Source organism: Caballeronia grimmiae (assembly GCF_000698555.1).
Classification (GTDB): Bacteria; Pseudomonadota; Gammaproteobacteria; order Burkholderiales; family Burkholderiaceae; genus Caballeronia; species Caballeronia grimmiae.
This window is the reverse complement of record NZ_JFHE01000009.1, coordinates 1-57,671: the sequence shown is the minus strand read 5'-3', so window position 1 is coordinate 57,671 and position 57,671 is coordinate 1. Positions and strand designations below refer to the sequence as shown.

Genomic DNA, 57,671 nt, shown 5'->3' with positions numbered 1-57,671 from the left:
CGCGCAGTTGTGCTATGCGGACGATCGCTTCGCAGGTCATCGTCTCGTTGTACTGTTGTCGCGGGAGGCTCATCGTGAACGTGTCAGTCCGCGTTATGATCGGTTGGGCGCTTGCCCTGTGCATCTGGGCGCAGCCTGTTAGCGCGCACGCCGCGCAGCCGGTAACGGCCGTTGCCGCGTCCGCGCCCGCCGCCACCGTGCCTGCGAAGGCCCCACCTGTCCCGGCTTCGGGCGTCCGTAAACTGAGCCTTGCGAACAAGCCGTGGACCGGCGACTTCGACGCAATGCTCAGCCGTCACGTAATCCGGTTTCTTGTTCCGTACAGCCGCACGCTCTATTTCGTCGACAAGGGCCGCGAACGCGGGATTTCGGCCGACCTGGCGCGCGCCTTCGAACGCTATGTCAACAAAAAGTACGCGGCCCAGTTGGACAAGCGGCCGCTCACCGTCTTCCTGATCCCCACTACACGTGACAAGCTGCAGACGGGCCTCGTCGCCGGGGGCGGCGACATCTCCGCGGGCAATCTGACTGCGACGGAAGAGCGGCTCCAGATCGTTGACTTTATCGCGCCGCGCGATCGCAAGCCCGTGCGTGAGCTGATCGTCACCGGGCCAAAGTCGCCCTCGCTCTCGACACTCGATGACCTCTCGGGAAAGCAAGTTCATGTGCGGAAATCGTCGAGCTATTACGAGAGCGTGAGCGCACTGAATGAGCGTTTTCGCAAGAGCGGCAAGCCGCCAGTGAACATCACGCTGTTGCCCGACGCGCTGGAAGACGAAGATGCAATGGAGATGGTCAACGCGGGCCTGCTGAGCATCATCATCGTGGACGACTGGAAGGCGCGTCTCTGGGCACAGGTGCTGCCACGCCTGAAGGTGCGTGACGACCTGGCGGTGAGCGGCGAGGGCTATACAGGCTGGGCGATACGCAAGAACAGCCCACAATTGCAGGCTGCCCTTAACGACTTCTATCAGAACTATGTGAAGAAGCAGGGCGTGGCTGAATACCTTCTCGCGCAATACATGAAGAGGATCAAGCAAATCCGCAACAATGGCGGCGATGCAGAACAGAAGCGCTTCAATGAGACGCTTGCGCTCTTCCAGAAATATGGTACGCAGTACGGCTTCGATTCGCTTATGCTTGCCGCGCAGGGTTTTCAGGAGTCGCAACTCAACCAGTCGGCACGCAGCCACGTCGGGGCGATCGGCCTCATGCAGCTGATGCCAGCCACAGGTAAGGCGATGGACGTGGGCAGTATTTCCGTGGCCGAGTCCAATGTTCATGCAGGCGCCAAGTACCTGGACACGCTCATGACCAAGTACTTCTCCGACGCCCGATTCAACGCAAGCGACCGATCGCTCTTCGCATTTGCGGCCTACAACGCAGGTCCGGACAATATCGCGAAGATGCGCAAGATTGCCGCAGCGCGAGGCCTTGATCCAGACAAGTGGTTCAACAATGTCGAGATTGTCGTAGCGGAGAAAATCGGAATCGAAACGACGACCTATGTGCGTAACATTTTCAAGTACTACGTGGCGTACAAGCTGATCGTCGACGCCCAGGCGGCGCGCCAAAAGGCAGTGGAAAGCGTGGAGAAGCCTTCCTGAAGACGAGTTGCCTGAACACCCGCACTACGCAGTTGCCCTGGTTAAACGAAGCTTGCTTTATCGCGTTGACCCGTCACTGTGGCCTATGCCGTTGTACCTTGCGAGTGGCTGTTGACGAGGGGCGTTGGGCGCCGCCAACGACCGTTGTACCCGACGGTCGTCTATGTCGGAACGGACAGACCTCTTGGTCGACTGTAGAAACAAGGACATGAAAGTGCAGAGTTCTCTACGCGATCCTACGGTCACCACTTTTACTTGGTGACCGAAACTCACGAGTGACTAGTCGTACGCGGTCTGAAACTTCCGGGGGGCTGCACGAAGGAACCCGCACTGCACGAGGCCAGTGCCGAGTCGTCGGGATTCGATAGTTACATTGGAACGTCCGCTACTGCTTAGCGCCAGTGACCGCTTCGGGTCGCGAAGACTCATTCGCAGTTCGCGGAAGCCGACATTCAAATGCGCCGCGTCGCCAATGACTGCCTGCCGAACAGCGGCAGGGGGACGCCAGCGTAGAACAATCGCGTTCGACAGTGGGCTGCGCGAGAGCCCGCGGCGCGTCCTCGCGGATTCCGGCACAAGGTCGTTGATGATGTTGAACGTCGTACAGAGAGGAAGCACCTCCTCCGCAGTCGAATGAACGCGACGAATAAGAAAATACTGGTCGACTTGGACCATCCGACCTACGCGCAACCGCTTCCAAAACCTCGACCGGTTCGAAATGAATTGCAAAGCTCAAGTCCGAAGAGGCTCATCGCCGGCTCCCGCGCCAGTTGCAAGTTGCAATGATCCTCTCGGCCTTTCAGCCGCGACGGCGCGTAGCGGCACCTCGTCGAATTCGCTCTCAGCGACGCGCGTAATGCTGTTCGATGCCTTGCGCGAGCTGTGTAACTAGCCGCTGCATCGCCACCGGAGTCCGCCATGCGACATGTGGAGTCACGATCAGATCCGTGCGCGCGCGGGTCAACAGCGGATGATCGATCGCTGGCGGTTCCTGCTCGAGGACGTCCAGCGCGGCATTCGCGATCAGCTTGCGATCGAGCGCCTCGATCAGCGCTCCCTCGTCGACGATGCCGCCGCGTGCGGCGTTCACGAGCGACGCGCTGCGCTTCATTTGTTCGAATTCGGCGAGACCGAACAGATGCCGCGTTTCATCGGTGAGCGGGCAATGCAGGCTGATGACATCCGCTTCGCGCAGCACCGCGTCGAACGCGGCATAGCCCTCGCGCACCACCCTGGCATGCCTTCGCTCGGCGAAGAGCACACGCATGCCGAACGCGCCGGCCAATTCGGCCAGCCGTTTTCCACCGTGACCGGCGCCGACGATGCCCAGCGTCGAACCATGCAAATCCTCGATCGGGTGCAGTTCAGCGTAGAAAGTGGGTGACTCGCTCCAGCGCCCATCATAGACATCGCGCCAGTAAGGAACCAGGTTGCGGCGCAGCGCGAGCATCAGTGAGAACGCGTGCTCCGGCACGGAGATCGTCGAATATCCCGGACACGCGACCACTTCGATGCCACGTTGGCGGCATGTTTCCAGATCCAGATGATTCACGCCCGCGGCCGGCACGCCGATCAGTTCCAGTTGCGGCAACTGCGCGAGCACGTCGCCCGTCAGCGGCACCTTGTTGGTCACGATGATCTGCGCGTCACGGCAGCGCGCTACCACCTGCTCCCGCGTGGTGGACGGATACTCGACCCAGCGATGTGGAAAGGGAAAATTGGGCAGATCAGCGGACAGCGTCGCACGGTCCACGAACACGATGGTTTTCAAAAAGCTGCTCCAAGCTCATTAACGTTCGGACGGGCTGGTGGACACGGTGTCGAGCATGCGCTTCTTGCCCGTTTGCACATGATTCTCGAAAGCCTGTGCAGCTGCGTCGGCTTGACCGGCACGCAGCGCTTCGAAAAGCTCGCGGTGTTCTTTCGAGGAACGCTGCATTTGCGCGAATGAATACACGCCCTTGTGGATGTAAAGCGTCAGTTCGTCTTCGACGGCCTGGTTGATCGTAATCAGCCGCGGATTCTTGGTCGCGGCCATCAATTGACGATGAAACTCGGTGTTCAGGGTTTGATACAGATGGCTGCTGCGCTCGGCAACGGCGGAATCCATCTGATCCATGAGAAGGCTCAGCAAGTGCTCCTCGTCGGTGGTCAGACGCAGCGCGGCGAGACGTCCTGCCGTGCGCGCGAGCCCCGCTCGAATCTCATAGAGATCCATTGCCTCTTCGAGCGACAGCCGCCGAACTTCGGCGCCCCGATTCGGGACGATTCGCACGAGTCCCGCCTGTTCGAGCGAGCGCAGGGCCTCGCGCGCCGAATTGCGGCCCACGCCGATCTGGTTTGCGAGCGCTTGCTCATTCACACGTTCACCGGGGCGCAAGTCCCCCCGCTGAATCATGTTGCGCACCTGTTCGCGAATGTCGTCGAGCTTTGACGCGATTACTTCAGGCGCGCGCGCGTTCACCTTGCCGTTCCCTTCATTGTCAAACGCGTTTTTCATGTCGGTTGCCCTTTCTGTGCCATTCAATACCTTTTATTTTGCTTGCAGAAAACCTGTCGATACCCACGGTACCAGCACGATCACGACCAGGGCCACCGCCAAGGCCCCCAAATAAGGCCAGACGCGGCGCATCGCGGTTGACGGATCGACCTTGCTCACTGCGCACGCCGCATAGAAGCCGAGGCCAAGCGGTGGCGCGAACAGGCCCAGTCCCATCGCGAATACCACGACCATTGCATAGTGCACGTCGGAGATACCCATCGCACGCGCGATCGGGAACAGCAGCGGACCGAACAGTACGATCGCCGGAATGCCTTCCAGGAAGCTACCGAGTATCACGAACGTAATGGCCGAGATCGCCAGAAAGCCGAGCGAGCCCCCGGGCGCTGCCATCATCAGGCTGGCGAGTTGCGCGGAGAAGCCTGACTGCGTGAGCGCCCATCCCATCGCCGTTGCGCAACCGATGATAATCAGTATCGCGCCGGACAGCGAGGCCGACTCCACCAGAATAGGATAGAGCCGGCTCCAGTCGAAGCGGCGGTACAGTAACAAGCCCGCCGCGCAGGTGTAAGCGACACCGATCGTCGCCACTTCCGTGGCGGTCGCGATCCCTTCGACCACCGCGGCCCGGATGACGAAGGGCAGCGCGAGCGCAGGTAGCGAGACCAGAAACGCGCGGCCGATCTCGGCGCGGGAGGCCCTTTGCACGCCTTGCAGGATTTCCCCGCGGCTTTTGAACCAGACGACTGCCGCCAGCGCTACCGCGCCGACAACGGCCGGCATGAAGCCGCCTGTGAACAGGGCCGCAATCGAAACGCCGGTAACCGATCCAATCGTGATCAGTACGAGACTGGGCGGAATGGTTTCCGACATGGCCGCCGAGGAACTGAGCATGGCGACGAGGTCGCCTTCATTCGCGCCGCGCTTTTTCATTTCCGGGAACAGGCCCGGCGCAAGGGCGGCCATATCCGCTACCTTCGACCCGGAGATACCGGACACGAGGTACATGGCGCCGATCAGCACGTAGGCGAGGCCGCCGCGCTTATGCCCGATCAGCGAGGCGAGGAAGCGGATCATCGCTGCGGCGAGCCCCATCGCTTCCACCAGCGCACCGAGCAGGATGAAGAGGGGGACGGCGAGCAGGATCAGGCTGGACATCCCCTGATTCATGGTGCTCACGACAATCGACAACGGCGCGCCGGTGACAGTCGCCAGATAAGCAAACGTGCACACGCCAAACGCGACCATGATGGGCACGCCGAGAGAGATGATCGTAATCACGCCGACGGCAAAGAAAAGAATCAGGCTGACTGCGGTCATTGGCGCGAGCGCTTGCCGTGCAACGTAGAGCGCAACAGCGACTGCGCCCACCAGCGCGACCGCCTTCACGCAATCGCGCAACGACGAGCGTTCGAGCAACCGGGTAATGGAGAGCACGAGCATCAGCCCGGCCGCCACGGGAATCGCGGCCGCGGAAACGGTGTTCGGCAGATCCAGCGCCGGCGTACTGATGACCCACTCGTCCATCGCCCACTCGGTTGCCGGCCGTACCAGCAGCAGTACGAACGTCATCACGATGAAATTCCCGAGCGTTTCCGCGAACGCGCGGCTTTGCGGCGACATTCTGGCGACGAACATCGTCAGGCGCATATGTTCGCCGCGCCGCAACGCCACCACCGCGCCGAGCATCGACAGCCAGATGAACAGGATCGACGCGAGTTCGTCGCCCCATACCAACGGGTCCTGCAGCACGTAGCGGCAGGTCACGTTGGTGAGCAAGAGCACGACCTCGGCCACCAGCAGCAACGCGGCGGGCACTTCGGTGATCCACTTGATGGCCGTTTCGAGTGCGCTGCCCACGCGCACGACCTTCGATGTCGCATGTCGGTCTTTCGGCGTGCCGATGTCGTGGGCGAACACCTGCTCGGAATGAACTCGGGAAGTCATGACTTGCTCTCCGGAAACTCTTCGATGGTCCGCGCTCATGCGAACTTCTGCGTGTACTTTTCGAGCAACGCCCAGGCTTCATCGCCGTATTTCCTGCGCCACTGATCGTAAAAGCCGGCTTTCTGGAGCGAGGCGCGGAACGGCTGGATATCGGGCTTGTTGAACGCCATGCCGTGTGATTGCAACTTGTCGATCAACGACGTGCTCAGTGCGGCGACGTCCGCGCGTTCAGCCACCGCGGCCGCATTCAGGTGTTTCGCGACGATCGTCTGCAAATCCGGCGGCAGCTTGTCCCAGGACCGGGCGTTGCCGAGAAACCAGAAGCCGTCCCAGATATGGCCGGTCAGCGAGCAGTACTTCTGGACTTCATAAAAGCGTCCGGTTTCGATCAGCGCGAGAGGGTTCTCTTCCGCATCGACGACCTTGGTTTGCAGCGCCGAATACGCCTCGCTGAAATTGATGCTGGTGGGCGAGGCGTCGAACGCCTTGAACATCGAGGTCCAGAGAGGGCTGACCGGCACGCGGATCTTCAGGCCCTTGAGGTCGGCCGGGCTTTGCACTGGCTTGACCGAGCTCGTGAGGTGCCGAAAGCCGTTGTCCCACGGTTTTTCCATCGCGACGAGCCCGACTTTCGAGACCGCCTTGCGGATGTGGCTCCCCAGCTCGCCGTCCATTGCCGCCCATACCTGGTTGTAATCCTTGAACGCGAAGCCGATGCCGTTGATCGCCGAGACCGGTACGAGCGTCGACAGCACGACGCCACCTTGCGTCAGGAAGTCGATGGCGCCCGATCGAACCTGCGACAGCATGTCGGTATCCGTGCCCATCTGACCGTTCGGGAAAATCTGCAATTCGACACGGCCGCCGGTTTCCTTCTTGATGGCGTCCGCGGCTTCTTTCGCGCGGACGTTGAGCGGATGGGACAGCGCAAGGTTGTTCGCGTACTTGAGCTTGAACTGCGCTGTCTGCGCCCGGGCGAGCGACGGCAAGGCGCCGGTGCCCGCCGCCACCGTGGCGGCTCCGAGTGTTTGAAGAAAGTTGCGACGGGAAAACACAGTCATTTCGTCTCGCTCCATAAAAGGAAGATGCCGGATGGCGCATTCGGCGGCGCCCGTGCCGTTTTTTTCGGTCCTCGGCTAGGTAAAGTGCGCACTGCAGCACTCGTTTTGCTAACACAGACTCTAAAAGTGTTGACACTTCAATGTCAAGGTGTTGTTATAAGAAAAAGAGTGCATGCACCGGACGCCCCGGGAAAGCACCTACACATCGCGAACATCGGCGATATCTATCAGGAGGAGACAGATGGAACTGGAAGCGCATTACCGCGAGCACGGCTTACTGCTCGGAGGCCGATGGCAAGCCGCGACGGCTGACGACGGCCAGCTTTCGATCAATCCGGCGACGGAAGAGCGGCTGGGCTACATGCCGCTGGCCAGCCACGCGCAGGTCACCGAGGCCGTCGACGCCGCGACCGAGGCCGCAGCTGCCATGCGCAAGCTCACGCCTTGGGAGCGCTCAGCGCTGCTGCGCCGGGCTGCGACGCTCATCCGCGAACGCGCGCCGCAGCTCGCGCGAATCGTGGCGCTGGAAACAGGCAAGCCGATCGCACAGGCCAGCGGAGAAGCGAATGCGTCCGCCGAGTCGATCGACTGGTTCGCCGATGAAGCGCGCCGCGTGTTCGGCATGTCTTACGAAAGTCGCGTCAAGGGCGGGCGGTATCTGGTGCATTACGAGCCGCTCGGGGTGGTCGCCGCCTTTACGCCGTGGAATTTCCCGCTGCTACTCCTGGCCCGCAAGATGGGCCCGGCGCTGGCCGCGGGCAACGCGATCGTGATCCGTCCATCGAACGAAGCAGCCGGCGCGACGATGGCGCTGGTGCGCTGTTTCGTCGATGCCGGTTTCCCCGAAGGCGCGGTCAATCTGGTGATCGGCAAAGCCGACACGATTACGCCGACGATCATGGCCGACCCGCGCGTGGCAAAGATCAGCTTCACGGGCTCGGTGCCGATCGGCCGGCAGATCGTCGAAATGTCCGCGAAGACCCTCAAGAAGGTCACGATGGAACTCGGCGGCCATGCGCCCGTGATCGTGCATCGCGACGCTGACATCGGCGCTTTTGCGCATCTCGCCTCGCTTGGCAAGTTCCGCAATGCGGGCCAGGTTTGTGCATCGCCCACACGTTTCTACATTCATGAATCGATCTTCGACAAGACCGTGAAAGCGCTGGTCGAGCGCTCCACAGCGCTTCGCGTCGGCGATCCGTTGGAGCAGAACACCGATCTCGGTCCGCTGACCACGTCGAAGCGCCGCGACGCGATCGAACGTCTCGTCGATGAAGCCGTCAGTGAAGGCGCCAGCGTGCTGTGCGGTGGCCGGCGCCCCGCGCAATCCGGTCGCGGCTGGTTCTATGAACCGACGCTCGTCGCCAATCCGGCTTCGCACATCGGCCTGATGAACGACGAACCGTTCGGCCCGGTCGGCACGCTCACCCCGTTCACGACGATGGACGAAGTCATCACGGAGGCGAACCGGCTGCCGTTCGCGCTCGCGGCGTATGTCTTCACGCGCTCGATGCGCAACACGCTGGAAACCACCGAGCGTCTGCAGGCTGGCGTGGTCGGCGTCAACACGTTCGTGGCGTCGACGGCGGAGACGCCATTCGGCGGCAGCAAGGACAGCGGGTTCGGACGCGAAGGCGGACCGAACGCGATCCGCGACTACATGGACACCAAATTCATCAACCTCGAACTGGCGAACGACGAGCCGCTCGACGCCACCGCCTGAATGGAACCGATCATGCGAAGCATCAAGAATCACGCGAAAGCGCAACTGGCAGCGGGTGAACTGGCACTCGGCATGGGGCTGCGTCAGGCCCGCACCGTCGACATCGCGCAGATTGCGCAGACGGCGGGCTTCGACTGGCTGTTCATCGATATGGAACACAATTCGATGGACATCGACACCGCCGCGCAGATTTGCGCCGCCGCTCTGGTGGGCGGTGTGACGCCGATCATCCGCGTGCCGGGACACGAGCCGTTCCACGCCACGCGACTGCTCGATACCGGCGCGATGGGCATCGTGGTGCCGCACGTGAGTACGGCCGGACAGGCCGCGCAAATCGCCGCCATGTGCCGCTTCCCGCCTGCCGGCGGACGGTCGATCCCGGGCATGTTGCCGCAGGTCGGCTTTCAGGCTCTGCCGATCGCCGATGTGGTCCGCGCGATCAACGAAGAGGTGCTCGTCGTGGCGATGATCGAAACCCGCGAAGGGCTCGAGAACGTCGAAGCGATCGCCGCCGTGCCCGGCATTGACGTGCTGCTCGTGGGCGCGACCGATCTTGCGGCGGATCTCGGTATCACCGGGCAACTCGGCCATGTGCGTGTGGCGGCCGCCATCGACGCCGTCTGCGCCGCATGTCACCGGCACGGCAAGGTGCCGGGCGTGGGCGGCGTGTACGACGAGGCACTGATGACGGCGTACGTGCAGAAAGGCGCGCGTTTCATTCTCAGCGGCTCGGACCTCGCGTTCCTGATGACGGGGGCGAAGTCGCGTTCGCAGATGCTACGCGCAATTCCGCTCGGCGAAGCGGAACAAGAGATGGCGCAACGCAAGGCATCCTGACCGGTCAAGGAGGAGACATCGTGAATCCCGAATACGCAAGCAATCTGGTCAACCGGCGCGACCTGAAACCCTATCTGAATGCCGATCAATTCGAGTTTCGAGATTCGGTGAATCGCGTGCTGACGCGCCATGCATCGCCGGAATACGTGCGCCAGTGCGACGAAGAAAAGCGCTTCCCAGAGGAACTCGTGAAGGTGGCCGCCGAACAGGGCTGGTTTGGCATCACGCTGCCCGAAGCATACGGCGGAATTGGTGGCTATCTCGACATGGCCGCTTATCTGGAAATTGTCGCGTATCACACCATTGCGCTCGCGCGCTTCTGGAATGCCAACGTGAACATGGTGGGCGGCGCGCTGTCGCGCTTCGCTACGGACGACATCAAGGCCCTGGTGTTGCCGAAGCTGGCCGAAGGGCGTGCCTTTCTTGCCTTTGCATTGAGCGAAAACGGCTCCGGTTCGGATGCCGCCTCGCTGACGACGCGCGGCGTGGCGGACGGAAACGACTTCATTCTCGACGGCACGAAGATGTGGATTTCCGGCGCGCTGCAGGCCGACTACATCCTGACCGCGGTGCGCACCAACCCGGAAGCGAAGAAGCACGACGGGATCAGCCTCTTTCTCGTACCGAAGGAATCCAGAGGTTTGACCATCAATCCGATCGACCTGCTCGGCGGCCACGCTATCCGGACCTGCGAAGTGGTGTACGACGGAGTGCGTGTCCCGCAAGACATGGTCGTGGGCGGCCTGCACGTGGGTTGGAAGAAGCTCACCACGGTGCTGTCGAAGGAGCGCATCGCGTTGTCGGCGATGTGTGTGGGCGGCGCGCAGGCGGCGATCGATCTTGCGCGCTGGTATGCGAACGACCGCAAACAGTTCGGGCAGTCGATCATCGATTTCCAGGCCGTGTCGCATCTGCTCGCCGATATGCAGACACGCGTGGACGCCGCCCGGCTGATGGCGTTTCGGGCGGCGAAACTGCTCGACGAAGGCGAAAGCTGCGACGTGGAGTCGTCGCAGGCGAAGTACTTCGCTTCGGACGCCTACGTGCAGGTCGCGACCGACGGCATCCAGATCATGGGCGCGAACGGCTACTCGGCCGAGTACGCGATGCAGCGTCATTACCGCGAAGCCAAGATGTTCCAGATCTTCGGTGGCACCAATCAAATTCAGCGCAACATCGTGGCACGCGCGCTCAAATCGTAAGCGGAGACAGACGTGACGGCAGTTCGGACGTTGGAGAAATTCGGCTTTGGCGTCGACCACGCGCAAGCCGACGTGGTGGTGGTCGGCGGTGGCGGCGCGGCGTCGCGTGCTGCCGTGTCCGCGGCACAGGCGGGTGCGACGGTTCTCATGTTGGCCAAGGCGCCGGTCGGTCAGGGTGGCAGCACGGTGCACGGCGCCAGCGAAATCATGAGCATGGGGGCATCCGGCTACGGCAGTCGTGACGATAGCGCAACCGTGCATTACGAAGACACGATGCGTCCCGCAGGCGGCTTCATCGACCGCGACCTGGTGCGCGTTCTGGCGGAGGACGCACCGAAGCGCATCGCTGACCTGATCGAGCTCGGCGTGCCGTTCGACCGCGTCGACGACGGCTACAAGCTCATCCGCAGCGACTTCGGCAGCTATGCGCGCGCGCTCGGCGTGAAGGGCAAAACCGGCAAGGCCTTCGTGAGCGCGCTCGCGGACGAGGCCAGAAAGCTCGGTGTCGACATCCGTCAGCCGGCGGCGCTGATCGACCTCCTGCGCGATTCGACGGGGCGCGTCAGCGGCGTGGTTGCGATGGACCTCGAATCGCGGCGGCTACTGGTGGTCTCGGCGAGGGCCGTCGTGCTTGGCACGGGCGGCGCGCACGGCCTGTTTTCGCAGCAGGTGTCGACAGCGGAGATGACCGGTGACGGCCAGGCGATCTGCTTCCGCCACGGCGCGGAACTCGTGAACATGGAGTTCCACCAGTTCGGGCCGGCGATGGTGCACCCTTACGTGCAACTTTTCAGCAAGTCGTGTTTCATCCTGCATCCGAAGATGCTCAACCGCGACGGTCACGAATTCCTCCCGGACTATCTGCCGGCGGGCGTGACGCCCGAGGCTGCGATGGACGAGAAAGTGTTCCCGTTCACGATCTCGAACGAGTCGCGCTACATCGATATCGCGATCGCAACGGAAATCGCGCAGGGCAGAGGAACGGAACGCGGTGCGGTGCACTTCTCTTTCGCCGACATCGCCGAGGAACGGTTGGCCGCCACCATTCCGAACACCCTGCGCTGGATGCGCGCCAAGGGACTCGATCCGAAGCGTGATCTGCTCGAGGTCGGGATTGCTTTTCAATGCCTGAATGGCGGTGTCCGGATGACCAGCACCGACGCGATGTCGACCATCGAGGGGCTCTTCGTGATCGGCGAACTCGCGGGCGGCGTGCGCGGTCCGGATCGTCCGGGCGGCAACTCGCTTGCGGAAGGTCAGGTTTTCGGCCATCGCGCGGGAGTGGGTGCGGCCGCATTCGCACGCGGCAGCGCGGCGCCGGGCACGTCCGATGGGGCGCCGCTTGCTGGGCGCCTAGAAACGGCGCTCAAACCGAATACGTGGTTCGACGCTCAACGTATCGCCTCCGATCTGCGTGCAGCGATGCAGACGCATTGCCTCGTCGAGAAGACGGAAAGCGGCCTGAACATCGCGTTGGCCGCCGCTCGCGAGGCGCGCGCGGAGTTCGCGGCAGGGGGCGGGGCCACGCCGTCGCAGGTTATCGACGCGTTGACGATCGACAACATGGCGACGACTGCCGACGTCATCGTGCAGGCGTGTATCGAGCGGCGCGAATCGCGCAGCAGCCACTATCGCACCGACTGCCCCGAGCGCGACGACGCGCATTTCAGTCACGCATTGACCATCACGCGCGGTGAGGCCGACCCGTTCCGTCTCGCCTTCGACGTGCTCGATTACCCCGGTGCGGAAGTCACGGACGCATCGCATTCGCAGGCGGCAAATCATGGATAAGAAGCCAGTCGGCCCGTTGTCGGGCTATCGCATTCTGGATCTGACCGTCATGACCGCGGGTCCGGTTGGTACGGTGCTGCTTGCCGACCTCGGCGCGGACGTGATCAAGGTCGAGGAGCCGAAGGCCGGTGACCTCTCGCGCAATCTCGGCAACCAATTCGTCGAAGGGGAGAGCGTCCAGTTCCTGTCGCAGAACCGTAACAAGCGCAGCATTCGCCTCGACCTGAAGTCGCCGAAAGGACGCGATGCATTCCTGCGCATGGCGGAGCAGGCGGATGTCGTCGTCGAAAACTTCCGGCCGGGCACGGTGGATCGGCTCGGCATCGGCTACGAGGACGTGAAAGCGCGCAATCCGATGATCGTCTATGCAAGCGTGTCGGCATTCGGACAAAGCGGTCCTTACGCCGCATGGCCCGCGAACGATCCGATCGTGCAGGCCGTGGCGGGTCTCATGGACATGACGGGCGAAGCCGGCGGCAATCCGGTTCGGCTCGGCGCGCCGTTGCCGGACTTCGGCGCGGCTGCGCTGCTCGCGTTCGGGATTTCGGCGGCGTTGTTGCATCGCGAACGGCACGGCGAAGGTCAGCGCATCGATACGTCGTTGCTGTCGGCTGCGCTTTTCAGCACCATCCCGCGCGACGGCGAGACGCTAAGAAGCGGCAAAGCGCCGGAGCGCCTCGGCAGCGGCCATCCAACGATGGTGCCGTATCGCAACTATCAGGGCTCCGACGGCCGCTATTTCTTCGCGGCCTGCTTCACCGAAAAATTCTGGCAGAACCTTTGCCGGGCGTTGGACCGCGAAGACTTGCTGAGTGATAAACGCTTTGTCGGCAACACCGCGCGGACTGCGAACCGGCATGCGCTCGACGCGATCCTCGAACACGAGTTTCTGCTGCATACCGCCGAATACTGGGTGGCGCATCTGAGTGCCGCGGACGTGCCATGCGCGATCGTGCAGGACTATCACACCGCGTTGACGGCGGACCCGCAAATCGCGCATAACCACGCGGTTGTCGAGATCGAACATCCGCTTGCGGGCAGGGTAACGAACATCGCGAGTCCGGTGAATTTTCACGGCAGCCCGGTAGCTTACCGCCGTGCGCCGCCTACGCTCGGACAACACACGGCTGAAGTACTTGCCGAGTTCGGTTTCGCGGACGAGGAGATCGCAACACTCGAAGGTCGGGAACCGGCCGTTGCCGGAGCGAAGTCATGAAATCGTACACAGCGGATTATGTGATCGTCGGCGCGGGGACCGCGGGTTGCGTGCTCGCAAACCGCCTGAGCGAAGATCCGAACGTCAAAGTGATTCTTGTCGAAGCCGGCGAGCGCGATCGTCACCCGTTCATTCATGTACCGGCCGGCTTCGTACGATTGCTCGATCATCCAACCGTGACATGGCGCTATCGCACACGGGCCGACGCCGAGACCAGCGGGCGTGGAATCCTGTTTCCGCGCGGACGCGGACTCGGCGGGTCCAGCGCGATCAACGGCCTGCTTTATGTCCGCCCGTTTGCGGAGGATATCGATAGCTGGGAGCAGTCGGGCGCCAAGGGCTGGAACTTCGGCAACTGTCTGCCGTTCTACCGCCGCTCCGAAACCTGGACCGAGGGCAACAGTCCGCAACGCGGCACGCATGGTCCGATCCAGGTCAGCCGGGTGAAGAATCCGCCGGAGATTTGCGGTGCGGTCGTGCAAGCCGCCCAAAAGGCCGGTCTCGAGTTCGTGGATGATCCAAACAGCGACACGCGCGGTCCGTCGATCTGGTTCTACCAGCAAACGCGCGACGGACGTCGCCGCTCCAGCGCAGCGCGCGGTTATCTGCGGCCCGCAATGGCGCGGCTCAATCTCACGGTGGTGACCGGCGTCCAGGTGTCCGGGCTCGAAATGAACGGCACGCACGTGAGCGGCATCAATGCGACGACGACCGCAGGCGTTGCCATGCAGTTTCGTGCGAAGCGCGAAGTCATTTTGAGCGCCGGCGTGATCGGCACGCCCAGGCTGCTCGAAATGAGTGGCATCGGCGATAAGGACGTGCTCGACAATGCGGGCATTCGAACACGCATCGCGTTGCCGGGCGTCGGCAACAATTTGCAGGATCACTATGTCGCCCGGCTCGGCTATCGGGTACGGGGTGCGGGTACCGCGAACGAGCGCTCGCACGGACTCGCGCTCGCGCGCGAGATGATGCGCTACGTCGTGTCAGGGACCGGCGTACTCACCTATAGCGCGGCGATCGTCGGCGGCTTTGCACAGACACTGCTCGCAACCCGGCCCGACGTGCAGTTCGTCATCGCGCCAGGCAGCTTCGTAGAGGGACGGATCGGCGTGCTGGAGTCCGAGCCCGGCGTCTCGTGCGGCGTCTGGCAGATGCGCCCCGAAAGCCGTGGGCACGTGCACATCACCAGCAGCGAGATCACGGCAGCGCCGACGATCGCACCGTCATATCTCAGCAGCGAAGTGGACCGCAAGACGATGGTGGAAGGACTCAAGATCGGCCGCCGCATCTTCGCGCAGCCCGAGATTGCGCGCTATATCGTCGACGAAACCGTACCGGGCCGCCACGCGGACACCGACGAGGCGTTATTGCAATACGTGCGTGACAATGGCTCGACCGTGTATCACGCGGTTGGCACGTGCCGAATGGGAGACGACGAAACGAGCGTCGTCGATTCTGAATTGCGGGTGCGCGGAACGACCGGCCTGCGCATCGTCGACGGCTCGGTGATGCCGTCGATAACCTCGACCAACACCAATGCGACGGTGCTGATGCTGGCTGAGCGCGCAGCCGACATGATCCGTTCGCCCATCACGGCGCGCGCAGCTTCGACACATGACAAGGAGACGGTATGAAAGTGCTGGTGGGGGTCAAGCGAGTGGTCGACTACAACGTGAAGGTCCGGGTCAAGTCGGACGGCACGGGTGTCGACATCTCGAACGTGAAGATGTCGATGAATCCGTTCGATGAAATCGCGGTTGAGGAAGCGGTGCGGCTGAAGGAAGCCGGCGTGGTCAGCGAGGTGGTGGCGGTTTCTTGCGGTGTCACTCAGTCGCAGGAAACGCTGCGCACCGCGTTGGCGATCGGCGCCGATCGTGCGGTGTTGATCGAGTCATCCGAAGACCTGCAGCCTCTGGCGGTTGCCAAACTGCTCAAGGCGCTGGTCGAAAAGGAACAGCCTTCATTGATATTGCTGGGCAAGCAGGCCATCGACGACGACTCGAACCAGACCGGGCAGATGCTCGCCGCTTTGGCTAGTCTTCCGCAAGCGACGTTCGCTTCGAAGGTGGTGGTGGCTGACGGGAAGGCGACCGTGTCGCGCGAAGTGGACGGCGGAGCCGAGACGCTGTCGCTGACGCTTCCCGCCGTGGTCACAACGGATCTGCGCCTGAACGAGCCGCGCTACGTGACGTTGCCGAACATCATGAAGGCCAAGAAAAAGCCGCTGGAAACGATCAGGCCCGAAGACCTTGGAGTCGATGTCACGCCGCGTCTGAAGACGCTGAAAGTCGCCGAGCCGCCCAAGCGCTCCGCCGGCGTGACCGTGCCGGACGTAAAGACGCTGGTCGAGAAGCTGAAGACCGAAGCGAAGGTAATCTAAGTAGAACGCGGAGACAGGGCAAATGATGAATCTGCTTAGCCTGGTAATAGCAGAACACGATAACGCGTCGATCAAGGCAGCGACGCTGACTACCATTGCCGCCGCGAAGAAGGTCGGCGGTGACATTCACGTGCTTGTCGCGGGTCACAACGCGCAAGCCGCAGCCGACGCGGCAGCGAACATCGCGGGCGTCAGCAAAGTATTTCTGGCCGATGCGGCGCACCTCGAAGCGGGCCTCGCGGAAAACATCGAAGCGACGGTGCTGAATATTGCGAAGGACTATTCGCACGTTCTGGCTCCGGCTACCGCCTACGGCAAGAACATCATGCCGCGTATTGCAGCGAAGCTGGACGTCGCTCAGATCAGCGACATCACCGCAGTCGATTCACCCGATACGTTCGAGCGTCCGATCTACGCGGGCAACGCAATTGCAACGGTGCAATCTCAAGACCCGATCAAGGTCATTACGGTACGCACGACCGGCTTCGATGCAGTCGTGGCCGAAGGCGGCAGTGCAGCCGTTGAGAAGCTCGAAGCAGCGCCCGATGCGGGCACGTCACGGTTCGTGAGCCGTGAAGTGACGAAGCTGGACCGTCCGGAACTGACGTCGGCAAAGATCATCGTCTCGGGCGGCCGTGGTCTGGGCAACAGCGAGAATTATATGAAGGTGCTGGAGCCGTTGGCCGACAAGCTGAACGCCGCGATGGGCGCCTCGCGTGCCGCAGTCGACGCGGGCTTCGTGCCCAACGACTATCAGGTCGGTCAAACCGGCAAGATCGTCGCGCCGCAACTGTACGTGGCCGTCGGTATCTCGGGTGCGATCCAGCACCTCGCCGGCATGAAGGACTCGAAAGTGATCGTCGCGATCAACAAGGACCCCGAAGCGCCCATTTTAGTGTCGCCGACTACGGTCTCGTCGGTGATCTTTTTACGGTCGCGCCAGAACTGACCAGAGCAATCGACGCCTAGGTATCGTCGCGATAGATCGCCTCCGATCGAGCTTGCTCGACGACGCCACGCTTTGGCGCTGGTTTGTTATCTTCATGCTCGGCACTGAAATTCTCCAGTGCCGAGCGGAAGACCGTTGGCTCATCACCGTCGAGCACGCGCCCCAACAACAGACAGTGCTAACGATTAACCAGGCGCGAGGGAAACCAGAAAACCATCAGGCTTCCGACGAGCATGCTTGCGGCGAGTATGTAAAGTCCGATGCTCGTCGTGCCGGTGCTTTGCTTGATCCACCCAAGCATGTAGGGGCTGACGAAGCCGGCAAGGTTTCCGACCGAGTTGACGAGCGCGATGCCCGCAGCGGCCGCGATGCCACCCAGCAGAGCCGGAGGCAGGGTCCAGAACTGCGATACGACAGCGAGGACGCCCATTGTGCCGATCGTCAAGCCGACTACGGCCATAACGGTGCTGTGCGGGTACATCGCGGCGAGCCCAAGGCCCACTGCGGCAACAACTCCGGGCAAGGCGAGATGCCACCGGCGCTCTCGCGTCCGGTCCGAGTGCCGCCCGACGAGGAACATTGCAATGACGGTCGCGGTATAGGGAATGGCCGTAAGCAAGCCGACCTGAAGTGGATCGGAAACGCCGGTATCCTTGATGATGGTTGGCATCCAGAAAAGAACGCCATACTCACCCATCAGGATAAAGGCATACATCACGCACAAGATCCAGGTGCGCAGTTCGGTGAAAGCGCCGCGCAGCGAATGTACCTGAGCGTCCGGAGTTTCAAGCTGGAGATTCGCCTCGAGCAAATCCTTCTCGGATTCAGTCAGCCATTTAGCGGAGCGGACATCGTTGCCCAATATAAAAAATACTGCGATGCCGAGCAGCACTGACGGAAGCGCTTCGAGCAGAAACATCATTTGCCATCCGGACCATCCATCCATACTGGAAAACGCTTGCATGATCCAGCCAGACAGGGGACCGCCGAGCATACCGGCAAGCGGGATTCCTCCGAGGAAGAGTGCGATGATGCTTCCACGCCGCGACGGCGGATACCAGTACGTCAGATACAGCAGGATGCCAGGCAGAAACCCGGCTTCCGCGACCCCTAGAAGGAACCGCATCACGTAAAACGCGGTCGGCGTTTTGACGAATACCATCGCCGCCGAAATAAGCCCCCACGTGATCATGATCCGCGCAATCCAGAGCCTGGCGCCCACCTTGTGCATCGCGATGTTGCTTGGGACTTCAAAGATGACGTAGCCGATAAAGAAGATGCCCGCCCCAAGCCCGTAGACCGTCTCGCTGAACTTCAGCTGATCGAGCATTTGCAATTTTGCGAAACCGACGTTCACCCGATCGAGGTATCCGGCCGTATAGCACATGAGCAGAAAGGGGATGAGTCGCCACGACACCTTTGAATAGACGCGGCGCTCGTCTAGCGGTGCTTCCGCGTAAGGCATGGCGGCCGTAGGGTTGATTGACATGTCTCGCTCCATAATAAGTTTGGCGGCTCTCTCACTACGCTTCTGTTCGCGCCACTTGCCATAAGCAACTCCGATCCAGTGCGCACGGCAAGTATGCAAGAGCAGGAGATGACCGGGCCATTCTCAACTCGGCAACGCCGTCATCGCGATTGGACAATCAGAGAGAGCGTTCGCTGTTTTAGACTGGCTTCGTAGGCTGGTCCAGTTAAACAAGGAGACGAAATGGAACTGACAAAAGGACAGATTGCGGATTACCACCGTGACGGATTTATCGTAATTCCTGATTGCTACAGCAGGGAAGAAGTGCAAGCGCTGAGGCGGGACACCGAACGCCTGAGCACCGTTGAGGCGGACTCGATCTTTCGCGAACGCACGGGCGCGATTCGCTCCATCTTTCGGGTACACGAAGAAGACGGTCCCGTGGCCTCGCCGCAGTATCGGGCATTGACGCGGACGCCACGTTTGCTGCGCCCCGTGATGCAGGCGCTCGACAGCGAGGAGGTGTATATCGCTCACACGAAGGTGAACACCAAGTCGGCGCTCGAGGGGACGGGCTGGCTCTGGCATCAGGACTTCGGCTACTGGGTACACGATGGTTACCCTGAGAACGACATGCTGACAGCCATGGTGATGCTCAGCGACACGCAGGAAATTCACGGCTCGCTGTACATGATCCCGGGCAGCCATAAACTGGGTCTCGTGGAGCACTACTATGACGATAGCCAGGCCGCATACCAGCTGCCTCAACGTGCGGTGCAGCGCGAACGCATCAAGGAGATTCTGGAGACCTCCGATGCGCCCGTGCCGATCGTCGGCAGAGCGGGCACACTGGTGCTGTTTCATTGCCTCACTATTCACGGCTCTGGCGTGAACATGTCGGCGGAAAACCGTTGGCAGGCGTACATCACTTACAACCGGGTTGCCAACCGTCCACATGACGTCGAGAAACCTCGCGGCGATTTCGTGCGTTCTACCAACTGGGCACCTCTTCCCATCGAAAGCGATGATGGCATCCTGTGCGCCGGCCAACGCCGTGAAGAACGCGAAACATCGGTACAGGGGATCTAACCGTGACAGCCCAACACTTCATCGCCAATCAGTGGTCAGCTCCTTCGAATGGCGAGACGATAGCGGTGGTCAACCCGTCCACCGGTCTTGAATTCACTCGCACCGCGCGGGGCAATGCGGCTGACATCGATGCTGCAGTCCGCGCAGCGCGCAAAGCGTTCGATACGACCTGGCGGCGTACCGGTCCGGTCGAGCGCGGCCGCATTCTCGCGCGACTCGGTCGACTCATCCTCGACAATCACGAGTCGCTCACGCGAATTGAATCGGAGGACACGGGCAAGCCACTCAAGCAAGCTGCGGCTGACATCACCGTATGCGCTCGCTACCTGGAATTTTATGCTGGCGCCTGCGACAAGCTGCACGGGGAGACCATTCCTTTCCTGCACGGGCATACCGTGCTAGCCGTCCGCGAACCGCATGGTGTTACCGGGCATATCATTCCCTGGAACTATCCAGCGGCAATGTTCGGCCGCAGTGTCGCCGCTTCGCTCGCGGCGGGCAACGCATGTGTGGTGAAGCCAGCCGAAGATGCGTGCCTTTCGTATCTCAAGCTGGCCGAGCTGGCAGCCGAAGCGGGTTTGCCCGCGGGCGTGCTGAACATCGTGACAGGTTATGGCCGGGAGGCCGGCGCCGCGCTCGCTGAACATCCGGGCATTGCGCATATTTCCTTCACGGGCTCGCCGGCCACCGGTACAGCCGTCGCGCAGGCTGCGGCTCGACATCACTGCCCGGTGACCCTCGAACTTGGCGGCAAATCCCCGCAGATCGTCTTCGACGACGTCGATCTCGAAGCCGCATTGCCGGTCATTCGAAACGCGATCGTGCAAAACAGCGGCCAGACCTGTTCCGCCGGCAGCCGATTGCTGGTGCAGGCGTCGCTTTATGAGGAGCTTGTGCAACGACTCGCGCAGAGCTTCGAGGCTGTGACAGCGGGCCCCGCAGAGGGGGATTACGACTGCGGACCTCTGATAAACGCGGCCCAGCTGGATCGGGTAAAGACCTTTCTTGCGAGGGCAGAGGCCGACGACATCCGCTTCGCCGCGACCGGAAAACTTGCGCCGGATGCCGCACGAGGCGGCTACTTTCAGCCGCCTGTCCTCCTGCGCGACGTACCGCACACGCATACGTTGGCCCAGGACGAAGTGTTCGGGCCCGTACTGGTTGCGATGCCGTTTGCAGACGAAGCCGAAGCGGTTCATCTCGCCAACGACACCGCCTTCGGGCTTGTCGCAGGAATCTGGACGCGTGACGGCGGCCGTCAAATGAGACTGGCTCACGCATTTCATGGAGGCCAGGTTTTCGTCAACTGCTATGGCGCGGGCGGGGGCATCGAGTTGCCATTCGGCGGCGTCAAGCAAAGCGGCTATGGCCGCGAGAAGGGGATGGAGGGTCTATTGAGCTTCACCACCCTGAAGACAATTACTCTTAACCACGGCTAGAGCGTCCAGTTGCGTGCGCGGCGCTTGATCATCGAAGCCAAGGCTGCGCGCGCGATTGTCGCATCGCCGACGCATTGAGGACCCTGCATGCGGATCGACCTCGTTACGCTAAAAATATTTCTGACGGTGATCGAGGAGCGAAATCTCGCGCGAGCGGCCGAACGTCACTTTATTGCAACGTCCGCGGTCAGTAAGCGGATCAGCGATCTCGAGGACGTGCTCGGCGTGCAATTGCTCGAACGCCGCAACATGGGCGTGCGGCCGACGCCCGCTGGACTGGAGCTCGTTACGCACGCGAAGGACATGATGCTGGTGATGGCCCGCATGCGCGCGCAGATGAGCGAATACGGTGACGGCTCGAAGGGCGAAGTTCGCGTGTTCGCCAATAGCACTGCGATCGTCGGTTTCCTCGGTCCGGTCATTCGCACGTTTCTGGAAGCCTATCCGCAGATCGACGTTCATCTGGAAGAGTGGAGCACCCCGTTCATCGTTCGCGCGTTACGCGACGGCATCGCGGATCTGGGTACCTTCTGGTCGGGCGTTTCGACAGCCGGGCTCGTCGTGCAACCGTTCAGACGCTCGAACCTTGTCGCCGTGGTGCCCTTGCAGCACCCGCTGGCGGAGCGCAGTGAGGTCTCGTTTGCCGAGACGCTCGACTACGATCTGATCGCTTTCCACGAGGGCAGCTTGATCTTCCGGATGATGCAGTCGTACGCGGCAGACCTTCAGCGCAAGTTGCGCATCCGTCTGCAGGTCACGAGCTTCGATGCGATGCGCACCATGGTGCGTTCGGGGATCGGCATTGCCGTCATGTCGGACGTGACCGTGGGCACGCCAGATGAGAGCTTCGGCTACAAGGTCGTCCCTTTCACCGATGAATGGACGAAGCTGGAAAGTCTGATCGGCTATCGCGACTTCGACGCGTTGCCGCGCTCGGCGCAAAATTTCGTCCGCCATTTGCAACGTTCATATCCGGGCCCGACGCCAGAGGCGGAAGGCAGAAACGAACGTGGGAGATATCCACTGACATGAGCCATATCGTCTTTCTCGACAGCGCGACGCTGCCCGTGCGCGTACCGCGCCCCCGCGCTGCCGACCGCTGGACCGAGCGAGAAACTACCCGCGAACATGAGCTTGTCGAGGCGCTTGCCGATGCTGATATCGCGATCACGAACAAGGTGCCATTGCGTGCGGATACGCTGCGTCAACTTCCTCGGCTCAAGTACATCTGTGTTGCGGCAAGCGGCTACGACAGTGTGGACGTAGCCTATTGCCGAGAACACGGCGTTCAGGTCTCGAATGTGCCGGCCTACGCTGCTTCGAGTGTGGCCGAGCATGTCATTGCCTGCATCTTCATGCTGCGAAGGCAAATGCTTTCTTATAGCCAATTGGCGTCGTCGTCCGCTTGGACTGCATCTCGTGTATTTTGTGTTCACGGCGCGCCCATCAGCGAGGTCCGTGGGGCCACACTCGGCCTGATCGGTTCGGGCGCAATAGGCAAGGAGGTCATGAGGATAGCGATCGCGCTGGGTATGCGAGTACTGCAGAGCGAGCGCAAAGGCAGAACCGAAGTTCGGCCCGGCTATACCGCATTTGAAGATGTACTTGCAACAAGCGATGTGATTTCACTGCACTGTCCTTTGTCGCCTGACACGCAGGGTCTGATTGGCGAACGCGAGCTTTCGATGATGCGTCGCACCGCAGTGCTCATCAACACCGCGCGAGGAGCGCTCGTCGATGAACGGGCGCTCGAAGCGGCACTGCTCAGTCAAGTCATCGCTGGCGCGGCGCTAGACGTGTTGCAGGTCGAGCCACCGCACGAAAAGCATCGTTTTGTCACTTGTCGACCTGACAACCTCTTACTGACACCTCATGTCGCCTGGGCAAGCGCTTCCACGGTCGAAGCGCTTGCACTTGCTGTTTCCGCGAACGTAGAGAGCTTTCTGGAGCAATGCACCGCGAACCGCGTGGCCTGATACGACGCGAGCATTGGATTGGTCCCCGGTCGGAACTGTGATAACAACGCACACGCAATTCTTCTTTTGTGAACGCGGCTTTCGAAACTCGATGGTTCACATACCGCTTTGCCTGCGGGAAACTGTTTCCAGGAGAGGGGCGCGAGCAAACAAGCTCCCCGTTACACCGTCGTCAACCAACTCGAGAAAACGCCGGAAATGAAACTTCCTCTGGAAAACATCACCGTGGTATCGCTAGAGCAGGCGATCGCTGCTCCGCTCGCCAGTCGACATCTTGCTGATTGGGGTGCACGCGTCATCAAGATCGAAAGACCCGGCGACGGAGATTTTGCTCGGGGATACGACACGGCGATGCACGGTATGTCGAGTCAATTTGTTTGGGCGAACCGTTCAAAAGAGAGCCTTGCGCTCGACGTCAAATCGGATTTCGGACAGGAGGTGCTAGACGAGTTGTTGCCGCGCGCCGACGTGTTTATTCAAAATCTCGCGCCGGGCGCGGCGAAGCGGCTCGGTCTCGATGCGAAGAATCTCGTCGAGCGCTATCCGCGCCTCATCGCCTGTGATATTTCGGGTTACGGATCGACAGGACCATACGCGCAAAAGAAAGCCTACGATCTTTTGGTTCAGTGCGAAACCGGGTTCTTGTCGATCAATGGAACGCCTGATGAGCAGGCGAAGTGCGGTTTATCCATTGTCGATATCGCGACTGGCATGTACGCGCTGAATGGAATTCTGCTTGCGCTCTATCACCGCGAACGCACAGGCAAGGGAACTGCATTTGAAGTTTCATTGTTCGACGCCATGACGGAATGGATGAGCTACCCGGCGTATTACACGCGCGACAGCGGAAAGGCGGTCCAACGCTCAGGTGCCCGCCACGCGACGATCGCGCCATATGGTCCCTTTACCGCGGGCGACGGAAAGACCATTTTCTTCGGCATTCAGAACGAAAGGGAATGGCGTAGCTTTTGCGAAAAGGTGCTACGAGACCCGAAGGTGCGAACCGATCCGCGCTTCGCGACGAATCCGGATCGCGTGCGAAATCGGGAGGCACTCGAGGCGTTGATCAACGACAGCTTCGCTAAATCGACAAGCGGCGAGCTGAGCGATCTTCTCGAGCGAGCGGCAATCGCTAATGGACGCATGAACACGGTCGAAGAATTCCTCGCGCATCCACAATTGCACGAACGTGGACGGATGACGTCGATCGGTAGCCCTAAGGGCCCGCTGGAGGTATTTCTGCCCCCGATCATTGTTGACGGAATTTCGCCTGCAATGAAAAGCGTACCTGACGTGGGAGAGCACAACGACGAAATTCTCGGAGAACTGGGATTGCATCCGTCCCGCCTGCGCATCGCTTGATGTACCCCCGAACCGTTACAGGATCCATTTTCCATGCGTGTAACCCGAACCTTTCTTGCGGTGCCGGCGAATCACCGGCGCATGGTCGAATCAGCTGCTCGTAGTGCTGCCGATGCGGTCTTTCTCGATCTGGAGGATGCCGTTCCGCAAGATCAGAAAGAGGCCGCTCTCACCGGCGCCATCGAAGCGATCAACGAGCTCGATTGGGGCAAAAAGACGGTGAGTGTTCGCGTCAACGTACCCGGCTGCGGGACGATTGAAACGGAAATCGCACGGTTGTCGACGTTCGCGCCGCGGCTCGATACGCTTCTCGTTCCGAAGGTCGAGCGGACAGCCGACATCGATAGCGTGGTCGACATGCTTGGCAAGTACGGCCAACATCGATCGAGGCCAGTCGGTCTCGAAGTCATGATAGAAACGGCTCTCGGACTCGTGAACTGTGAACAGATTGCGGGGCACTCGCCATTAATCGATTCGCTGCACTTCGGCGTAGGCGACTTTTCAGCATCTATTGGGGCAAAAGGAATCGACATCGGGCTCTCGCATCCGGCGTATCAGCTGACGTCCCGCTCGCAGCAAGGGGATTGCACAAGTTCGGCGCTCGATATGTGGGCGTATCCGATGATGCGCATTCTGGTTGCAGCGCGGGCTCACCGGCTTAGAGCGATCGATGGACCTTGCGGGGCGTTCCGTGACGCTGCGTTGACCTCCGCGTTGGCGATCAAGGCGGCAACACTCGGGTATGACGGCAAACAGGTTATTCACCCTTGCCAGATCGATGCGACGCATGGCGCATTTGTTCCGAGCGACGACGAACTGCAGAATGCTCGACGCGTCATCGCCGCGCTGACTGAAGCGGAGAAAGAAGGGCGTGGAGCGGTACAGGTTGACGGCAAACTGGTCGACTACGCGAATATCCGAATGGCGGAGCGTCTTCTAGCGATGGGCCGAACCACTGATGTGTAGAAGTTCGATGCTGTCGGCGATTATCCTCGGGTTGGATTAAGCGGAGGTACGTCGAGAGGATCGGATGGCCGTCGGGATGCATCGTATCACCGGCTTGCAAACGACCACCGTAGCTCTTCGCTATCGAGGAGACAACGGCTGCTGCGGGTCGCAAGTGCACGCAATCTGGATCGCTGCATGCGGGCTTTTTACGCGAGCCGGACCTTCCAGCATGAAGCTGAAAGGAGTCGCAACGACAGTTGAGAATTTTGATTGCCAACCTGGAAGTGAATCAGCGTGAGCAAGGGAACATACCCGGCAAAACCGAATTGCGCCGAGGCGTTCTCCGATTGACATAATGTTAATTAGCACATATGCACTTTGTCATGGGCAGATAGAAATGCCCGCATTTGGCCAAGTTCAAATGTCGCGTTTCCGCCAGATGGAAATGTCGTCTTTTGACGTTGGTTCATTGCCAGCCAAGCGTTTCAGGAGCGCGGGCGATGAACACCACCGGGATCATCACGATGTCGATGCGCGAATTTTCCCGGCCATACGATTTATCACGGATGAGCGTAGCAGCCAGCGCGCCTCGCAGAGTTCAAAGCGAGACAGCCGACTGCGTCGCTCGCGGCGAGCACCGCCGCAGCCGTTCAGTGCTTTCGGCAGGCTGGTGGGCAAACGGGCAATAGGCGACAAGTCGAAAAAGCGTATAACTTCATGCGCAACATTTACCGATCACCACCGCGACACTATGTGTGCGCGTGTCCCGTCGACCGACATCTCCGCTAGCAAACGTTTGATAAAGGGGCGGTCTTCACTCTATTTCGCTGGTTTGACCAGACAGCCCATCCCTTAAAGTATGAAAAATACTAATCACTGCACTGCGCAGCGGCAATCTTTACCTATCACGTCGTGCTTATCCAGATGTTGTATGAAACGCGCCGTCCGTCGGCCTCCCGCGACACTGGGGTCCCAGCAATCGGCCCGGCCGGTTGGGGAACGCACTTCTGCCAGTTCTACAAGAAACCGGCCGACCTCCTCACCATATTGACGCCCTACTTCGCGGCCGGGCTTAGGAATAACGAGCAATGCCTATGGATCACTACGGACGCAAACACCGTTGAAACGTCCCGCCGGGGACTTCTGGACGTAGCGCCGGAGCTTGCCGAGAAGGTCGACGCCGGTCAACTGGACATCCGGCCAGCGCACGAATGGTATGGCGGCAATAGCGCTTTCGATGGACCACGTGTGGTTCAGCAGTGGCTTGACTACGAAAAGGCGGCCCTTCAGCGCGGTTTCGACGGCGTCAGGGTCACCGGCGACACGGCGTGGCTCGACAGTTCAAGATGGAGCGACTTTGCAAGGTACGAAGAGAGTTTGAACAGCAGTCTCGCTAACGCAAAGATCCTGTGCCTGTGCACTTATTGCCTTGACCGTTGCACGGCTTCCGACAGTCTGGACATTGTCGAAGCACATTCATTGGCGCTCGTCTGCCGCAAGGGCGGATGGACGGCCGCCCAAATCATGCCACTCGCGGATGCGCGGCAGGCAATCGACGACGCACACGATCAGCGCAAGAGCCTCTCGGAAGCCACACGTCTGTCCGGCCTCATAAGCTGGGAGCTCGACGCAGCCGGTGAGGACATTGTGTGGACTAATGCGACCAGGGCGTGGACGGACTCGCCTCCCAGCATTCCGCTTGCCGGCCTGCATCGCTATTTGCGGCCACTTCAGGCCATTCAGTTGGAGAAGGCTGTGCGAGCTTCCGAAGAGACAGGTTCGCCGATAGACATGAGCGTAACCGTCGCACTCAAGCGCGGCCGTTCGCTCCATCTGGACGTCAAGGGCGGACGATGCTACACAGGTCCCAACGACACGCGCAAACGGGTGGTCGGAACGATCGAGAACGTCACGCGTCGCCGGGAGGCGGAATTGATTCGCCAGCAGCAGGAAGCTGAATACCGCCGACTCGTCGAAATGCTTCCCGTCGGCGTGCTGATCGGCCGTGACAACCGCGTCGAGTACAACAATGTCCATGCAACATCGATTCTCGGTTACCAGTCTGCACGCGATGTGCGGGCGTTGCCGTTGCTCGCCCATATCGCGCAGCCGGCGCGCGAGTCGATCGAAATGAAATTCGCCGCGCTCAGGGCGGGCCGCAGTATCGACCCCGGCTTCGAGCCGGCACAACTCATACGCGCCGATGGTTCGACGATCGAGGTCGAAGCAGCCGTCATTCCCCTGCGCGGCCAGGACGGGTTGCGCAAGCAACTGGTGTTTCGCGACATGACCGATGCGGTCCACATGCGCGAACAGCTGCAGACCGCAAACACGAGCCTGAAGGCGCTGTCCAAGCGGCTGATCGATGTGCAGGAAACGGAAAAGGCCGCGCTCGCGCGCGAGCTTCACGACGAAGTAGGTCAACTGCTGACGGCCATCAAGATTCATAGCCAGTCCCTGCGCAACCGCGTCGACGGCGACCTCGGCGAACGCTGCGACAGGCTGCTCACGATAGCGGACCGCGCGTTAAAGGAAGTGCGCGATCTGTCGGCCATGCTACGCCCGCCTCAACTCGATCAGCTGGGGCTGGTCGCCGCTGTTCGTTGGCAACTCAGTACGTTGTTCGCCGATCATGGACCCGACGTGACGTTGCTCTCCGACGAGTTCGCCTCCCGTCCTTCGCCTGGTATCGAGATGGCAGCGTTTCGCATCGTTCAGGAGAGCATCACGAACATCCTGCGGCACGCGCACGCGACGGCCGCGCTCGTTGAGATCCGCTGTTACGACGGCCACCTGCACGTGCAAATAACGGACGACGGGGAAGGCTTCGACCCGCATGCCCTGCGCAGCGCCCGCAGTGTAGGCCTTACCGGAATGCGCGAACGAGCGATGCTCGCGGGCGGTGAACTCGATATCGTCAGCAAGCCATCTACCGGTACCCAGGTCAGCGCCGTTTTTCCATTAATGCAGTAATGAGCAAAAAGCATATTGTGGTGAAGGTCATGCTCGTCGACGACCATCAGCTTATTCGCGCGGGCATTCGCGCGCTCATCGACGAAATCGACGGCTTTGCGGTGGTGGCTGAAACAGGCACGGCCGAAGAGGCACTGACGCTCATCGACGAGCACGCGCCGGCCATGCTAGTCACCGACATCTCGCTTCCGGGAAAAAGCGGTCTGGACCTGCTGTTGCAGTTGCGCGAGCGCAAAAGCGATGTGAGAAAGGTCGTGCTTTCGATGCACGCAACGCCGGACTTCGTGCTGAGTGCGCTCAAAGCAGGCGCCAATGGTTATCTCGTCAAGGACGCAGCAGCCGTCGAGCTCGAGATTGCGCTGCGCGCAGTGATGCTGGGACAGTCGTATCTCAGTCCGGCCATCTCTGGAATGGTTGTTACTCAGATGCTCGCGCAAGGCGAGAGCGTCGACTTGTCGGACCGGCTCGTCCCGCGGCCGCCCGAGCCGATCGTGCCAACACGGTCCGCCCGGCCTGTCGCCGAACTGACGCCTCGGCAATTGCAGATCCTGACAATGATCGCGCAAGGGCAGTCCACCAAGGAGATCGCATGGTCACTGGAGCTGAGCGTCAAGACGATTGAAACTCATCGTCTGCAGCTGATGCAGCGGCTCGGCATTCGCGATGTCGCCGGGCTCACCCTGTATGCGGTCAAGAACCAGCTCATCGCCGCCTGACCGTCAAGGGGCGCCGCGGCGCGCGAAGCGCGCGGCTGCCTAGAAGAGCTCGATAGCGGCGCCGGCCGTTTCGCCCTCTTCCTGCTTGCCGAGCACTTCGCGATGCACGCGCAACTGGTCCGACATGACATAGCGCCCATCGAGCGTTCGGAGACGCTCGGCGATGGAAACGGCCGGCTGCTCGTCCTCACCGCGCAGCGTGCTCTGCAACGACTGCGCAAATTGCGACATATGCGCGAGTTCGACCGTCACCTGTTCTATGCGCTGCCGGGTAATGTCCTGAAACTGCAGCGCCGACAGCGTTTCGCAGATCTCCTCACGCATGCGGCCCGAGCTCCCTTCGACGTTTTCCGTCAACTCGGCAAGCGCGGCTGTCGACATCACGTAATGTCCCTTCAATGCCCCGAGCAACTCTGCCACGCGGTCCAGCTCCCTGCACTCGTGTTCATGGTCGCGTGCATTCAGTTCGTGCACGAGTTCGCGCTCGATCGTCCTGACGAGCGTGTTGATTCGTTCGCCTACGGTCTCGGCGACCGCGGCGGTCTGCGCCGCCAGCTGTCGCACCTCGCGTGCCACCACCGAGAAGCCTGCGCCGACCTTCCCCGCACGTGCCGCCTCGATCGCCGCGTTGAGTGCGACGAGGTTAGTTTGCCGCGCGATCGTGGCAATGTCCTGCACGAGCGGCCTCAGTGCTCCGGCGTTGGTCGCGACCGTGGCCGCGCGCACGCGGTCCGCTTCGCCTTGTTGCTTTCGCTCCTTGCAGATCGTGAGCAGCTGCTCCAGCGACTCGTCGCTTTCCCGTAACGTGTCCTGCCCTGATTCGCACAGGTGGCGCGAACGCGTGGCCGACGATTCCGTGGCCGTCGCGACATTGGATGCATGCCGCGTTATCTCGCTCATTCGCGTAGCGATGCAATTCGCGGCATCTTCCGACTGACGCGTGACCGTTTCGAGCTGGCCGCAAAGAATCGCCGACACTTTCTCGAAACTGTCGAGCTCCTGATGCAGCGACGACGGCGCACCGTCACGAAGCGCTTTGGCAAGCCGCTCCAGAGAATCCGCCGCCCTGGTCCGCAGGGCGTGTCCATTGCCGATGAGCCACATGTCATGCACCCGGAACGACTTGTTTGACGACGCGCACGAGATCCGCCGCCGCCACGGGTTTGACGAGCCAGCCGGTTGCGCCGAGCCGCTTCGCTTCGTCACGCCGCGCCTGCTGCGATTCCGTAGTCAGAACGAGCAGCGGCGTGAACCGGTACGCCGGCTGCTTGCGTACGGCCTGAATGAAGCCGAGGCCGTCCAGTTTCGGCATGTTGATATCGGTGATGATCAGATCCGGCTTGCTGCCGGCCGCGAGCACGGAGAGACCATTCTCGCCGTCCGTCGCGGTGCTGACGTTGAAGCCGGACATTTCCAGCGTCTGGCGCAAGCTCAACAGCATCGTTGCCGAATCGTCGACAAGCAGTATTTTCTTCATCTTCATTTCCCTTCGATTGATCCGCGCGCCTGAACGCTGCGCAGACAAAGTGATAGCAATCCCGTCTCGGGAGTCGATACCCGGCCGGTAGCACGCATGACGAGCTGCACGAGCGCAGTGTGGACATGCGTGGATTTCGACAAGTCGAACAGCGGATGCAGGCCGCGCGTATCGGCATCCCGCACCCACGCGAGCAGCGCCTCCGCTTCGTCGATCGCGCAATGGCCATCGAACGTCACGCGGTCGGCTTCAAAAATCAGCGCCATTAGAAAAGATCCTCGAGATTCATGATTAGCAGAACGGCGCCATTGCCGAGCAAAGCGGTGCCCGCGTAGCCGCGCAGCGAAGCGAGCACGCCGTCCATCGGTTTGAGGATGACGTCCATCGAACCTTCGAAACCATCCACCACCAGCCCGGCGATGCCGTTGCGCGTCCGCACGATCAATGCCGTCAGCTCCGCCTCTTCGGTTGCGGCGCCGGCTCGCGGCCGGTCGTCGATCTGCAGCACCGAAGCCAGATCGAAGAGCGGCACGATGCGCCCGCGCAGCACGGCCGCACGATGCTCGCGAATGCGTTGAATGTCGCTTTGCGCAATGCGCACGGTTTCCACCACCGTATCCATCGGTATGCCGTAGAGTTGGCCGGCACAGCGTGTGACCATGACGTGACTCACGGCGATGCTGAGCGGCAGCGCAATGCGGATGACCGTGCCCTCGCCCGGCGTACTGTCGATATCGACGGTCCCGCGTAACTGTTCGATGGAGCGCATCACGACGTCCATGCCCACGCCGCGGCCGGACAAGTCGGAAACCTGTTCCGCCGTCGAAAACCCGGGGCGGAAGATGATCTGCAGCGCATCCCGATGGCTCATGGACTCCGCATCTGCCGGACTCACCAGGCCCTTCTCGACGGCCTTTGCGAGAACACGCGCCGTATCGATGCCTTTGCCGTCGTCGGTCACGACGACCACCACCTTGTCGCCTTCCTGATGCGCGTCGATGGTCAGCGTGCCACGACGAGCCTTACCGGCGTCCACGCGTTCCTGCGGCAACTCGAAGCCGTGATCGAGACTATTGCGCACGATGTGCAGCAGCGGATCGCCGATGCCTTCGATGATCGTCTTGTCGGCTTCCGTCTCTTCGCCCTTGATGACGAGTTCCACCTCCTTGCCGAGCCGCAACGCGATGTCGCGCACGAGCCGTGGGAACCGTTGGAGTGCGCTCGAGAATGGAATCATCCGCATGCGCATCACGGCGTCCTGCATCTCGTCCGCGATCCGGCTGACGGACGCATATTGATGCATGACCTCGCGCGCCAGGTCGCGCGGCGTGCCGCCCGCTTCCACGCGGCGAGCCACATACGGCAAGCCGTTCTTGGCGACGATCATCTCGCCGATCAGTTCCATCAGACGATCCACGCGTGCGCGGTCGATCTTCAGATAGCGGTTCTCCGCTCGCGCCGCCGACGTGTCAGTGGTCGGAGTTCTGGCAAGCGTGGACGGCGCCGGCGTGCCCGCGCGTTTCTGCTGTTCGCCGTTTGCGTCCACGATCAGCAGCAACAACTCGATAAGCGGAAGTACATGCGCCGGCCGGTCAGCGTAAAAGCCGCGAACCGGCACCTGCAAACGTTCGGCGACATTCGTCAGCACCGTCGCGACGCTCGCGGGAACGCCCGATCCGGGCTGCGCAAACTTCGCCGCTTCACGTTGACTGCACAGCAGGGTCGAAAGACGCTGCCGCTCGGCGGCATCGAGATCGACTCTGGGAACGCGTCGCAGGTCCACTTCATCCGGCACGTAACGGAAGCACTCGTCGAGCGCATCGCGCTGCGCGTGGCATAGCGCTTTGAAAGCCGCGTTTGCCCGGAAGACGTCATATTCATCGCCGAGCGCCTCTTCGCCGACGCATTCCATCTCGACATGTGCAAGCCCCGGCAAGGACTGCACGAGATACAAAGGATCTTCGCCGCAGAAAAACGCATCGGCTTTCGGCCGGTAGGTGACAAGCCAGGTATCGGCGACGGACGAATCTTCCCGGTCGATCTCGTACGGTACGGGTGTGATGGCTCCTGCTTGGCTCGTTGCTTCACTGTCGCGAAAACGGGTAAGCATTGCCGTCGCTAGGGCGGCCGCGTCCGCCGAGATATCCCCTTCCGACTCCACTTCGTCGATCATCCGCGACATGTGATCGCACGCTTCCAGGCTCGCGTCGATCAGTTCGCGCCCAAGCAGCGCGGAACCCTGGCGCGCAGCGTCCAGGCGGTCTTCGAGCGAGTGCACGAGACGTGTGAATGCAGGCAGGTCGAACAGGCCGCTATTGCCCTTGATCGTATGCACGGCACGGAACAGCGCATCGAGGCGCTGCATGTCCGTTGGATTGCGCTCCAGTTCGAGCAGCAGGTCGCCGGCCGCTTCGATCAGTTCCCGGCTCTCCGCGATAAATTGTTCAAGCACTGAGCTCACTGTTCATCCTTTGCACGGCGCGAGGTCATCGCGCTCACGTAGTACTGCAACGTCTCTTTGGCTACAGGCTTCTTCAGATATAGGTTCGCGCCGGCCTGCCAGGCGAGCGTCGCGTCCTGCTCTCTCGACTGAGTGCTGATCATGATGACGGGCGACTGCATCACGTCGTGACGCGCGCGCAAGGCACGCACGAACGTCAGTCCATCCATGTTCGACATGTTGACATCGACGATATACAGCCCGTAGTCCTGCGTCAGCGCCATCGCGAGCGCCTTTTCGCCGTCCGGCGCTTCGTCGATGCCGGTCGGAAACGCTGCTAGCGCGGACCGGTAAAACATCCGCACGGTGGCGGAATCATCTACAACTAGAATCTTCATGCTCGGCTACACCAACGGTCTTTGATAAACGATTGCGTCGGCGAACCGGCGCACCGTGAATAATGTCGACATGCGCGCCATCGACTCGGAATGCCCGAGACAAATGAAGCCGCCCGGTCTCAACGCACGAAATATGGTCTGCGCGGCGCTCGCCCGCGACGTATCGTCGAAATAGATCAGCAGGTTGCGGCAAAAGACAATGTCGAAGTCCTTGTAGCTCGCTGTATCGCGCGGATCGTTCAGATTGACGCGCGTGAAGCGGACGCTTTCTCGCAACGACTGGCAAACCTGATACTCGCCCGCCGACAGGCGTGTGAAATAGCGTTCGAGCAGTGCGGGCGACAGGTTCTGCACCGCGCGTCGGCCATAGATGCCGGCGCGTGCATGCTCCAGCATCCGCGTGTCGATGTCCGACGCCACGATTTCGACGTCATGCTCTGCCAGCCCCGGCCACGACTCGATCAGATGGATCGCGATCGAATACGGCTCTTCACCGGACGAACTCGGCATCGACCAGATGCGCAGACGTCTTCCGGGCGGATTCGTCTTCACGATCTCCGGCAGCATCGAAGCCGTCATGCAGCGAAACTGGTAGTCCTCGCGCATGAAGTACGTTTCGTTCACCGTCATCACGTTCACGAGCGCCTGCATTTCCGCCGCATCCGCTTCGTAGCGAAGAAGCATGAAGTAATCGCGAAAGCAGTCGCTGCCCGTGAGTTCCATTCGTTCGGTAATGCGCTTGTCGACGAAGTACCGCTTCGAGTCGTCGAAGTAGATGCCTGTCCTTCGATAGAAGAACTCACGAAACTTGCGGAAGTCATCGCCGGAGATATGCGCGCCTGCCGTGGGTGTACTCATTGCAGCCCCGTCATTCATTACCGGCGCCCGTCTGCCGCAGTGCCTGATCAATCGCAAACGCGACAAACTCGTTCCCGGCGAAACGCTCGCGCGCCGCGAGCAAGGCCGGCGACGCAGCACGCGTGCCGCATTCGGCGACCAGCTCGACCGCCGCCGCGCAGACATTGGCGTCCGCCTCGGTGGACAACAGTCCGATCAGCAACGGCTCGACGTCGCGGCCCGGCGCAGCCTGCAACACGGACAGCGCCAACACGCGTGCGTCGGCATGGGCCGATTCCAGCAACGAAGCGCCGCGCAGGACCTCATGCGCCGGCAAGCCTTGCCACGCCAGGACGGCGAAGTTGCGCGAGGCCGCATCGCCTTCTTCGACGATGCGCATCAATGCGTCCGTCCTCGCTGCATCCTGCGACGCCGCGATGGCTGCAATCAGCGCTTCGCACTTGTTCACATCCTGCTCGCCACGCCACTCGTCGAGAAGCGACGCAGCAAGCTGCGTCCCGTCCGACGGTGCACCCGCTGCGGACACCGCGTCGCAGGGCTGCGGCGAGGAGACGTGCAGCGCCTCATGGTTATGCCTTATCAAACCCATCTTGTTCTTCCTTCACCTGTCCAACCCAGCCCACAAGCTGGTCTGCAATCTCATCGGAGGGCAGCACGACACTGGCGCCACGCCGCCTGATCAGATCTGCCGGCATCCCGAACACCACAGCCGTCGACTCGCTCTCCGCGATGGTCCGGCCGCCCGCTTCTTTCACTTCCGTCATCGCCTGCGCGCCGTCGTTGCCCATGCCCGTCAACATCACACAGGTCAACTGTTCCGGGTTGCAGCATTCTTTCGCGCTTTGAACGAGACGCTCGACCGACGGATGCCACGCATGCTGTTCCGACGCTGGGCAGGGAATCGCATACAGCTCCTTGCCACGTCGCGAGACGACGACATCCGCACCGCCGCGCGCAATGAGCACCGTTCCGGGCTTCAGCGGCGTCGGACGCTGAAGCTCCGCGACATCGAGGGCGCTGACCTTGTTCATTCGCTCGGCTAGCGGGCCGGTGAAGTTCGAAGGCATGTGTTGCGCAACGATCACGGCCCCTGCGAAATCAGCGGGCAGCTTCGGCAGCACGTCTTCGAGCGTGCGCGGCCCGCCTGTCGACACGCCGACGAGGACGAGCGAAGGCCCGCCGGGCGCCGCGAAGTCGATGGACACACTCGTTCGCACGGCCGCCGGCTCGCGTCGGACGCTCGCCGCCGGGGCATCGCTCGGGCGTGCCGCGACGCCGGAGGTTCCTCGCCGCCTCAGCCGCGCCGCACCCGCCGCTTCCACCTTCGCGCGAATCTCGTCCGCCACGTTGATGAGATTGACCGAGATCGAGCCGCCTGGCTTCGCAACGAAGTCGACCGCGCCGAGATTGAGGGCTTCAAGCGTGGCGAGCGCACCGCGCTCCGTCAGGGACGACACCATCACAACCGGTGTAGGCCGCTTGATCATGATCATGCTCAACGTCGTGAGCCCATCCATCTCAGGCATGTTGATATCGAGCGTGATCACGTCGGGACAGAACGTCTCGACAAGCTCCAGCGCCTCGCGGCCGTTTCTCGCCATTGCCAGCTCGTGGCCTTGCAACACCGAACCAAGGTGCTTGCGCATCAGGGCTGAATCGTCGACCACTAATACCCGCATCGGTCCACCCGTTTACGCTGCCACCGCGTCGAGCATGGTGCTCTCGGACTCATCGAGTAACTGGTCGGGATCGACGAGCTGGATAAGTCTGCCCGTTTTCTCCAGGTTCGCGACGCGTCCGACGAGCCGTCGTTGCGCATCCGACAAACGCGGAGAGTCTTCGATGTAACGCGTTGGCACCTTGAGCACCTCCGCGACGGAGTCGACGATAAAGCCTGTGCGAGCGCCGCCAATGACGAACACCATGATGCGCTGACGGTCGTTTCTCTCGATCGTCTTCAATCCGAAGCGGATGCGCTGGTCAACGACCGGCAACACTGCGCCGCGCAGGTTGATGACACCTTCGACGAACGCGGGCGCCTTCGGCACCGCGGTCAGCGTGCCTGGCACGCGAACGATCTCCTGAACCGATTCGATCGGCACGCCGTACTCCTCGTCGGCGAGCCGAAACACGACCATCTGCATTTCGTCGTCGAGTTCGGCTGTGTTCGCGACACTTGCGTCCATATCTGTTTGCTCCATCAATGCAATGTCGAGCGCGGCGCCGTCGCGCGCGCCGTCGAACAGCCGCTCCGGCGACAGCACGGATACGATCCGGCGCCCGTCGTCGAGCCGACAAATCGACTCGATCTCCGCCATGTTCCCGGCCTGAGCGAGCACGGACGGAACCGGCTCGACATTTTCCTTGGCCACGCGCAGCACTTCGTTGACGGCATCCATCACGACTCCGACGCAAGCCTGTCTGTCGCCGACCGACGTCGACACCACGACGATCCGCTGCGCGTCGTTCAGCGACCGCTCGGGCAGAGAGAACAAACGCCGAAGGCTCACCAGCGGCAGCAGGCGATTGCGCAGCGACATGACGCCGATCACATGCGCTTTTGCGTTAGGCACGCTCGTGACGCGCTCGGGCACCTGAACGATTTCCTGCACACTGCTGATCGCGATGCCGTATTCCTGCCCGTCGACCGTGAAGCTCACCATCTGCAGCTCGTCTGCATCCGTCTCGGCTTCGTCGCTGTACGCAGCCGGGCTGTGCTCGGTGTACGACGCGGCCGTGTGGCGGCGCTCGACGTCCGCGAACTCGCGGCTGATCAGACGCTCGAAGTCGAGCACGAGGATCATCGGCTCGCCGCCGCCGCGATTGACGACGCCCGTCAGCAAGTCCGTGCGGACCGTCGACGAGATGGAGTCGGCGCTCTCGATCTGCGTCGCTTCGACGCTGACGACGCTCGCCACGCGATCGACAACGAAACCCAGCGGCGTGCCGAGGTTGATGACGACGGCGCGGGTGGCATCGTCGTTCTCGCGCGGCTGCATGCCGAAGACGCTTCGCAGATTGACGATCGGCAACACGCGTCCGCGCAAGTTTGCGAGACCTTCGAGATTGCGAGGGGCGAGCGGCACGCGCACCACGTCGGGCACGCGGATAATTTCCTGCACCGGCGACATCGCCACGCCGAAGTGCTCGCTGCCGATCACGAACGTGACGAACTGCCGATCTTCACGCGTGACGTCCGCCGTCGACACGGCTTCCGTCCGCTCTTCATGAAAGTGGTCCATTTCGCAGCCTTATGCCTGGAGCTCGTCCGCGAGCGACGCGATTTCTTCGATCGCGGCAGCAAGCTCTTCGGCGCCCTGCGACTGCTGGCGCGCAGCGGCGGCTGCCTGTGCAGAGGCTTGCTGTGCTTCTTCCGCCGCGCCCGAGATGCGGTCGACGCCCGTCTTGATCTGCACGATCGCCGCGGCGATCTGCGTGGAGGCAGCCGCCGTTTCGGTGCTCCCGCGCTCCAGCACGGTGACATCGTTGGCCATCGTCGCGAGGTTGGCCGTGATCGACCTCGTCTTATCTACTTCAGCGAGCGCGGCCGTCGCGATCTCGCCCAGGTCCCGGCCGACAATGGCGATGTGGTCCTGCACGCCCTTCACCATGTCCTTGATTCGCTCCGCGTTCTCTGCGGAATCGTGGGCGAGGTTGCGGATGTCGGTGGCCACGACGACGAAACCCTTGCCGAATTCGCCGGCGCGCGCAGCTTCGATGGAACCGTTGACGGCAAGCATGTTCGTCTGGATCGACACGGACGTAATGGCGTCGACGATCTTGTCGATGCGACGGCTGACCTGTTCCAGGTCCTTCACTTGCGACAGACTGCGACGCGTCGCCTCTACCGATGCGCTGATGCCCTTGGCCATTCCCTCGACGTTTTGCTGGTTGTCCGCCGTCAGTTCCTTGATCGCCGTGGCTTTGCCGAGCGCCATACGCGAGCGGTTGTCGGCGATTTCCATGGCCCTTTCGATCTGCGCGATGGCAACAGCGGACTCCTGTGTCGCGACCGACTGGGTCTGCGCGCCGCCGCGAATCTGCTCCAGCGCGACCATGATCTGCGATGCGGCGCGGTTGATCTCCTGCACGGCCGAGGACAGTTCCTCTGCCGACGACGCGACGTCTTCCGCGCTCTTCGAGATGTCGGTGCTGACCTTCAGTTCGTCGGCGAGATCGCTCAGCGTTTGCGCAGCCTGTTCACATTGACCGAGGGCTTGCGTTTGCTCAGCCACCGTCTTGCCTGACTCCTCGCACGCCGACGCCTGCTCTTCCGCGGCGGCGGCGATCGATTCAGCGCCGCGAAGCGCGGCCTCGGATGCGCGGTTCGACTGTTCCGCTGCCGTCAGGATTTCCCGCGCTCCATCGACGACGTCCTTGCAATCGGTACGAATGCGATCGAGTTGCGTCACGATGTCCTTGCCCTTCTCGACCTCGCCTTGAACAGTCTTTGCGGACTCGTTGATTCCGTCCGAGATGACGCGCACTTCTTCCCGAATGCGGCCGACCAGGTCCTGGATTTCGCGAGCACTTTTCTCGGAAGTTTCGGCAAGCGTGCGGACTTCGTCGGCAACGACGGCGAAGCCTTTACCGTGCTTGCCCGCTCGAGCCGCCTCGATAGCGGCGTTCAGCGCGAGCAGGTTCGTCTGGTCGGCGATTCTGGCGACGGCCTTCACGATGTCGCCAATGTTCGCGGCTTGCTTTTCAAGTTCGGCGACCATCGCGACGGAACTTTCCTGCCGCTTGGCGGCTACGCTTACGTTCGCCACCATGTTCGTCACTTCGTTGTTCAGACTGCCGGCGAGCACCTGCATCGCCTCGGCGCGTGTCTGTGCTTCGGAACTGGCGTTGCGCTGCACCGTGATCGCTTCCGACATTTCTCTCACAGCCGTCAGCGACTGCTGCGCCGCGCCGGCTGCTTCTTCGGCGCCATTGGCGATCTGATCGGAGGCCCGCTTCAACTCTTCCGCTGCGGACGACGCTTCCGTAATGCCTGCCGACAGCTGCGCGGTCGCTGCCGCGATTCGTTCCGACGCCTGTTGCTGCTTGGCCAGGGTGCGCGCTTTCTTGCGCTGCTGCTCTGCTTCGCGTTGAACTGTCTGGGAATGATGGGAGGAAGCCTCTTTGACTTCTTGAGTGCCCGACCTGATGAGTGCCATGATGGTTACCTGTTGGTTCTTTCGTCTGAATAGCCGGTCTCATCCGGCAAGGCACGCACGATATATCGGGCTCGTCCGGTGCGATATCGGGCAGTTCCTGTCAGGGAAGCGCCGCGCGCTCGATGCGGGCGATCCTTTAAGGAAATCCCCTAGGGGTTTGGGCGACTTCATAACGCGTCGTGGATGAAGTCGAGCCGTATGAAGCGGTCACTTGCCACAGAATCTGCGAAGGCACGAAAGAAATCGCTCGACGATCTCTGCCGAAGGCGACCGTGCGGAGTGATTTATGTCGCAACGTCCGCTGGTCGTGAAACGCCGCGTTGCAACGCCTTCGATGGACTCGCACAATGGCGCAATACGCAACTGAGGTGCGCAAAGTCGACGCGCCTGTTGATCAGTTGAGCGTCGCCTTTTTTGTTACTTATGCGAGCGAGGAATGTTTTGCATTCCGAACGTATTGAAGGCTGTCAAAGGTGCCTCGCCACAGGTCTATTTCACATAGACGACCGCCGCCCTATATATGCGAATTCATGAGCGCTTCGGCGGGGTCGGAACGCCCTTAGGCCAACTTGCGGCATCAGGCTCAGATCGACGAACTGTTGGTGGTAAAGCCACGACAAGCAGCATCAACCAGTACTCGACCACCGATCTTGACGACGCCATCAATTGCTGTCGTTCGCGGCAATAACCGACGAGCCGCCGCCTGTTGTTCAATCTGCGGGACATGACCGGTGTATCGTCCCAATGAATGACGAAAATATTGAAGCGTGGCTGAATCCGGGCGCATCAAACCTTGCCGCGCTGTATGCGCTTCTCGACGACAGGGACCGGGCCTACTATGAGCACAGGCTTGCCGCATAGTGCAGTTAATTCCAAAGGGCATGCGGCAACGCGGCCACTGCCATCGTGCTATGCGTTGAAAGCGTTGCCAGCCTTCACCATCGTTTTGGGAGCGTGGCTGCATAGAAGGCGACGTGATGCGGCCGGCAGCGACCGGAGAATTCTGCACTCTTAGTCCTCAACCGAGGTCAGAATCCTCCATACTTGCCACTTGCTTCGGCTGCCGGTCGGCCTAGAGCTTCATGCCCACATGAGGCGGAGCGGGGTCCGGCGCATTTTCTAAAGCGTTTATCGAAGCGATAACACGATAGGCCTCAACGAGCGCCTTCTCCTTCTCTATGTCGTGCCCGCCGACTACGCGGGCCATCTCTGTACGCGACAGTTCGTTTTTCTGGCAGAGGTCAACAATGGTCAGCGTGCTCATTTCGGTTCACCCATCGAGAATAGTTGTGGCACCAAGCGCCGGGACTGTGTTTGAGCGGGTTGAAGCCGCGCTCAGTATCCTTTAGTCATGTTCTGTGCCAACGGTCGGGCCATCGAACATCGAAACACAACCTATTGTTTATCAACGTAAACGTCGATGGGCCGATGTCTGACAGGGCTCCTTTTTCGGCCAACGTGTCGGGGTGGTCCCGACACATACCCGGATTTGTGTTGGTCTTGGAGCCGAAGCGTGGCAACCGCGCGGTAGAGCGGATAAATCGCAGTGGTCACGTCAGCAATGCGTCTAACAACGCGTCCCGCGTTCCCCGTGACACTCTTCGACTGCCGTGCTTAAGTTGTCGCCAGTTCCTATCGAGGATGACCGCATCACTCAATGCCTGATACATAGCTTGCCAATTTGGTCACTGCCGCGTGAGCCCGAGCGGCAAGAACGCAGCAATCAAGAACGAGGCGAGCGACAGAAGCCCCGTCGTGTCCCCGCCTGTCGCGCCCCGCTTGCATGAGAGCGGAACAGCCGCTTGTATGCACGCACCTGACAAACGGTCCCGACTCCATCCTCAGGCCAGCTTGTCACGAACAAACTGCAGCGAGCGGCGAGCGCGCTCGTCCATCTCTTCGTCCGTCGCACCGTTCGACATATCCCGCCATACGCCCACCGCGCGGCTGACCGAGCCGCCCTTGCGCATGAACGGTTCCATGACGATGGTGCCGTCATATCCGATTTCCTTCAGCGCCCCGAATATCTCATCCCACGGCAGGCGACCCTCGCCCGGCGGCAGACGGTTCGCTTCGCCCAAATGGAAATGGCCCATCTTGCCCTTGCAGGCAAGGATTGCATCGCGAAAGGAAGTCTCTTCGATATTCATGTGGAATGTGTCGAGCTGGACCTTGCACGCCGGACTGTCAACCGCGTCGGCAAAAGCAATCGCTTCCTTGGCGTCATTGCAAAGCCACTGCTCGAATCGGTTCACCACTTCCAGTGCATAAATAATGCCGTAGTCTTCAGCTACCTTGATAACACGACGGACGCCTTCGATTGCGCGGTCGACGTAAGGGCGCTTATCCCTCATGTCCAGCGGCGGAGATTGGGGCCACGCGCAGAACGTAAGGCCAGCAAAGACCGGCGCGCCAAGGAGGTGACAGTCGTCGAGCAAGCGCTTCACATATTCCGTGCCGGCATCACGAACGCTCTTGTCCGGCGACGCGAAGTCGTATTCAGACTTCAGTCCGATACAGCACATCACCGTGAGACCCAAATCATCAGCCACGGCTTTTAGCTCACGCTTCTTCGCGTCGGGAAGGTTGTGAAACTCGCCGAGCGAGATTTCCATCAAGTCGAAGCCGAGCCCCGCAATGCGCTTCGCAGTCGCTGGAAAGTCGACCATCCACTCAGTCGACCAGTAGGTGTAGAACATGCCAACTTTGTTCACGGTGAAACCCCTCTCCTAGACCATCACATGGATACGCAAGCCTCGGCGGAGACCAAGTTGAACTTAGTACACTGAATAGCTTTCTTCTAGTGTTTCTCCTCACGCGCGAATGCCGACCTTCCCTCTTCGCGCTATGCACATTTCCTTGCTCGCCGAACTCAGGACACAAATCCCGTCGGCTTGACTTCGGGGTGAGCGGGGTCAGCGTGTTCAAGCGCAGCAAGAGACATGATTCGCTCTTCCGATGCTTCGTCGAAGCCCACCTCGCCAACCAGTTTCCCGGCTCGCATGACCAGGATGCGGTCGGAGATGGTCAGAATTTCGGGCAAGTCGCTTGAAATCACGAGAATCGCCAGCCCCTCATGGGCGAGTTCTCGCATCAGCGCATAGATTTCCGCCTTCGTCGCGACGTCGACTCCCCGAGTCGGTTCATCGACGATGAGCACTCGTGGCTTGGAGGCCAGCCACTTCGCAAGTACAACCTTTTGCTGGTTGCCACCACTTAGCAGCTTCACCAATTGTTCGACGGTCGGTGTTTTAATCTTGAATCGTCCGACGTAGCTGTCAATCATCCGGGCCTCTTGCAGTGGCCGGACGACGCTTCCCTTCGATAGGCGCCCGAGTCCGAGCGCAGCAAGGGACAAGTTGCTGCCGACCGACATCCCCAAGACCAATCCTTGGTCCTTGCGGTCTTCTGGCGCCAGTGCAATGCCAAGCTTCATTGCATCGCGAGGTCTCGAAATTTTGACCGGCTTGCCCTCAATGGAGACCGTCCCGTGTTTCGGGGGTGGGGCCCCAAAAATCCCCATCGCTACTTCCGAGCGACCCGCGCCAATCAGCCCCGCGAGACCTACGATTTCACCCTGGCGCAGAGAGAATGAGACGTCGCGATAACGGTGGTCATCGCCTAATCCGTTCACCGAGAGCACGATAGGCTTGCCTGAGTGCTCCGGCCGGACACGCTTGACCTCAGCGAGGTCCCGGCCGACCATCAGGCGGACGACCTCGTCAGGCGAGGTATCGGCAAGCTTCGCGGTTCGCACATGCTTCCCATCCCGCAACACCGTCACGGCGTCACAGTTGTCGAATACCTCGCGCATCCGGTGGGAGATATACAGAATCGTGACGCCTCGGTCTCGCAACTCGTGGACAACCTTAAAAAGCGTCAGAGAATCGGCTTCGGACAAACTCGAGGTCGGCTCGTCCAGGATGAGCAAGCGCGGGTCATGAATCAGCGCTTTGCAGATTTCGATGAGCTGTTGCTGAGCGATGGTCAAATCCCCGAGACGCGTATCCGGGTCAAGGGAGATACCGAGACGCTGCATTGCTGCCGTCGCCTTACTTAACAGCGTGTTGCGGTCGACTAACACGCGCGCCATGCGTGGCTCTGTGCCGAGGAATATGTTCTCGGCGATGGTCATGTTCGGGGCTAGCATGAGCTCCTGGAACACGATAGAAATGCCTTTCTTGGCCGCGTCGCGCGTGCCAGAGAACTCGACTTGCTGACCATCGAAGATGAGCCGCCCGGAGGTCGCGGGGTGTGCCCCGGCGATGACCTGCATCAAAGTCGACTTGCCGGCACCATTCTCGCCCATGATTGCATGGACGGTGCCCGCCTCTACGCTGAAGGAGACCTCTTGCAGTGCCTTGACACCGGGATAGGTCTTGGTAATCTGCTCAACGCTCAGTAGAACGGTCATAAGGCGCTCTTCGCAGGGAAATCAGGGAACGGGGAACGCCCCGGTCCCGATGAAAGAATCACTTTCCGCCGACGAACTTGTCTACGTTGGTCGAATTGACGATGTCGACACCGGTATCAGTGCGCGGCGGAATCTTGCCCCCCTTGGAAAGCTCATCTAGTTGTTTCACCGACTCGATGCCCATCGCGAGCGGTCGCTGGCCAATCAGCGTCGTTGCATAACCCTCCTTCAGCAGTTTGACTTGTGAGGGCAACGTGTCGAACGAAACCACGACGAACTTGCCGGACTTAATATCGGCCGCCTTGTTCTTAACCGCGCGGATGTACGCCTCAGGCGCGAACATTGGCCAACCGCCCACGAAGAAGATGCCGTCGAGATTCGGATTCTTTGCAAGAATGTCCTGAATCAGTTGCACCGCCGTGCTGGAATCGTCGTTGCATGCGAAGGGCGAGCCCGAAACTTCCTTGAAGTTGCCGTTAAGCTTCGACTTGAAGCCCTTGATTCGCTCGTTCAAATTTGCGGCAGACAATCCGCCAGTCAGGACGGCGTAAGTGCCCCCCTTCGGAAGCGCTTTTGCGAATGCCTCTCCGGCGGCTTCTCCGCCCGCCTCATTGTTCGTGCCGATAAACGCGGCCCGCTTGGACTTCGGCGCGTCCGAGTCGAAGGTGACGACGGGGATATTCTTCGCGACCGCCGCGCTGATGACATTGCCGATGGAGTCCGCGTTGTTCGGCGCAATCGCGATGCCAGCAACCTTCTTGGTAATCAGGTCCCTTACGATTCGCCCTTGCTCAGCGTCATCGAGTTGCGCCGGACCCGTGAACAGGCACTCGGCACCGAGCTTCGCTGCTTCCTCCTTGCAGCCTTTCTCCGCATCGGCATAGAAAGCGACGCCGAGCGCCTTCGGCACGACGGCAAAAACCTTCTTGTCAGCTGCGTGCGATTGCGTGATGCCGAGTCCGAACAGGACGGTGGCTGCTACTGCACTAATCATGGTGCGTGTCATGGTCTTCTCCAAGGGTTGTTATGGCTACAGCGCTCAACGACGTCGCCAGACGCCTTTTCTGAGTTGGTCGATAAAGACGGCAAGCACGATGACAGAACCCACGAACACCCCTTGCCAGTAGGCGTCCGTTCCAAGCAAGACGAGACCATTGCGCAGCACCTCGAGGATGACAGTCCCGACGAACACACCAATTACGGTTCCTTCACCACCAGACAAAGCCGTTCCGCCAATAACCGCAGCTGCAATAACACTCAGCTCTTTGCCCAAGCCCTGATTGGAGATCGCGGACGACAGGTAACTCACTTCGATGATGCCCGCGACACCTGCCAGCACGGAGGACATGATGTAGACGCTCATCTTCAGGCGGTCTACATTCAAACCAGTTAGCATTGCCGCGCGTTCATTGCCACCGACTGCGTAGAGTTGGCGACCGTAGACCGTTCTCTTGAGGACGATTCCAGCAATGACTGCCAGCACAACAAAGATAATGAACGGAACCGGCAAGTCGAGGAAGTCGCCTCCGCCGAGTTGGAAGAATGGGTCACCGTCAGGTCTGAAGCCGTCGATAGCTTTGCCGCGTGTGATGATCAGAGCGAGCGCACGTGCAATGCTCATCGTGGCGAGCGTCGGAACAAACGGCAGCATCCGCAACTTTGTCACACAGAAGCCGTTGAAGAAGCCAACGGCTGCGCAAATCAGAAGGGTAAGCGCGCACGCCGGAACAACACCCATGCCCGCTTGCATCATCGCAGCAGACGCCACCGCGGCAAGACCCCACACGCTGCCGACCGAGAGGTCAATCCCGCCGGTAATCATCACTGCGGCTTGACCAAGAACGACGATGCCAATAAACGAGAGGTTGCGCGCGTCGTTGAGTAAATTGCCTTTACTGGCGAAGTCAGGCGCAAAAATCGATAGCAGCACAACCATAATGACCAGCGCACCTATGATGCCGGTCTCACGTGAATGCATTATTTGAGTGGCGAGCCCTTTCCGAGGCTTCCGCTGCTCATCGTTGGCCAACGTCACCTTTTCCATTTCCCGCCTCCAGTAAGGCCTATGCTCGCCATGCGTGGGGCAAGCTTCGTGTGCCGTAAAAAGTCTAGTTTCGAGCCGAAACCTCAACAAAGCGGGTTTTCCCTCGAAAGCTCGCCGCCTGAATCGGAACCAAGAGCCGTTACGACCGAAGCAACGACGCGAAACCGATGGTTCCGTGCGCCTACTTGAATTACGTTCTGCAAGCAGCCGCGTAGGCGCCGATGACCTCTCTGACTTTGCTGAATATCAGGCTCATCGGCGAGTCGTCGATTAACCCGCATCTGAGCTGCCTGTATTGATTGGGAAGGTACTGACTAATCAGGTTTTCGCGTATGTCGACGCGCTCGAGGTTGCCTACCAGCTTCTTCGTTGCTTCGGCGACTTCCGCATCGGCCCAGTAATACCGAACTCGGTCGCTGTAACTGAATGTCCGCAAGAGCCGCTTTTCCTGTTCGCTGCCGTGGTAATACTTCGCCCAGTTATTGGGCTTCTCTAACATGACGCGCTCGACCACCGCCCTTATATTCGACCGGGCATCCGGTGCCAGCAGTTGGTCTTCGATGTCTGCCAACGCGAAAAGCGCCTCCCGCAACGCGAAGGTCGCGCCCGGTCCGACCTTCAAAATTGCGAAGCCGTCGCGGACCATGGCCGACAGAGCCTCGGGCTTTTGATAGTCCGTGGAGTGTGCTTCGAATACCATACCGGGCAAGTCATTGAGGACTCGCGAGAGCTCGCTGACGGATGAGGAGTCATAGTCCATCACCTTAGTATGGTCGAACTCGACGCCCGGTTGAACGACGAGCCCAACGACACGCTCCCAAGCCGCGTCCAACCCACGCTTCTGCCATGCCACAGAGTGAACGGCGACCGTCTCAAGAGCCGCTTGCGGACGTGTCACCTCGACCGCGACGAGTTCTTCGGAGGCGCCACCGGGCACCGGGACTTCCGTGCCGACGATGTAGACAGGGCGTTCGCGTAGTCCGGCGCGCTCAGTTGCCGACTCTGCAACTGCGCATAACCGAGCCGCGCGTTCAGCGACTACTTCGTCCGCCAAACGCGGCGGGTCGTCGGCGCAACTCATGCTCGTGTCCAGATGAATTTTCTTGAACCCTGCTGCGGCATAGGCTTCAATCAGGGCATCGGCGCGTGCCATGGCTTCTTCCGCCGGAAGATGCCGCCACGCGTTAGGGCCCAGATGGTCCCCGCCGAGCAACAAACGTTGACGAGGAAATCCGACCTTGTCAGCGATTCCACCGACGAATCGCACGAAATCCGCCGGCCTCATGCCGGTGTAGCCGCCATATTGGTCGACCTGATTCGAAGTCGATTCGACCAACAAGGGTGAGCAGTCATCGAGAGCCTGCCTAATGCTCGCTTCGACGACCCACGGGTGAGCCGAGCAAACGGAATAGATACCGTTCAATCGCGACTCCAGTTGCGGGTCGCCCGTTAATCGCGTGACGATCTCAGCCATGGGTCACCCCGGTCTTCTCCTGGATGAACGCATCAAGTTCCGCAAGCGTTGCCGTACCCTCCATGGGTCCGCGACGAGTGACAGCCAATGCCCCAGCGGCGCATGCGTAGTTCAACGCGGCCTCGACAGAATATCCTTGCGCGCAACATGCGATATACGTACCGCCAAAGCAGTCACCGGCGCCCGTCGGGTCCACCTCGGTAACAGAAAACGCACGGATATGTCGCTCAGTCGTCCCGTCGTAGTAGCTGCATCCGTCTTTCCCACGCTTGACGACAATTTCGCTCACTCCCCTGCCGAGCAGTTCGTCAATCGCAGCCTTCTCCGAGCTAGCGTTCGCAAGGAGCATCACCTCATGACCGCTTGGGAGAAACACATCGGTGTAGTCGAGGATGAAGTCGAGCGCCTCTCGCATCTCCGGAATTCGCAGCATCTCCTTGCGGATGTTCGGGTCGAAGCTGACGGTGCCACCGTTTGCTTTCACGGTTTCGATAACCCGCTTCATGGCTTCAATGATGCGAAACGAGAAGAGAGAGGACCCCATTACGTGGAAATGACTGCAGTCCTTCAAGAGCTGCTCGCTAATCTCGTTGACAGAAAGGTGTCCCGAAGCGCTGTTGGCAATGTTGTAGATGAAGTCTCTATCGCCGTCTTCGCGATAGGTGACGAAGGCGCTTCCAGTTGTAGCCCCTTTGATGACAGATATGCCGGAGACATCGACTCCGTCCTCACGCAGAAGCTGGACGTTCAGATAGCCAAAATCGTCATCCCCGACGCAGCCGATAATCGCGCCAGGGCTTCCGCTTTTCGCCACTTGGTCGATGAATATTGCTGGAGCACCGCTCGCGTACGGTCCCACCAACGTTCCTGGCCGTCTAAACGATTGTCCAATTTCTGTTGCGAGAATCTCAACGAGGATCTCGCCCATGGTAAGGATAGAACCGGGACGATCGCCCGACTGCACTTCATTTTTCGCCATGGCTGTATTCATTAGGATAACGATATACAAGGTGCCATTCTGGACGGGTCAACCCGCCGCTGTGCGTAGCGAATGTGAGCCAGGACACACAGTCGGAGCAGTCGCAACTTGATGCGAATGACGTCATGCGCTGCGGCAAATTGCCACGATAAATTAACTGCTAAGAAACGCTGAACTCCAAGATTCCCGTGTTTCGTCTCTGTAGTTGAAGGCCTTCTCTCTCCACCATTTCCATCGTCGGTGGGTCGATACCATCGTCGATAAGGAGCGTGTCAATCTCGCTCGCGTTCGCGAACGTTTCGCCTTTGCGTCCATCGAGTACCGGCTGAAATGCAACAACCATCGTTCGCTTGGCCGCTCGTCGCGCCGCCCGGGCCACACGCGCTAAAGCCGAATCAGCAGTTAGAAGGTTGCCATAACGGTCTAAACCACATGCTTCCAGCACGCACAGGTCAATCGAGCGCCGGCCCACCGCCGCCTCAGCGTCAGGTCCGGTCATCGCCGTAGAGCCGTGTTCCAGTCGGCCACCTGTTAAGAGCACCTCGCAGTGCAGAAATCGCTGAACCGTCTTCGCGACGGAAACATCCTGAATCAGCAATGAAAGGTTCGCACGGTCTGTGAGGAAGGGAATCATCTTATGGACTATCTCCCCTACCCCTAGCATCACCGCTTCGCTGTCTCGGACGTGTTCTGCTGCAAATCGAGCAACAACCGTCTCCGATGCCTTGCGCGCGGCGGCGTCCCATGTTGGCACCAGAATGTTGTCTCCGGGCTCCTGTGCCAAATAGCGAGCCTTGCCAAGCGAGCGTAAAAGATAGCGTTGCTGTTCCAGGTAGCTCAGGTCGCTGCGGATGGTCACAACCGATACATCGAAAGCTCGGCTCAGTTCATCAACCGACACCTCGCCCCGCTTGCGAACGAGTTCGACGATTTGTAGCCGTCGCCTCAATGAACCTTTGTGATTGAGCATCCGGGCCGCTTCCGCAGGAGCTTTCGTCACGAAAAAGTCTAGTTTCGGACCGAAAGAACGTCAAAGCGAATCTCGTCATGGTTTTCCCGTGACGAGCTACGTAGCGCTCGGCGACTACTTAGCATGCAGTTGCTCCGTAGCCGTTAGAACACGAATCACCACGCGACTGACTAACGACCCGTTTTGGTCGGCTCGCCAAGCTGCGGAAGCTTGAAGCGACGATGCCACCAATGGTGGGCATTGCCTCTACAACCCAGATCGAGCCCGACTCAATGTTCGCCTCGCTCATTGTTGGCATAGGTTCGACTCATCTCGAAACTTCGGCGACAATATCGGCGACCTCCTCACCGAGTTGCCCGACGAATGCTCGATCTCGGTCTCAGTGCCTCGCGCACACGCTTGAATCGAATCGGGTGACGCATCATTCCTCGAGTGCCAACGCCGGGGCGACCGCGCAAGACTCCTGTGCGCTACGAGTACGTCGTCTGAGCATCGGAACTCGCGGACCTACTCTGCTCTGGTCGCGAGTTGGTCCAGCTTGCTGCAACTGCGCACGCGAAGCGGAGGAGCACGTCGAACGGTCTTAAGAACTTAACCTCGCGCGTGCTGAGAGAGGAATGTCTCGCAACGTGGCTTTGGGCAAGTGGGATTTGTCGACCGACGCGCAGCGCTGGATCATGACGCGAACGAGGATTCTCCTCGGCTGGTAGAGTGAGGACAGGCGAGTAACAACAGCTTGTTTTGAGGAGGCAACCATGGCTGGAGACAAGCGGATGGCAGGCGACAACGGCCTGCAGGTTCCGGAGGCCCTTCGAGCCCTCGCAGAAAGCTTAGAGCGCGCCCTTGATGCGAACCAAAGCGTGCTGATGATGCGACACACGCCTGAAGTGTGTACCGTCTACCTCGGTGACCCGTCGGGTCCACAAGAGGAGCTGCGCCGCGTCGGGTCAATTTCCACCGTGCTCGCGAACGAAATGTTAAGCCTCACCTCGTCTGGGACGAACCGCATTCAAATCGGCGACCAGCTTTACCACTTTGTCCGCAGCTTCACTCAGGTGGGTGAGAAGGCCGCTGTGGTTTTCTCCGTATGATGTGTGTTACGGCCGCCGGCGCGAGCGCTTCTTGCAATTCTCGAGATGGGTGAAGCTGAAATCAAGGAAGGCACGTTTCGCGACGTCGATGAGTTCCTGGCTTGATGAGCCGTTCGACAGTCGGCTGACCGCCGGGGCATGGATGATCTGGCTCGCCGTAGCTGCGCTCACTTGCAGCTTGAGCTCTTTTCCATGATGCCCCCGTCGCAAAATTCAAAATTCAGGCCCCGCAGGCGGCATTTTTCCGGCTTACTGCTGATTTCATCGGAGTTTGTCATACGGAAGTCAACGCGCAAACGTTAAAATCTAACGCTTGACCCGTTGACCGTCCCTTCCAGCCTGGTTCAAGCGCAGGTCCATTCAGGGACGGAACATACACTTTTCCGCGCCCCGCATCCGCGGCCACCCAGTGGTTGCGATATGAATTCACGAAATCACTATGTTGAATCTTCAGTCCGACCTCCATGGGAATGATCTATTGGGCGCACTTCCCGCTCTCGAATGGAAAACCGTCGCTTCCGATCTCGATCTGGTCGAACTGCGCGCAGGAGAACTGCTGTGCGATTCGGGCATGCGCATTCGGCATGTGTACTTCCCGGCGACCGCAGTCATCACCTTGTTACAGACCATGGAAGACGGCAACTGCTCGGAGGTGGCGGCAATCGGTCGAGAAGGAACGACAGGCGTGCCCGTATTGACCGGCGGCGACACCATCCCGGCGCGCATGCAAGTTCAGAGCGCCGGTTCCGCATATCGAATGAGCGCCGATGCCCTGCGTAAGCACTTTGGCCGCTCGGATATCCTGAGGCGCATCACGCTCTTGTACATGCAGGCGCTGCTCACACAAGTGGCCCAGACCGCTGCGTGTAGTCGCCATCACTCGGTAACCCAGCAACTGTGCCGGTGGCTTTTGATTCAGGCGGACCGCACGCGGTCCGACGCCATGCGGCTTACGCAGCAGCATATTGCCGACATGCTGGGCGTTCGTCGGGAAGCGATCAGTGAGGCTGCTGGAAAGCTGTGCGACGCAGCACTTATCCATCAGAGCCGTGGCCGCGTCAAAATCCTGGACCGCGCTGCGCTAGAGGCGCACTCCTGTGAATGCTACCGCATTGTCAAGCGCGAGTTCGAACGGATTCTGCCGCAGGTCGGTCAGCATACGGCGGTTGTATGAACTCTCGATGTAGCAGACGGCCGGCTCACAGGCTTCGTCGACAAGCATGGGCCCCGCATCGCGCGACGAAGCCCATCGATGATTTCGCCGTCTTGAATGTCTGCCGCAAGGCACTAGCGCTTAATTATCTATGGTTTCGAACCGGCTGACTACAAGCTGTGACAGGTCGACGATTCGATAGCTGGCACGCCTCCCCTCTCCCATCGTCAGGATCTCGCGCCACGTTCCGGTTTCATGATCGGCGATGCGAGATACCTCCGTCGCTTCATTCGGCCCTGACATCGTTATCACGGCATCGATGGCGAATGCGAGCGTAAGGCCATCGACACTGACTACAAGGGCTTGCTCCCATTCGGGACTGTCAACCGACCCGGTAATAACGCCGATGCGCACAAGTTCAATCAATGAATCGCGCCAATTGATAAGGCCGAGGCTGGCCTCCTCTTGCTGTCCGCGAACCTCGATACGAGGCTTGGATACTATTTCCGCAACCTGGGCGGTCCTAGCGGCCAGATGTTGACCGGCAGCCGAGAACACGATGAATGACGTCGACGCGGCAACTCGAGATAGCTCGTTAGACGCAGGTCCACCATGTCCGAGAACGGGGCGCGGCAGCCGGATCAGGCCTTCAGTCGCCGCGAGGGCCTGAGGATCGACGAGCAAAGCAGTATGTCCCTTTTCGCTCACGACAGCTCCGCTGAAAAGGTGCGCGTGGCGAAAAGCAACCGGTGATACAGGCCGTATGTCAGCGGGCCCGATGAGGAGCAGTTCCGATAGTTCGTCGACCGCAAAGCCGGCAAGGGTCGCACCATTCTCAAAGACGAGCATGTACTTGCCGCCGGACGGCTCCGAAACGGGCAAGCCGAGTACCGCCGAAAAGTCCATCACGGCAAGGTCGCCACCTGCCCAACGGGCGACACCAAGGAACGTCGAGTTGCCAGGGGTCGGCTGTTGCAGCGCTGGCATGGGGACGACCGTTCTCACACTCAGCGCGTCCACGCATAGCATGTGCTCCGCACATCGCACGATCGCGTACTGCCTGGCTTGTTGCTCCGAGCCATCATCCCGGGCGCGTCCTGCAGATCCAGACGCGCCGTGTCCCGCGGTGAACGCGCGGTGTCTCACGCGTGCGGCCATGCCCCGCGTCGCTGCATAAAGTTTGCTCACATCGGCAATGCCGATCAGCGAAAGCCCGCCGTCCATGGGAAAGAGTTGAGCGAACAAGCCGCCGTCCTCCCCGAAGTCCGATTCGAGCCGGACCACATCGCGTTCGTCGACGGTTTCCGTATTCCCGATGGCGTCGACTTCGATGCCGAAGAGCGCGTCGTCGTGGCGAAGCACGATCACATGCTTGGCGGACGCGCTCGCTGCTTCGCTTGGATTCAGCAGGCTAAAGGTGTCGAGGGTCGCGATGGCGTCGCCACGCAGGACGAAGTAGCCGCGCATCGCCGAAGGCTGCGTGGGTACCTTGTGATAGGACGTGGGCGCGTCTACCGCTTCGACAATGCAATCCGCGGGCAGCGCGAATACGGTCGCGCCTACGCGGACGAGGCCGTGGACCGATACGGGGGACGCCATTATTGCGACCGGCTGTTGAGCGCCGCGACAGTGGAACTGGATCGCGTCGCTGCCTCGCCGCCTGTCACGACCGTGAGTTCGCGAAGGAGGTCCGAGACAGTGCGAGTCGCGGTTGCTTGCTTTTCAGTGACCTGGTGAATACTGGCGATGGTTTCGGTCGTGCGATCCACACCGGCTCTGATACGGTGGAACCCGTCAGCTGCGCGTCGGGACGTGTCGCTGCCCGTCTTGACCCGTTGCACGGATTCATCGATGAGCCGGCCGATCTCGTTGGTCGCCTGCGAGCATCGCTCCGCCAATTTGCGCACCTCGCTTGCGACCACGGAGAAGCCCAAGCCATGCTCGCCCGCGCGGGCAGCCTCGATCGCGGCGTTGAACGCGAGCATGTTCGTCTGCGTCGCGATGTCACTGATGACCTTCACCACGTCGCTGATGCCGGCCGAGGAGTGCTCGATCGCTTGAATAGCCGACATGGACTCCGCGAGCGTACGTTCGCCGGTATCCGCTTCGGCCTGCGTTTCGGTGGCGACGCTAGTGGCCTCCCGGGTGTTTTGGGCAATTCCCTCGATCGACTGCGAGAGTTCCTCGATCTTCTCGCTCATTGCGATCAGATTTTCCTGCATGCGCCGCTCGCGTTCCACCTGGGCAGTGATGTCGCTTGCATACTTCACAATCTTGTACGGGCGGCCGGACTCGTCGAACACCGGGTTGTAGGTCGCTTGCAGCCACACGCGGTAGCCGTGCTTCGATACGCGCACGTAACGGCCCGCGTTGTAGTCACCGCGACTCAGCCGCGCCCAGAAATCCCGGTAGTCAGCGGTCGCGACGTCTTGCGGGTCGCAGAACATCCGATGGTGCTTTCCGACGATTTCGCGCACCGTATAACCCATGGCGTCGAGGAAGTTCTGATTCGCCCGGAGGACATTGCCCTCGAGATCGAACTCAATGACCGCATTGGCGCGATCAATTGCAGCCAGTCGGCCGTCGCTTTCCGCGACACCACGCTTGAATTCGGTGATGTCCGTTGCGAACTTGACGATCTTGATGAGGCGGCCGTCCGAGCTATAGATCGGGTTGTACGTGGCCTGAATCCACACGTCCCGGTTATGCTTCGCCACGCGCTTGTACTGGCCCGCGTCATACTCACCGCGTCCGAGCTTGTCCCAAAAGGAACGGTAAGCATCGGTCGCGACGTAGGCCGGATCGCAGAACATCCGATGGTGCTGACCCTGCGCCTCTTCGAGGCTATAGCCCATGAGTTCGAGGAATCGTTCGTTCGCGGCGAGAACGTGTCCACGCAGGTCGAACTCGACCACGGCTTGCGCACGGTCGATGGCGCGTACCTTGCCGGCGTGATCGTCCGCCACGGTGCGCGCGGCCGTGATGTCGGTCGCCACCTTGACGATCTTGTGCACGTTGCCGTTCTCGTCCATCACAGGCGTGTAGGAACCATTGATCCAGATCTTGCCACCCGCCTTGCCGATGCGTCGAAAATCGCCGTTCATCTCGCGACCGGACCCGAGCATGACCCAGAAGTCCTGGTAGCCAGCGCTGTTGGCGTACGCGGCGTCGCAAAACATGCGGTGATGTGAACCGACGACCTCATCGGCCCGGAAGCCCATGAGCGCCAGGAAATTTGCGTTGGCACGCAAGACGACGCCGTCCGGGGAGAATTCGACGACTGCTCGTTCCCTTTCCGTCGTTGCCCACAAGGACCGAAACTCTTCCAACGGTCTTTGGAATGCTCCTGCCGCGACGGTTGCATTGCGTGCGCTAGTCAAGTTTTTGGTTTCTGCGTCCATGATCTACCTGTGCTGGAGGCGCCACCGCTTATTCGGAAGCGCCATAGCATTGGTTGACGGCGTTCAAGATTCGAACTTGAATACGGAGAACGCTGAAATCTGATGCTGGAACTGAAGATCGCGCCCGTTCTGCCGACATAGCGTTGGTTGAGTGCTTTGCACCTAACTCATCCCATCCCAAAAGCGACAATGGCCGAATTTCCAGTTCTTTACAACGAAGAAGACAGACTCCGTGCGGTCGAGCAGTGCGGACTACTCGACACGCCGGACGACCCCCGATTTGATCGAATCACCCGGCTGGCGGCTTACCTCACCGACGCACCTATCGCGCTCGTTTCTTTGGTCGCCACTCACCGTCAATGGTTTAAGTCGAGGCATGGGCTAGCGACTACGGAAACACCGCGCGACATGGCGTTCTGCAACTTTGCCTTGGTCGAGCCAACCATTTTTGTCGTGGAGGACGCGACGCAAGACGAACGCTTCCGTGCCAATCCCCTCGTGACGGGCGGTCCGGGGATTCGCTTTTATGCGGGGATGGCGCTGACAGGGCTGGGTGGCCACCGTTTAGGCACTTTGTGCGTGATCGACACCATCCCTCGTCGTCTGGAACCGGTGCAGCGTCGTCTGTTTGGAGACTTGGCCGCCTGTGCATCGGATGTTCTGCGGATGGTCGAGCTGGAGCTGTCTTCCACGACACGGCAGTAGAGCTGCCGCCGACACTTTGCGGCTCGCAACGGCAGCGAGATGTCGTTCACCACCGATCCGTGTCCACGTAGTCAGGGGTACCTCAATCCGATCAGCGACCGCACTCGTCAGCGGTGTGATTGGGCCCGTCTCCTCGTCCAGCGTGATAAACGGAACTCTGTTCGACGTGCCGGGCAGATTCGCGATCGCCGACAGGTGCCTTTTACGCGCAGCCCTCGTCACGTTTGTTCGATTCAACGGTCGTCCAAACACCACCGCTTGTTCCGGGATCCGTCGAGGACTGGTCAAAGCCGCTCTATTGCTGAGGGTGATGGTGTTCGCCGGGTGTTGCATCGAGATGTGCAACATACGCGGAGACTTGGCCGCTGTCGGCGGAGAAACGAAGCTTGCCGATGACTACGTTGTATAGCGGTATCGACGGATATACGACGAACAGGGTCAGTTTGCGTCCGTCGCTCAGTTGCCATGCGGAGGTTGCCCAAAGACCACTCGGAAAGCGACGTTCAGCAGTTGAGTTTGGCACCGCAGGCACATTATGAATCATCCGACTTCGCTTGCAGCGAGGCGCTCTTCAGCAATTCGAGCAAGGTCGCTCAATTCGTAGCTGACTCGTGGCCCTTCGCCTATTGCGAAAATCGACGACGGTCGCCCGGTCTCATGTGAGCGATGTGCGTTGTTTTGGTGACGTCGTGTGGCCCTGACATGGTGAGCAAGGTTTGCCTCACAGTGAACCGCAGTGTTCCATCGCAACTCTTGAGGAAGGTGTGGAACGCCGCAATTTTCCGGCGTCGCTTCGGTGCAGCCTTTCAGACCTTTTCGACGGCCAAGTTGTTCAAGTCCTGCGACGGCACCTAGTCCCGAAGCCGAAGCCGAAGCCGAAGCCGAAGCCGAAGCCGACCAAGCTACGCTGGCAGCTTCGCCGCGAGGACATCGATGTTCATAATTTCCGGCGGTTTAGCGAAAAGATCCGCGGCCCTCGCCATCAGCGCTTCAGCTACTTTGCCCGATAGGTGGGCGTGGCGTCCCGCGTCGTCAGGGAACGCGTCGAAGATGCCGTACACCGATGGCGCGATTTTGAGGCCGAACCACGCGATGGTCGCGGGCTCTTGCTCGACGAGCGGCAATCCGCCCATCAGGAAGCTTTCGACTTCCTGCTCCTTACCCGGCTTCGCTTCGAGCCGGACGAACAACGCTGTCTTGACCATGTCAGCCTCTGTGTTGGTGCGCTTCAGATATCGACGCAAACTCGCTTATGGTTTCTTCACGAATGCGTGGCGCGCTCTAGCCGCGTCACGCTTTCAGTAAGAACAAGTTCCGCGCCAGTGTCTCGTTTGTCGACTGTGGCAATCCAAATCATGCCGCGCACGCTGCTCTGTCTTCGCGGCATGCGCACGCCGGAGTCGTTCCTCGCGGCACGGCACGCACGGAGTTTGCTGGACGATCTGCCTTACGTTCTGCCGCGGGAAGAAGCAACGGAAGCATCGAGTTGTCGTCGGCTTAGTATGACCGGTTTTGGCCGGGGTTGCTGAACATGAAAAGACTCACATGATGCTACGTGATAGGTGTGAACGACCGACGCGGAGACACATGGTGCTGAGCGCGGACTTGACCGCTTCGAGGGATTCAGGGACGCGGTATTCGCAAGCGCGTTGACCCTGCTGATCGTCGAGATCAAGGTCTCCGGATCTCCCAAGGGCGCGCTTGGCTACAGCAACCTGGTAAGCGCCATGGCGGAGCAGTGGCGCGAATATCTCACGCTCGTTCTCTGCCATATCGTGATCGAGGCCTACTGGCTGCAACACCATTATTCGGGTTGCATTTATTTCAAAATTGATCACGTGTTCGGAGTGGTCAAACTCTTGTTCCTGCTGGCGGTCGTCGTTATTCCTAATCCAATCCGCGTCTGGTGCTTCCACCTCGG

Annotated in this window: 47 protein-coding genes and 3 pseudogenes; 23 read left to right on the top strand and 27 right to left on the bottom strand. The window is 60.5% G+C overall.

Annotation, left to right across the window (positions count from 1 at the left end; all coding sequences use genetic code 11):
* Nucleotides 1-14 precede the first annotated feature (14 nt).
* On the top strand, nt 15-1,607 hold the full coding sequence (locus BG57_RS12320; RefSeq protein WP_035963381.1) for an MltF family protein: 1,593 nt from the start codon (nt 15-17) through the stop codon (nt 1,605-1,607).
* 841 nt (nt 1,608-2,448) lie between these two features.
* On the opposite strand, the gene BG57_RS12315 is transcribed toward BG57_RS12320, so the two are convergent.
* Genes BG57_RS12315 through BG57_RS12300 form a run of 4 tightly spaced genes read right to left on the bottom strand, consistent with a single transcriptional unit; the run spans nt 2,449 to nt 7,115 of the window.
* Nucleotides 2,449-3,378, bottom strand: coding sequence for a D-2-hydroxyacid dehydrogenase (locus BG57_RS12315; protein ID WP_035963380.1), 930 nt, complete (start codon nt 3,376-3,378; stop codon nt 2,449-2,451).
* A gap of 18 nt (nt 3,379-3,396) precedes the next feature.
* The gene (locus BG57_RS12310; protein WP_052005761.1) at nt 3,397-4,107 is read right to left on the bottom strand and encodes a GntR family transcriptional regulator; all 711 of its coding nucleotides are present in this window, start codon (nt 4,105-4,107) and stop codon (nt 3,397-3,399) included.
* Nucleotides 4,108-4,140: 33 nt separating this feature from the next.
* The gene (locus BG57_RS12305; protein ID WP_035963379.1) at nt 4,141-6,054 is read right to left on the bottom strand and encodes a TRAP transporter large permease; all 1,914 of its coding nucleotides are present in this window, start codon (nt 6,052-6,054) and stop codon (nt 4,141-4,143) included.
* A 35-nt stretch (nt 6,055-6,089) separates the two neighbouring features.
* Nucleotides 6,090-7,115 (bottom strand): TRAP transporter substrate-binding protein, encoded by a 1,026-nt coding sequence (locus BG57_RS12300; RefSeq protein ID WP_035963378.1) that lies wholly within the window; start codon nt 7,113-7,115, stop codon nt 6,090-6,092.
* 241 nt (nt 7,116-7,356) lie between these two features.
* Here BG57_RS12300 and BG57_RS12295 point away from each other — a divergent pair, with 241 nt between their 5' ends.
* The 8 genes and pseudogenes from BG57_RS12295 to BG57_RS12260 all read left to right on the top strand — a co-directional run bounded on the left by BG57_RS12295 (nt 7,357) and on the right by BG57_RS12260 (nt 17,236).
* Nucleotides 7,357-8,838 carry an NAD-dependent succinate-semialdehyde dehydrogenase gene (locus tag BG57_RS12295; protein WP_035963375.1) on the top strand — a complete coding sequence of 494 codons (1,482 nt, stop codon included), beginning with the start codon at nt 7,357-7,359 and terminating at the stop codon, nt 8,836-8,838.
* A 12-nt stretch (nt 8,839-8,850) separates the two neighbouring features.
* On the top strand, nt 8,851-9,675 hold the full coding sequence (locus BG57_RS12290) for an HpcH/HpaI aldolase family protein (protein ID WP_052005782.1): 825 nt from the start codon (nt 8,851-8,853) through the stop codon (nt 9,673-9,675).
* Between the two features lie 20 nt (nt 9,676-9,695).
* The gene (locus BG57_RS12285) at nt 9,696-10,877 is read left to right on the top strand and encodes an acyl-CoA dehydrogenase family protein (RefSeq protein WP_035963373.1); all 1,182 of its coding nucleotides are present in this window, start codon (nt 9,696-9,698) and stop codon (nt 10,875-10,877) included.
* A gap of 12 nt (nt 10,878-10,889) precedes the next feature.
* The gene (locus BG57_RS12280) at nt 10,890-12,668 is read left to right on the top strand and encodes an FAD-dependent oxidoreductase (RefSeq protein ID WP_035963372.1); all 1,779 of its coding nucleotides are present in this window, start codon (nt 10,890-10,892) and stop codon (nt 12,666-12,668) included.
* Nucleotides 12,661-13,884, top strand: coding sequence for a CaiB/BaiF CoA transferase family protein (locus BG57_RS12275; RefSeq protein WP_035963369.1), 1,224 nt, complete (start codon nt 12,661-12,663; stop codon nt 13,882-13,884). Before BG57_RS12280 ends, BG57_RS12275 begins: the two co-directional genes overlap by 8 nt.
* A complete protein-coding gene (locus BG57_RS12270) occupies nt 13,881-15,521 on the top strand; it encodes a GMC family oxidoreductase (protein WP_035963367.1) in 1,641 nt (546 codons plus the stop codon). Before BG57_RS12275 ends, BG57_RS12270 begins: the two co-directional genes overlap by 4 nt.
* Nucleotides 15,518-16,267, top strand: coding sequence for an electron transfer flavoprotein subunit beta/FixA family protein (locus BG57_RS12265; RefSeq protein WP_035963366.1), 750 nt, complete (start codon nt 15,518-15,520; stop codon nt 16,265-16,267). The genes BG57_RS12270 and BG57_RS12265 overlap by 4 nt, the downstream gene beginning before the upstream one ends.
* Before the next feature lie 31 nt (nt 16,268-16,298).
* Nucleotides 16,299-17,236: pseudogene (locus BG57_RS12260) on the top strand (electron transfer flavoprotein subunit alpha/FixB family protein).
* A gap of 158 nt (nt 17,237-17,394) precedes the next feature.
* On the opposite strand, the gene BG57_RS12255 reads toward BG57_RS12260, so the two are convergent.
* Nucleotides 17,395-18,705, bottom strand: a complete 1,311-nt coding sequence (locus BG57_RS12255; protein WP_035963365.1) for an MFS transporter — start codon at nt 18,703-18,705, stop codon at nt 17,395-17,397.
* A 222-nt stretch (nt 18,706-18,927) separates the two neighbouring features.
* Between BG57_RS12255 and BG57_RS12250 the strand changes: the two genes are divergently transcribed.
* From BG57_RS12250 to BG57_RS12215, 9 genes and pseudogenes are all read left to right on the top strand, one after another.
* Nucleotides 18,928-19,773 carry a phytanoyl-CoA dioxygenase family protein gene (locus BG57_RS12250; RefSeq protein WP_075583122.1) on the top strand — a complete coding sequence of 282 codons (846 nt, stop codon included), beginning with the start codon at nt 18,928-18,930 and terminating at the stop codon, nt 19,771-19,773.
* 2 nt (nt 19,774-19,775) lie between these two features.
* Nucleotides 19,776-21,212 carry an aldehyde dehydrogenase family protein gene (locus BG57_RS12245; protein ID WP_035963364.1) on the top strand — a complete coding sequence of 479 codons (1,437 nt, stop codon included), beginning with the start codon at nt 19,776-19,778 and terminating at the stop codon, nt 21,210-21,212.
* 87 nt (nt 21,213-21,299) lie between these two features.
* Nucleotides 21,300-21,476: pseudogene (locus tag BG57_RS34305) on the top strand (helix-turn-helix domain-containing protein); the annotation flags it as partial.
* Between the two features lie 39 nt (nt 21,477-21,515).
* Nucleotides 21,516-22,244, top strand: coding sequence for a LysR substrate-binding domain-containing protein (locus tag BG57_RS12240; protein WP_229754054.1), 729 nt, complete (start codon nt 21,516-21,518; stop codon nt 22,242-22,244).
* Nucleotides 22,241-23,188: a D-2-hydroxyacid dehydrogenase gene (locus BG57_RS12235; RefSeq protein WP_035963361.1), complete on the top strand. Its 948-nt coding sequence runs from the start codon at nt 22,241-22,243 to the stop codon at nt 23,186-23,188. Before BG57_RS12240 ends, BG57_RS12235 begins: the two co-directional genes overlap by 4 nt.
* Nucleotides 23,189-23,386: 198 nt before the next feature.
* Entirely contained in the window at nt 23,387-24,550 is a 1,164-nt protein-coding gene (locus BG57_RS12230) for a CaiB/BaiF CoA transferase family protein (protein WP_035963360.1), read from the top strand.
* A gap of 33 nt (nt 24,551-24,583) precedes the next feature.
* On the top strand, nt 24,584-25,516 hold the full coding sequence (locus BG57_RS12225; protein WP_035963359.1) for an HpcH/HpaI aldolase/citrate lyase family protein: 933 nt from the start codon (nt 24,584-24,586) through the stop codon (nt 25,514-25,516).
* A gap of 894 nt (nt 25,517-26,410) precedes the next feature.
* Entirely contained in the window at nt 26,411-28,471 is a 2,061-nt protein-coding gene (locus BG57_RS12220) for an MEDS domain-containing protein (protein ID WP_160174726.1), read from the top strand.
* On the top strand, nt 28,471-29,187 hold the full coding sequence (locus tag BG57_RS12215; RefSeq protein ID WP_035963356.1) for a response regulator: 717 nt from the start codon (nt 28,471-28,473) through the stop codon (nt 29,185-29,187). Before BG57_RS12220 ends, BG57_RS12215 begins: the two co-directional genes overlap by 1 nt.
* 39 nt (nt 29,188-29,226) lie before the next feature.
* Here BG57_RS12215 and BG57_RS12210 read toward each other — a convergent pair whose 3' ends face one another.
* The 10 genes from BG57_RS12210 to BG57_RS12165 are packed head-to-tail and all read right to left on the bottom strand — an operon-like array spanning nt 29,227 to nt 39,519.
* Nucleotides 29,227-30,291, bottom strand: coding sequence for a methyl-accepting chemotaxis protein (locus BG57_RS12210; RefSeq protein ID WP_035963355.1), 1,065 nt, complete (start codon nt 30,289-30,291; stop codon nt 29,227-29,229).
* Between the two features lies 1 nt (nt 30,292).
* Nucleotides 30,293-30,664: a response regulator gene (locus BG57_RS12205; protein WP_035963552.1), complete on the bottom strand. Its 372-nt coding sequence runs from the start codon at nt 30,662-30,664 to the stop codon at nt 30,293-30,295.
* A 2-nt stretch (nt 30,665-30,666) separates the two neighbouring features.
* The gene (locus tag BG57_RS12200) at nt 30,667-30,930 is read right to left on the bottom strand and encodes a hypothetical protein (RefSeq protein ID WP_035963353.1); all 264 of its coding nucleotides are present in this window, start codon (nt 30,928-30,930) and stop codon (nt 30,667-30,669) included.
* On the bottom strand, nt 30,930-33,125 hold the full coding sequence (locus tag BG57_RS12195; RefSeq protein ID WP_035963352.1) for a chemotaxis protein CheA: 2,196 nt from the start codon (nt 33,123-33,125) through the stop codon (nt 30,930-30,932). Before BG57_RS12195 ends, BG57_RS12200 begins: the two co-directional genes overlap by 1 nt.
* Entirely contained in the window at nt 33,122-33,502 is a 381-nt protein-coding gene (locus tag BG57_RS12190) for a response regulator (protein ID WP_035963351.1), read from the bottom strand. Before BG57_RS12190 ends, BG57_RS12195 begins: the two co-directional genes overlap by 4 nt.
* A gap of 6 nt (nt 33,503-33,508) precedes the next feature.
* Nucleotides 33,509-34,360, bottom strand: a complete 852-nt coding sequence (locus BG57_RS12185; RefSeq protein WP_035963350.1) for a CheR family methyltransferase — start codon at nt 34,358-34,360, stop codon at nt 33,509-33,511.
* Between the two features lie 10 nt (nt 34,361-34,370).
* Entirely contained in the window at nt 34,371-34,949 is a 579-nt protein-coding gene (locus tag BG57_RS12180; protein WP_152562575.1) for a hypothetical protein, read from the bottom strand.
* A complete protein-coding gene (gene cheB, locus BG57_RS12175; protein ID WP_229754052.1) occupies nt 34,930-36,006 on the bottom strand; it encodes a chemotaxis protein CheB in 1,077 nt (358 codons plus the stop codon). Before cheB ends, BG57_RS12180 begins: the two co-directional genes overlap by 20 nt.
* Before the next feature lie 45 nt (nt 36,007-36,051).
* Nucleotides 36,052-37,602 (bottom strand): chemotaxis protein CheW, encoded by a 1,551-nt coding sequence (locus BG57_RS12170; RefSeq protein WP_035963348.1) that lies wholly within the window; start codon nt 37,600-37,602, stop codon nt 36,052-36,054.
* A 9-nt stretch (nt 37,603-37,611) separates the two neighbouring features.
* Nucleotides 37,612-39,519, bottom strand: coding sequence for a methyl-accepting chemotaxis protein (locus BG57_RS12165; RefSeq protein WP_035963346.1), 1,908 nt, complete (start codon nt 39,517-39,519; stop codon nt 37,612-37,614).
* A gap of 666 nt (nt 39,520-40,185) precedes the next feature.
* On the opposite strand from BG57_RS12165, the pseudogene BG57_RS33745 reads away from it, so the two are divergent.
* A pseudogene (locus tag BG57_RS33745) lies at nt 40,186-40,380 on the top strand (SOS response-associated peptidase family protein); the annotation flags it as partial.
* Nucleotides 40,381-40,591: 211 nt separating this feature from the next.
* Here the strand turns inward: BG57_RS33745 and BG57_RS12160 are convergent.
* The 8 genes from BG57_RS12160 to BG57_RS12125 all read right to left on the bottom strand — a co-directional run bounded on the left by BG57_RS12160 (nt 40,592) and on the right by BG57_RS12125 (nt 49,430).
* Nucleotides 40,592-40,783: a hypothetical protein gene (locus tag BG57_RS12160; RefSeq protein WP_035963345.1), complete on the bottom strand. Its 192-nt coding sequence runs from the start codon at nt 40,781-40,783 to the stop codon at nt 40,592-40,594.
* Nucleotides 40,784-41,360: 577 nt separating this feature from the next.
* Nucleotides 41,361-42,218 carry a D-psicose 3-epimerase gene (locus BG57_RS12155; protein ID WP_035963344.1) on the bottom strand — a complete coding sequence of 286 codons (858 nt, stop codon included), beginning with the start codon at nt 42,216-42,218 and terminating at the stop codon, nt 41,361-41,363.
* A 173-nt stretch (nt 42,219-42,391) separates the two neighbouring features.
* Nucleotides 42,392-43,933, bottom strand: coding sequence for a sugar ABC transporter ATP-binding protein (locus tag BG57_RS12150; protein ID WP_052005756.1), 1,542 nt, complete (start codon nt 43,931-43,933; stop codon nt 42,392-42,394).
* Nucleotides 43,934-43,991: 58 nt separating this feature from the next.
* Complete coding sequence (locus tag BG57_RS12145; protein WP_152562574.1) at nt 43,992-44,951, bottom strand: sugar-binding protein; 960 nt, start codon at nt 44,949-44,951, stop codon at nt 43,992-43,994.
* A 21-nt stretch (nt 44,952-44,972) separates the two neighbouring features.
* A complete protein-coding gene (locus tag BG57_RS12140; protein ID WP_035963543.1) occupies nt 44,973-45,977 on the bottom strand; it encodes an ABC transporter permease in 1,005 nt (334 codons plus the stop codon).
* 190 nt (nt 45,978-46,167) lie between these two features.
* Nucleotides 46,168-47,451, bottom strand: a complete 1,284-nt coding sequence (locus BG57_RS12135; protein WP_052005754.1) for a D-tagatose-bisphosphate aldolase, class II, non-catalytic subunit — start codon at nt 47,449-47,451, stop codon at nt 46,168-46,170.
* Nucleotides 47,444-48,430 carry a tagatose kinase gene (locus BG57_RS12130; RefSeq protein ID WP_052005753.1) on the bottom strand — a complete coding sequence of 329 codons (987 nt, stop codon included), beginning with the start codon at nt 48,428-48,430 and terminating at the stop codon, nt 47,444-47,446. The genes BG57_RS12135 and BG57_RS12130 overlap by 8 nt, the downstream gene beginning before the upstream one ends.
* Nucleotides 48,431-48,590: 160 nt before the next feature.
* Nucleotides 48,591-49,430, bottom strand: a complete 840-nt coding sequence (locus BG57_RS12125) for a DeoR/GlpR family DNA-binding transcription regulator (RefSeq protein WP_229754051.1) — start codon at nt 49,428-49,430, stop codon at nt 48,591-48,593.
* Nucleotides 49,431-50,155: 725 nt separating this feature from the next.
* On the opposite strand from BG57_RS12125, the gene BG57_RS12120 reads away from it, so the two are divergent.
* Nucleotides 50,156-50,491: a hypothetical protein gene (locus tag BG57_RS12120; RefSeq protein ID WP_035963340.1), complete on the top strand. Its 336-nt coding sequence runs from the start codon at nt 50,156-50,158 to the stop codon at nt 50,489-50,491.
* A gap of 6 nt (nt 50,492-50,497) precedes the next feature.
* Here the strand turns inward: BG57_RS12120 and BG57_RS32990 are convergent, their stop codons facing one another.
* Complete coding sequence (locus BG57_RS32990; RefSeq protein WP_160174725.1) at nt 50,498-50,662, bottom strand: hypothetical protein; 165 nt, start codon at nt 50,660-50,662, stop codon at nt 50,498-50,500.
* A 268-nt stretch (nt 50,663-50,930) separates the two neighbouring features.
* On the opposite strand from BG57_RS32990, the gene BG57_RS12115 reads away from it, so the two are divergent.
* A complete protein-coding gene (locus BG57_RS12115; RefSeq protein WP_035963339.1) occupies nt 50,931-51,665 on the top strand; it encodes a Crp/Fnr family transcriptional regulator in 735 nt (244 codons plus the stop codon).
* Nucleotides 51,666-51,785: 120 nt separating this feature from the next.
* Here the strand turns inward: BG57_RS12115 and BG57_RS12110 are convergent, their stop codons facing one another.
* Complete coding sequence (locus BG57_RS12110; protein WP_035963337.1) at nt 51,786-53,243, bottom strand: chemotaxis protein CheW; 1,458 nt, start codon at nt 53,241-53,243, stop codon at nt 51,786-51,788.
* The gene (locus BG57_RS12105) at nt 53,243-55,045 is read right to left on the bottom strand and encodes a methyl-accepting chemotaxis protein (RefSeq protein ID WP_081850884.1); all 1,803 of its coding nucleotides are present in this window, start codon (nt 55,043-55,045) and stop codon (nt 53,243-53,245) included. The genes BG57_RS12110 and BG57_RS12105 overlap by 1 nt, the downstream gene beginning before the upstream one ends.
* 189 nt (nt 55,046-55,234) lie before the next feature.
* Between BG57_RS12105 and BG57_RS12100 the strand changes: the two genes are divergently transcribed.
* Nucleotides 55,235-55,750 carry a GAF domain-containing protein gene (locus BG57_RS12100; protein ID WP_052005751.1) on the top strand — a complete coding sequence of 172 codons (516 nt, stop codon included), beginning with the start codon at nt 55,235-55,237 and terminating at the stop codon, nt 55,748-55,750.
* 902 nt (nt 55,751-56,652) lie between these two features.
* Here the strand turns inward: BG57_RS12100 and BG57_RS12090 are convergent.
* Nucleotides 56,653-56,955, bottom strand: coding sequence for a putative quinol monooxygenase (locus BG57_RS12090; protein WP_035963335.1), 303 nt, complete (start codon nt 56,953-56,955; stop codon nt 56,653-56,655).
* 444 nt (nt 56,956-57,399) lie between these two features.
* On the opposite strand from BG57_RS12090, the gene BG57_RS12085 reads away from it, so the two are divergent.
* Nucleotides 57,400-57,671: DUF1211 domain-containing protein (locus tag BG57_RS12085; protein ID WP_241482162.1), on the top strand; the 272-nt coding region annotated here is incomplete at its 3' end.

Coding starts and splice junctions, on each gene's coding strand:
- BG57_RS12205 (WP_035963552.1), bottom strand. CDS start 30,664: ATGAAGAAAATACTGCTTGTCGACGATTCGGCAACGATGCTGTTGAGC.
- BG57_RS12180 (WP_152562575.1), bottom strand. CDS start 34,949: ATGGGTTTGATAAGGCATAACCATGAGGCGCTGCACGTCTCCTCGCCG.
- BG57_RS12295 (WP_035963375.1), top strand. CDS start 7,357: ATGGAACTGGAAGCGCATTACCGCGAGCACGGCTTACTGCTCGGAGGC.
- BG57_RS12140 (WP_035963543.1), bottom strand. CDS start 45,977: ATGGAAAAGGTGACGTTGGCCAACGATGAGCAGCGGAAGCCTCGGAAA.
- BG57_RS12210 (WP_035963355.1), bottom strand. CDS start 30,291: ATGTGGCTCATCGGCAATGGACACGCCCTGCGGACCAGGGCGGCGGAT.
- BG57_RS12305 (WP_035963379.1), bottom strand. CDS start 6,054: ATGACTTCCCGAGTTCATTCCGAGCAGGTGTTCGCCCACGACATCGGC.
- BG57_RS12215 (WP_035963356.1), top strand. CDS start 28,471: ATGAGCAAAAAGCATATTGTGGTGAAGGTCATGCTCGTCGACGACCAT.
- BG57_RS12265 (WP_035963366.1), top strand. CDS start 15,518: ATGAAAGTGCTGGTGGGGGTCAAGCGAGTGGTCGACTACAACGTGAAG.
- BG57_RS12200 (WP_035963353.1), bottom strand. CDS start 30,930: ATGGCGCTGATTTTTGAAGCCGACCGCGTGACGTTCGATGGCCATTGC.
- BG57_RS12225 (WP_035963359.1), top strand. CDS start 24,584: ATGCGTGTAACCCGAACCTTTCTTGCGGTGCCGGCGAATCACCGGCGC.
- BG57_RS12165 (WP_035963346.1), bottom strand. CDS start 39,519: ATGGCACTCATCAGGTCGGGCACTCAAGAAGTCAAAGAGGCTTCCTCC.
- BG57_RS12105 (WP_081850884.1), bottom strand. CDS start 55,045: ATGGACGCAGAAACCAAAAACTTGACTAGCGCACGCAATGCAACCGTC.
- BG57_RS12255 (WP_035963365.1), bottom strand. CDS start 18,705: ATGTCAATCAACCCTACGGCCGCCATGCCTTACGCGGAAGCACCGCTA.
- BG57_RS12135 (WP_052005754.1), bottom strand. CDS start 47,451: ATGGCTGAGATCGTCACGCGATTAACGGGCGACCCGCAACTGGAGTCG.
- BG57_RS12310 (WP_052005761.1), bottom strand. CDS start 4,107: ATGAAAAACGCGTTTGACAATGAAGGGAACGGCAAGGTGAACGCGCGC.
- BG57_RS12250 (WP_075583122.1), top strand. CDS start 18,928: ATGGAACTGACAAAAGGACAGATTGCGGATTACCACCGTGACGGATTT.
- BG57_RS12290 (WP_052005782.1), top strand. CDS start 8,851: ATGCGAAGCATCAAGAATCACGCGAAAGCGCAACTGGCAGCGGGTGAA.
- BG57_RS12235 (WP_035963361.1), top strand. CDS start 22,241: ATGAGCCATATCGTCTTTCTCGACAGCGCGACGCTGCCCGTGCGCGTA.
- BG57_RS12300 (WP_035963378.1), bottom strand. CDS start 7,115: ATGACTGTGTTTTCCCGTCGCAACTTTCTTCAAACACTCGGAGCCGCC.
- BG57_RS12170 (WP_035963348.1), bottom strand. CDS start 37,602: ATGGACCACTTTCATGAAGAGCGGACGGAAGCCGTGTCGACGGCGGAC.
- cheB (WP_229754052.1), bottom strand. CDS start 36,006: ATGCGCAAGCACCTTGGTTCGGTGTTGCAAGGCCACGAGCTGGCAATG.
- BG57_RS12275 (WP_035963369.1), top strand. CDS start 12,661: ATGGATAAGAAGCCAGTCGGCCCGTTGTCGGGCTATCGCATTCTGGAT.
- BG57_RS12185 (WP_035963350.1), bottom strand. CDS start 34,360: ATGAGTACACCCACGGCAGGCGCGCATATCTCCGGCGATGACTTCCGC.
- BG57_RS12320 (WP_035963381.1), top strand. CDS start 15: ATGCGGACGATCGCTTCGCAGGTCATCGTCTCGTTGTACTGTTGTCGC.
- BG57_RS12115 (WP_035963339.1), top strand. CDS start 50,931: ATGTTGAATCTTCAGTCCGACCTCCATGGGAATGATCTATTGGGCGCA.
- BG57_RS12160 (WP_035963345.1), bottom strand. CDS start 40,783: ATGAGCACGCTGACCATTGTTGACCTCTGCCAGAAAAACGAACTGTCG.
- BG57_RS12150 (WP_052005756.1), bottom strand. CDS start 43,933: ATGACCGTTCTACTGAGCGTTGAGCAGATTACCAAGACCTATCCCGGT.
- BG57_RS12230 (WP_035963360.1), top strand. CDS start 23,387: ATGAAACTTCCTCTGGAAAACATCACCGTGGTATCGCTAGAGCAGGCG.
- BG57_RS12155 (WP_035963344.1), bottom strand. CDS start 42,218: ATGTTCTACACCTACTGGTCGACTGAGTGGATGGTCGACTTTCCAGCG.
- BG57_RS12100 (WP_052005751.1), top strand. CDS start 55,235: ATGGCCGAATTTCCAGTTCTTTACAACGAAGAAGACAGACTCCGTGCG.
- BG57_RS12120 (WP_035963340.1), top strand. CDS start 50,156: ATGGCTGGAGACAAGCGGATGGCAGGCGACAACGGCCTGCAGGTTCCG.
- BG57_RS12190 (WP_035963351.1), bottom strand. CDS start 33,502: ATGAAGATTCTAGTTGTAGATGATTCCGCCACCGTGCGGATGTTTTAC.
- BG57_RS12240 (WP_229754054.1), top strand. CDS start 21,516: ATGATGCTGGTGATGGCCCGCATGCGCGCGCAGATGAGCGAATACGGT.
- BG57_RS12270 (WP_035963367.1), top strand. CDS start 13,881: ATGAAATCGTACACAGCGGATTATGTGATCGTCGGCGCGGGGACCGCG.
- BG57_RS12110 (WP_035963337.1), bottom strand. CDS start 53,243: ATGGCGTCCCCCGTATCGGTCCACGGCCTCGTCCGCGTAGGCGCGACC.
- BG57_RS12090 (WP_035963335.1), bottom strand. CDS start 56,955: ATGGTCAAGACAGCGTTGTTCGTCCGGCTCGAAGCGAAGCCGGGTAAG.
- BG57_RS12130 (WP_052005753.1), bottom strand. CDS start 48,430: ATGGCGAAAAATGAAGTGCAGTCGGGCGATCGTCCCGGTTCTATCCTT.